At 40.7% G+C, this 57,671-nt stretch carries 51 protein-coding genes (1 of these 51 cut by a window edge); 27 read left to right on the top strand and 24 right to left on the bottom strand.

The window, feature by feature from the left end:
* The first annotated feature begins 49 nt into the window (after positions 1-49).
* The 9 genes from ACWU4D_RS15395 to fis all read left to right on the top strand — a co-directional run bounded on the left by ACWU4D_RS15395 (position 50) and on the right by fis (position 9,873).
* The gene (locus ACWU4D_RS15395) at positions 50-1,876 is read left to right on the top strand and encodes a putative nucleotidyltransferase substrate binding domain-containing protein (protein WP_456052332.1); all 1,827 of its coding nucleotides are present in this window, start codon (positions 50-52) and stop codon (positions 1,874-1,876) included.
* 12 nt (positions 1,877-1,888) lie between these two features.
* On the top strand, positions 1,889-2,512 hold the full coding sequence (locus tag ACWU4D_RS15390; RefSeq protein ID WP_456052331.1) for a 3'-5' exonuclease: 624 nt from the start codon (positions 1,889-1,891) through the stop codon (positions 2,510-2,512).
* A gap of 209 nt (positions 2,513-2,721) precedes the next feature.
* Positions 2,722-4,668 (top strand): acetate--CoA ligase, encoded by a 1,947-nt coding sequence (gene acs, locus ACWU4D_RS15385; protein ID WP_456052330.1) that lies wholly within the window; start codon positions 2,722-2,724, stop codon positions 4,666-4,668.
* Positions 4,669-5,083: 415 nt separating this feature from the next.
* Positions 5,084-5,533 carry a type II 3-dehydroquinate dehydratase gene (gene aroQ, locus ACWU4D_RS15380; protein ID WP_456052329.1) on the top strand — a complete coding sequence of 150 codons (450 nt, stop codon included), beginning with the start codon at positions 5,084-5,086 and terminating at the stop codon, positions 5,531-5,533.
* A gap of 62 nt (positions 5,534-5,595) precedes the next feature.
* Positions 5,596-6,057, top strand: a complete 462-nt coding sequence (gene accB, locus ACWU4D_RS15375) for an acetyl-CoA carboxylase biotin carboxyl carrier protein (RefSeq protein WP_456052328.1) — start codon at positions 5,596-5,598, stop codon at positions 6,055-6,057.
* 14 nt (positions 6,058-6,071) lie between these two features.
* Positions 6,072-7,415: an acetyl-CoA carboxylase biotin carboxylase subunit gene (accC, locus tag ACWU4D_RS15370; RefSeq protein ID WP_456052327.1), complete on the top strand. Its 1,344-nt coding sequence runs from the start codon at positions 6,072-6,074 to the stop codon at positions 7,413-7,415.
* Positions 7,416-7,555: 140 nt separating this feature from the next.
* Positions 7,556-8,440 (top strand): 50S ribosomal protein L11 methyltransferase, encoded by an 885-nt coding sequence (prmA, locus tag ACWU4D_RS15365; protein ID WP_456052326.1) that lies wholly within the window; start codon positions 7,556-7,558, stop codon positions 8,438-8,440.
* Positions 8,441-8,582: 142 nt separating this feature from the next.
* A complete protein-coding gene (dusB, locus tag ACWU4D_RS15360) occupies positions 8,583-9,557 on the top strand; it encodes a tRNA dihydrouridine synthase DusB (protein WP_456052325.1) in 975 nt (324 codons plus the stop codon).
* A 19-nt stretch (positions 9,558-9,576) separates the two neighbouring features.
* Entirely contained in the window at positions 9,577-9,873 is a 297-nt protein-coding gene (gene fis, locus ACWU4D_RS15355; RefSeq protein WP_456052324.1) for a DNA-binding transcriptional regulator Fis, read from the top strand.
* A gap of 428 nt (positions 9,874-10,301) precedes the next feature.
* Here fis and ACWU4D_RS15350 read toward each other — a convergent pair whose 3' ends face one another.
* The 9 genes from ACWU4D_RS15350 to ACWU4D_RS15310 all read right to left on the bottom strand — a co-directional run bounded on the left by ACWU4D_RS15350 (position 10,302) and on the right by ACWU4D_RS15310 (position 18,227).
* A complete protein-coding gene (locus tag ACWU4D_RS15350; protein ID WP_456052323.1) occupies positions 10,302-10,523 on the bottom strand; it encodes a hypothetical protein in 222 nt (73 codons plus the stop codon).
* Positions 10,524-10,670: 147 nt separating this feature from the next.
* Positions 10,671-12,104, bottom strand: a complete 1,434-nt coding sequence (locus ACWU4D_RS15345) for a primase-helicase family protein (protein ID WP_456052322.1) — start codon at positions 12,102-12,104, stop codon at positions 10,671-10,673.
* Between the two features lie 71 nt (positions 12,105-12,175).
* Positions 12,176-12,457, bottom strand: coding sequence for a hypothetical protein (locus ACWU4D_RS15340; RefSeq protein ID WP_456052321.1), 282 nt, complete (start codon positions 12,455-12,457; stop codon positions 12,176-12,178).
* A gap of 95 nt (positions 12,458-12,552) precedes the next feature.
* Positions 12,553-12,786 (bottom strand): helix-turn-helix transcriptional regulator, encoded by a 234-nt coding sequence (locus ACWU4D_RS15335; protein WP_456052320.1) that lies wholly within the window; start codon positions 12,784-12,786, stop codon positions 12,553-12,555.
* Between the two features lie 109 nt (positions 12,787-12,895).
* Positions 12,896-13,378 carry a hypothetical protein gene (locus ACWU4D_RS15330; protein WP_456052319.1) on the bottom strand — a complete coding sequence of 161 codons (483 nt, stop codon included), beginning with the start codon at positions 13,376-13,378 and terminating at the stop codon, positions 12,896-12,898.
* Positions 13,375-14,577: a tyrosine-type recombinase/integrase gene (locus tag ACWU4D_RS15325; RefSeq protein ID WP_456052318.1), complete on the bottom strand. Its 1,203-nt coding sequence runs from the start codon at positions 14,575-14,577 to the stop codon at positions 13,375-13,377. Before ACWU4D_RS15325 ends, ACWU4D_RS15330 begins: the two co-directional genes overlap by 4 nt.
* A gap of 694 nt (positions 14,578-15,271) precedes the next feature.
* Entirely contained in the window at positions 15,272-16,051 is a 780-nt protein-coding gene (locus ACWU4D_RS15320) for an ATP-binding cassette domain-containing protein (RefSeq protein ID WP_456052317.1), read from the bottom strand.
* A 1-nt stretch (position 16,052) separates the two neighbouring features.
* On the bottom strand, positions 16,053-17,189 hold the full coding sequence (locus ACWU4D_RS15315) for an ABC transporter permease (RefSeq protein ID WP_456052316.1): 1,137 nt from the start codon (positions 17,187-17,189) through the stop codon (positions 16,053-16,055).
* A 93-nt stretch (positions 17,190-17,282) separates the two neighbouring features.
* Complete coding sequence (locus ACWU4D_RS15310) at positions 17,283-18,227, bottom strand: sugar ABC transporter substrate-binding protein (RefSeq protein ID WP_456052315.1); 945 nt, start codon at positions 18,225-18,227, stop codon at positions 17,283-17,285.
* A 950-nt stretch (positions 18,228-19,177) separates the two neighbouring features.
* On the opposite strand from ACWU4D_RS15310, the gene ACWU4D_RS15305 reads away from it, so the two are divergent.
* Positions 19,178-19,882 (top strand): CoA transferase subunit A, encoded by a 705-nt coding sequence (locus tag ACWU4D_RS15305; RefSeq protein WP_456052314.1) that lies wholly within the window; start codon positions 19,178-19,180, stop codon positions 19,880-19,882.
* Positions 19,883-19,890: 8 nt separating this feature from the next.
* Complete coding sequence (locus ACWU4D_RS15300) at positions 19,891-20,547, top strand: 3-oxoacid CoA-transferase subunit B (RefSeq protein WP_456052313.1); 657 nt, start codon at positions 19,891-19,893, stop codon at positions 20,545-20,547.
* 316 nt (positions 20,548-20,863) lie between these two features.
* On the opposite strand, the gene ACWU4D_RS15295 is transcribed toward ACWU4D_RS15300, so the two are convergent.
* Positions 20,864-22,372 (bottom strand): CoA-acylating methylmalonate-semialdehyde dehydrogenase, encoded by a 1,509-nt coding sequence (locus tag ACWU4D_RS15295; RefSeq protein WP_456052312.1) that lies wholly within the window; start codon positions 22,370-22,372, stop codon positions 20,864-20,866.
* 65 nt (positions 22,373-22,437) lie between these two features.
* Positions 22,438-24,351, bottom strand: a complete 1,914-nt coding sequence (locus tag ACWU4D_RS15290; protein WP_456052311.1) for a bifunctional 5-dehydro-2-deoxygluconokinase/5-dehydro-2-deoxyphosphogluconate aldolase — start codon at positions 24,349-24,351, stop codon at positions 22,438-22,440.
* Positions 24,352-24,598: 247 nt separating this feature from the next.
* Between ACWU4D_RS15290 and ACWU4D_RS15285 the strand changes: the two genes are divergently transcribed.
* A complete protein-coding gene (locus ACWU4D_RS15285) occupies positions 24,599-25,420 on the top strand; it encodes a MurR/RpiR family transcriptional regulator (protein ID WP_456052310.1) in 822 nt (273 codons plus the stop codon).
* A 131-nt stretch (positions 25,421-25,551) separates the two neighbouring features.
* Here the strand turns inward: ACWU4D_RS15285 and iolD are convergent, their stop codons facing one another.
* The 7 genes from iolD to iolE form a co-directional block, all read right to left on the bottom strand.
* Positions 25,552-27,489, bottom strand: coding sequence for a 3D-(3,5/4)-trihydroxycyclohexane-1,2-dione acylhydrolase (decyclizing) (iolD, locus tag ACWU4D_RS15280; protein ID WP_456052309.1), 1,938 nt, complete (start codon positions 27,487-27,489; stop codon positions 25,552-25,554).
* 489 nt (positions 27,490-27,978) lie between these two features.
* On the bottom strand, positions 27,979-28,803 hold the full coding sequence (locus ACWU4D_RS15275; protein WP_456052308.1) for a MurR/RpiR family transcriptional regulator: 825 nt from the start codon (positions 28,801-28,803) through the stop codon (positions 27,979-27,981).
* A 70-nt stretch (positions 28,804-28,873) separates the two neighbouring features.
* A complete protein-coding gene (locus tag ACWU4D_RS15270) occupies positions 28,874-29,701 on the bottom strand; it encodes a class II fructose-bisphosphate aldolase (RefSeq protein WP_456052307.1) in 828 nt (275 codons plus the stop codon).
* 12 nt (positions 29,702-29,713) lie between these two features.
* Positions 29,714-30,553 carry a 5-deoxy-glucuronate isomerase gene (locus ACWU4D_RS15265; RefSeq protein WP_456052306.1) on the bottom strand — a complete coding sequence of 280 codons (840 nt, stop codon included), beginning with the start codon at positions 30,551-30,553 and terminating at the stop codon, positions 29,714-29,716.
* Between the two features lie 51 nt (positions 30,554-30,604).
* A complete protein-coding gene (iolC, locus tag ACWU4D_RS15260; RefSeq protein WP_456052305.1) occupies positions 30,605-31,603 on the bottom strand; it encodes a 5-dehydro-2-deoxygluconokinase in 999 nt (332 codons plus the stop codon).
* A gap of 10 nt (positions 31,604-31,613) precedes the next feature.
* The gene (locus ACWU4D_RS15255) at positions 31,614-32,792 is read right to left on the bottom strand and encodes a Gfo/Idh/MocA family protein (RefSeq protein WP_456052304.1); all 1,179 of its coding nucleotides are present in this window, start codon (positions 32,790-32,792) and stop codon (positions 31,614-31,616) included.
* Positions 32,793-32,875: 83 nt separating this feature from the next.
* A complete protein-coding gene (gene iolE, locus ACWU4D_RS15250) occupies positions 32,876-33,769 on the bottom strand; it encodes a myo-inosose-2 dehydratase (protein ID WP_456052303.1) in 894 nt (297 codons plus the stop codon).
* Positions 33,770-34,254: 485 nt separating this feature from the next.
* Between iolE and ACWU4D_RS15245 the strand changes: the two genes are divergently transcribed.
* The 4 genes from ACWU4D_RS15245 to trhO all read left to right on the top strand — a co-directional run bounded on the left by ACWU4D_RS15245 (position 34,255) and on the right by trhO (position 38,700).
* Positions 34,255-35,436: an acetyl-CoA C-acetyltransferase gene (locus ACWU4D_RS15245; RefSeq protein WP_456052302.1), complete on the top strand. Its 1,182-nt coding sequence runs from the start codon at positions 34,255-34,257 to the stop codon at positions 35,434-35,436.
* 44 nt (positions 35,437-35,480) lie between these two features.
* A complete protein-coding gene (iolG, locus tag ACWU4D_RS15240; RefSeq protein ID WP_456052301.1) occupies positions 35,481-36,464 on the top strand; it encodes an inositol 2-dehydrogenase in 984 nt (327 codons plus the stop codon).
* Positions 36,465-36,569: 105 nt separating this feature from the next.
* On the top strand, positions 36,570-37,397 hold the full coding sequence (locus ACWU4D_RS15235; RefSeq protein WP_456052300.1) for a sugar phosphate isomerase/epimerase family protein: 828 nt from the start codon (positions 36,570-36,572) through the stop codon (positions 37,395-37,397).
* A gap of 307 nt (positions 37,398-37,704) precedes the next feature.
* The gene (gene trhO, locus ACWU4D_RS15230) at positions 37,705-38,700 is read left to right on the top strand and encodes an oxygen-dependent tRNA uridine(34) hydroxylase TrhO (RefSeq protein ID WP_456052299.1); all 996 of its coding nucleotides are present in this window, start codon (positions 37,705-37,707) and stop codon (positions 38,698-38,700) included.
* 134 nt (positions 38,701-38,834) lie between these two features.
* Here trhO and ACWU4D_RS15225 read toward each other — a convergent pair whose 3' ends face one another.
* Complete coding sequence (locus tag ACWU4D_RS15225; protein ID WP_456052298.1) at positions 38,835-39,722, bottom strand: porin; 888 nt, start codon at positions 39,720-39,722, stop codon at positions 38,835-38,837.
* 692 nt (positions 39,723-40,414) lie between these two features.
* On the opposite strand from ACWU4D_RS15225, the gene ACWU4D_RS15220 reads away from it, so the two are divergent.
* The 4 genes from ACWU4D_RS15220 to purD all read left to right on the top strand — a co-directional run bounded on the left by ACWU4D_RS15220 (position 40,415) and on the right by purD (position 46,771).
* Positions 40,415-42,058 (top strand): methyl-accepting chemotaxis protein, encoded by a 1,644-nt coding sequence (locus ACWU4D_RS15220; RefSeq protein ID WP_456052297.1) that lies wholly within the window; start codon positions 40,415-40,417, stop codon positions 42,056-42,058.
* 214 nt (positions 42,059-42,272) lie between these two features.
* A complete protein-coding gene (gene manA / locus ACWU4D_RS15215) occupies positions 42,273-43,472 on the top strand; it encodes a mannose-6-phosphate isomerase, class I (protein WP_456052296.1) in 1,200 nt (399 codons plus the stop codon).
* 291 nt (positions 43,473-43,763) lie between these two features.
* Positions 43,764-45,353 (top strand): bifunctional phosphoribosylaminoimidazolecarboxamide formyltransferase/IMP cyclohydrolase, encoded by a 1,590-nt coding sequence (gene purH, locus ACWU4D_RS15210; RefSeq protein WP_456052295.1) that lies wholly within the window; start codon positions 43,764-43,766, stop codon positions 45,351-45,353.
* Between the two features lie 128 nt (positions 45,354-45,481).
* Entirely contained in the window at positions 45,482-46,771 is a 1,290-nt protein-coding gene (gene purD, locus ACWU4D_RS15205; protein WP_456052294.1) for a phosphoribosylamine--glycine ligase, read from the top strand.
* A gap of 79 nt (positions 46,772-46,850) precedes the next feature.
* Here the strand turns inward: purD and ACWU4D_RS15200 are convergent, their stop codons facing one another.
* The 3 genes from ACWU4D_RS15200 to ACWU4D_RS15190 form a co-directional block, all read right to left on the bottom strand.
* A complete protein-coding gene (locus tag ACWU4D_RS15200) occupies positions 46,851-47,531 on the bottom strand; it encodes a DUF1481 domain-containing protein (protein ID WP_456052293.1) in 681 nt (226 codons plus the stop codon).
* Between the two features lie 48 nt (positions 47,532-47,579).
* On the bottom strand, positions 47,580-47,852 hold the full coding sequence (locus tag ACWU4D_RS15195) for an HU family DNA-binding protein (RefSeq protein ID WP_456052292.1): 273 nt from the start codon (positions 47,850-47,852) through the stop codon (positions 47,580-47,582).
* 335 nt (positions 47,853-48,187) lie between these two features.
* Entirely contained in the window at positions 48,188-49,114 is a 927-nt protein-coding gene (locus ACWU4D_RS15190) for a D-2-hydroxyacid dehydrogenase (RefSeq protein WP_456052291.1), read from the bottom strand.
* Positions 49,115-49,238: 124 nt separating this feature from the next.
* Here ACWU4D_RS15190 and ACWU4D_RS15185 point away from each other — a divergent pair, with 124 nt between their 5' ends.
* From ACWU4D_RS15185 to cysN, 6 genes are all read left to right on the top strand, one after another.
* Positions 49,239-49,826, top strand: coding sequence for a YjaG family protein (locus tag ACWU4D_RS15185; RefSeq protein WP_456052290.1), 588 nt, complete (start codon positions 49,239-49,241; stop codon positions 49,824-49,826).
* 318 nt (positions 49,827-50,144) lie between these two features.
* Positions 50,145-51,872 (top strand): SLC13 family permease, encoded by a 1,728-nt coding sequence (locus tag ACWU4D_RS15180; protein ID WP_456052289.1) that lies wholly within the window; start codon positions 50,145-50,147, stop codon positions 51,870-51,872.
* 84 nt (positions 51,873-51,956) lie between these two features.
* Positions 51,957-52,871: a sulfate adenylyltransferase subunit CysD gene (gene cysD, locus ACWU4D_RS15175; RefSeq protein WP_456052288.1), complete on the top strand. Its 915-nt coding sequence runs from the start codon at positions 51,957-51,959 to the stop codon at positions 52,869-52,871.
* Complete coding sequence (gene cysC, locus ACWU4D_RS15170; RefSeq protein WP_456052287.1) at positions 52,871-53,512, top strand: adenylyl-sulfate kinase; 642 nt, start codon at positions 52,871-52,873, stop codon at positions 53,510-53,512. The genes cysD and cysC overlap by 1 nt, the downstream gene beginning before the upstream one ends.
* Positions 53,512-54,489 carry a DHH family phosphoesterase gene (locus ACWU4D_RS15165; protein ID WP_456052286.1) on the top strand — a complete coding sequence of 326 codons (978 nt, stop codon included), beginning with the start codon at positions 53,512-53,514 and terminating at the stop codon, positions 54,487-54,489. Before cysC ends, ACWU4D_RS15165 begins: the two co-directional genes overlap by 1 nt.
* Before the next feature lie 44 nt (positions 54,490-54,533).
* Positions 54,534-55,943: a sulfate adenylyltransferase subunit CysN gene (cysN, locus tag ACWU4D_RS15160; RefSeq protein WP_456052285.1), complete on the top strand. Its 1,410-nt coding sequence runs from the start codon at positions 54,534-54,536 to the stop codon at positions 55,941-55,943.
* A 58-nt stretch (positions 55,944-56,001) separates the two neighbouring features.
* Here cysN and ACWU4D_RS15155 read toward each other — a convergent pair whose 3' ends face one another.
* Positions 56,002-56,550, bottom strand: coding sequence for a sugar transferase (locus ACWU4D_RS15155; RefSeq protein ID WP_456052284.1), 549 nt, complete (start codon positions 56,548-56,550; stop codon positions 56,002-56,004).
* Positions 56,543-57,487, bottom strand: coding sequence for a UDP-glucose 4-epimerase family protein (locus tag ACWU4D_RS15150; protein ID WP_456052283.1), 945 nt, complete (start codon positions 57,485-57,487; stop codon positions 56,543-56,545). Before ACWU4D_RS15150 ends, ACWU4D_RS15155 begins: the two co-directional genes overlap by 8 nt.
* Before the next feature lie 167 nt (positions 57,488-57,654).
* Between ACWU4D_RS15150 and ACWU4D_RS15145 the strand changes: the two genes are divergently transcribed.
* Positions 57,655-57,671 carry the 5' end (the start) of a polysaccharide biosynthesis protein gene (locus ACWU4D_RS15145; RefSeq protein ID WP_456052282.1) on the top strand. The gene runs 1,891 nt beyond the window's last position, so the window shows 17 of its 1,908 coding nt (coding positions 1-17); its start codon is at positions 57,655-57,657; its stop codon lies off the right edge, out of view.

Below are 57,671 nucleotides of genomic sequence, written 5' to 3'. Positions count from 1 at the left end.
TAGAAATTGCCACACTGAAGAGAGTGCAACTTTATCTGGACAATCCGCTATGCCTGATAAATTCAATATGGATTTACCACCGTTCGATCGATTAACAGTCGTCGAGCAAAAGCTCCTACGTTCATCACTCGATGTTGCCTATTACCGCAGTACCGATACTCTATTAAACTGTGGTGAAAACAATCAAATACTGCATATCTTAATTAAAGGTGTGGTGGAGGAACGCAGCGCAGACAACAATGAAATCTTTGCTCACTACGGCAATGAGGACATGTTCGATGTACGTTCCATTTTTAGCGGGCAGGTAAAGCATAAGTATGTCGCCTTAGAAGATACCCTAAGCTATCTACTGCCTAAAGAAACGTTTCTTGAACTCTACAATAAAAACGGAGAATTTTCGGCCTACTTTGATAATAACCTCGCGAAGCGACAAGCACTTATTGAAGCGGCGAAGCAACAACAAAATTTAGCGGAGTTTATCTTAACAAAAGTCGACCATCATATTTTTCATCCGCCGCTGATCATTTCGCCAAATCAGCCTATAAACCTTGTCACCAAAGAACTCAAAGAGAAAAAAATCGATGCCGCTTTGGTACATCTAGACGAAACAGATCCTCGTTTGCAACAGCACCCTGCTGAACATCCGTATGCTATCGTAACTCGTACCAATTTACTTCATTCCGTTATGCTTGAAGGATATGATCTCGATACCCCCGTCGGTGACGTAGCAACGTTTCCAGTTATGCATGTGAATCATGGTGATTTTCTGTTTAATGCCATGGTGATGATGACCCGACGCCGAGTGAAGCGCTTAATGGTATGTGATGGCAATGAGGCTATTGGCATGCTCGATATGACACAGATTCTCAGTGCATTTTCTACTCATTCTCATGTTCTCAGCTTAAGCATTGCACGAGCAGCCTCGGTAGAAGAACTCGTCATCGCATCGAACCGGCAACGTCAGTTGGTCAACAGTTTAATAACCAATGGCATTCGTACACGCTTTATTATGCAGCTTATTTCCGCTGTAAATGAACAGATTATTGAGAAGGCTTTCTGTCTCGTCATTCCACCGTCTTTGCACGATCAATGTTGCTTAGTTGTATTGGGTTCAGAAGGACGTGGAGAGCAAATTCTAAAAACCGATCAGGACAATGCTCTCATCCTTCAAGATGGCTTCCAATGGCAGGAAAACCATAGCGAATTAGACGAACTCATTCATACCCTACTCAAACTGGGCTATCCACTCTGTACTGGTAAAGTCATGGTCAATAACCCTCAATGGGTTCGCTCACAAACCGAATGGAAACAGACGCTAAACCGCTGGGCGAATAAAGCCGATGCAGAACGGACGATGAAACTGTCGATTTTCAGTGATGCTCACGCAGTCGCGGGCAATAAGCAACTCCTCACTCCCGTCAAAAAATATTTGAGTGACATGATGGCTGGAAAAGAATTACTAATTGCAGAATTCACCAAACCAGCTCTTAATTTTTCACTCCCATTAACGCTTTTTGGCAACGTGAAGTCCTCTAAATCTGGCATCGATATAAAACAAGGAGGGATTTTTCCGATTGTTCATGGCGTGCGAGCGCTTAGCCTTGATTACAAAATCTCAGCAACCAACACATTTGAGCGTCTAGAAGCACTAGTTGATGAAAAAGTACTTGAGAAAGAAACCAGTGATAACTTAAGCGAAGCTCTTAAACACTTCTTCAAATTACGGTTGGCCCAACAATTACAACAAAACAATACGGGGAATAATTTAAACCTATCCAAGCTCGATAGAACAGAACGGGACCTATTGCGACATAGCCTACACATCGTTAAGAAATTTAAGCAGTGGCTCGCTTACCATTATCAAATTCGCCAATAAGAGCACACAACAATGAACTGGTTACTTCGCCGCTATTGGCATCACAAACTGAAAGGTTCACCTTATCAATTCTTATTCACTAAGCCGAGTAAGGAAGAGTTTGTCTCACTCGATTGCGAAACGACAAGCCTCGATCCCAAACGAGCCGAATTAGTGTCGATTGCCGCAACGAAAATCATTGGAAATCGAATTATTACCAGTGATCCGTTTGAAGTTCGCCTAAGAGCACCACAGTCTCTAGACTCTCAATCCGTCAGAATTCATAAAATTCGACACAGCGACTTAGCCAATGGTCTAACAGAAAAAGAAGCACTCATAAAACTCATTGATTTTATTGGTAATAGAACGTTAGTTGGATACCACATTCGTTACGATAAAACGATTCTCGATATTGCTTGTCGAAAACAGCTTGGATTTCCCCTACCCAACCGCCTCGTCGAAGTCAGTCAGATCTATCACGATCAGTTAGAGAAACAGTTGCCAAATGCCTACTTCGACCTTAGCTTAGACGCCATATGCCGTCATCTCAACTTACCACAACAGGATAAGCACGATGCACTTCAAGATGCCATTGCTGCCGCACTTATCTATATTCGCCTTACTAATGGTGATCTTCCTCCGTTTATCTCAAAATAACCCATATTTTTTTAATACTGCAGTTCATGGCTTTAACTTCTAAAACAGTCAATTACATCCCATTATTTTGTGTGAATGGAATCACTTATCCGAAAGTCTAATTGAGGAAATGAGGGATTTGGACAAAAGTGATAGCTATTCAATATCCTGATTCGCTCAACACAATAATTAATCTTCAGGAAATTGCCGCTTTCAAAAGGAGAACAGCCATGAGTGACGTTAATATTTATCCGGTAAAAGATAACATTAAAGAGACAACACATGCGGATAACGACACTTACTTATCCATGTACCAGCAGTCGATTACAGATCCTGAAGGTTTTTGGGCAGAGCAAGGTAAAATTGTCAATTGGATTAAACCGTTTACCAAAGTTAAAAGTACCTCATTTGATACGGGGCATGTGGATATTCGTTGGTTTGAAGACGGCACATTGAATGTGTCTGAAAACTGTATTGACCGTCATCTAAAAGAGCGTGGCGATGAAGTTGCTATTATCTGGGAAGGTGACGATCCAAACGACGATAAAACCCTCACTTTTAACCAACTCTATCAAGAAGTTTGTCGTTTCTCTAATGTGCTTAAAGAGCAAGGTGTTCACAAAGGTGATGTCGTCTGTTTGTACATGCCTATGGTTCCAGAAGCAGCTGTTGCAATGTTAGCCTGTACTCGAATTGGTGCAGTACATACGGTGGTATTTGGTGGGTTCTCTCCTGAAGCCTTAGCTGGTCGTATTATTGATTCCAATGCCAAGCTAGTCGTTACCGCAGATGAAGGTGTCCGTGGCGGTCGTCCAGTTCCATTGAAAAAGAATGTCGACGAAGCACTAACTAATCCTGAAACAAGCTCAATTAAAAAAGTGGTGGTTTATCAACGTACAGGTGGTCAAGTTGAGTGGCATTCACACCGCGACGTATGGTGGCACGAAGCTGCAGCGAATGTATCAGATCACTGCCCACCAGAAGAAATGAAAGCAGAAGATCCATTGTTCATTCTTTATACTTCGGGATCAACGGGTAAACCTAAAGGTGTTCTCCACACAACCGGCGGCTATCTCGTCTATGCCGCAATGACCTTTAAATATGTCTTTGATTACCAGCATTCTGATACCTTTTGGTGTACTGCCGACGTTGGTTGGATCACTGGCCACACCTATTTAGTCTACGGTCCACTAGCGAATGGTGCTAAAACCATCTTATTCGAAGGTGTTCCTAATTATCCTTCCACTAGTCGTATGTCTGAAGTGGTCGATAAACATAATGTATCGATCTTATACACCGCCCCAACCGCTATTCGTGCATTGATGGCAAAAGGCGATGAAGCTGTCAAAGGTACGAAACGTACAAGTTTGCGCATTATGGGTTCGGTCGGTGAACCTATCAACCCAGAAGCGTGGGAATGGTATTACCGCACAATTGGTAACGAGAAATCCCCAATCGTTGATACATGGTGGCAGACCGAAACTGGTGGTATCTTGATCACACCACTTCCAGGTGCGACGGATCTTAAACCGGGTTCAGCAAGCCGCCCATTCTTTGGTGTTCAACCGGCTCTTGTCGATAACATGGGAAATATTGTTGAAGGTGCGACCGAAGGCAACTTAGTTATTCTCGATTCATGGCCAGGTCAGATGCGTACCATCTACGGCGATCACGAGCGTTTTGAGCAAACCTACTTCTCTACTTTCCAAGGTATGTACTTTACCAGTGATGGTGCTCGCCGTGACGAAGATGGGTATTACTGGATCACCGGTCGTGTAGATGACGTGCTTAATGTCTCTGGTCACCGAATGGGTACAGCCGAAATTGAATCGGCGTTAGTATCATTCGACAAAATTGCTGAAGCCGCTGTCGTTGGTGTTCCACACGACATCAAAGGCCAAGCCATTTATGCTTACATTACGCTCAATGATGGCGTTTATCCAAATGCAGACTTGCATAAAGAAGTGAAAGATTGGGTAAGAAAAGAAATTGGCCCTATCGCAACACCGGATGTTCTGCACTGGACGGATGCGTTACCTAAAACACGCTCAGGTAAAATTATGCGTCGTATCTTACGTAAAATTGCCACGGGCGATACCAGTAACCTTGGGGACACCTCAACATTGGCAGACCCAAGCGTAGTAGAAAAACTGATTGCAGAAAAAGAAGCGCTCTAATTCGTTTTACCCATGGTTCAACATGTCCTTAGTTCCACATGGTCTTTAGCCACCCTCGCGGTGGCTTTTTTTGTGACATTATGTCAAAAAAGATTGATAGACAGGAACATCGCTGCCACTAATCAGTCATATATTCTAAGATAGATCATAACTAAGCGGCGTTAATCATTTGCTAAGCCTTGTCTGGCTTCATATTGAGTCAAAACACGTAGGCTTACGGTCGCGTAAAATTAGAGTAAAACAACCACTAAACTAGGTGATAAGACCAGTAAATTGCTGCTAAATGTTGCTAATTAGCTATAATCTCCATTAATTCTTTGTTTTGTACATAAAATTTACAAATTTTCCTGTGTGAAACGTTTAAAAATATGGGATTATCTAGAATTCCCTCACGATGATAGAAGATATCGGCAAAATGACTGCAAAATTTCGAATTCTTGTACTTAATGGCCCTAATCTCAACTTGCTCGGCTTACGCGAGCCCGCACATTATGGCTCCAATACCTTAGCTGATATTGTTACCACACTAACAGAGCAAGCAGCTTCGGCTAATGTTGAGTTAGATCATCTTCAATCCAATCGTGAGTATGAACTTCTTGAAGCCATCCATAATGCTTACGATAAAGTGGATTTTATCATCATTAACCCAGCGGCTTTTACACACACTAGTGTGGCGCTTCGTGATGCATTGCTCGGGGTCGCGATTCCATTTATTGAAGTTCATCTTTCAAATGTTCATGCCCGTGAAGCCTTCCGTCATCACTCCTACTTGTCTGATAAGGCACAAGGTGTGATTTGTGGGTTAGGCGCACAAGGCTACCAATTCGCACTGTCTGCAGCGATTAATCACTTGCAGAATCAGTAATCAATCACTCTGCAGCTCTTAAATGAGAGTTGTCTTATTCACAAGATAAAAGAGAAAATACAATGGATATTCGTAAAATTAAAAAGCTAATCGAATTAGTTGAAGAATCAGGCATCGCTGAGCTAGAAATTTCCGAAGGCGAAGAGTCAGTAAAAATCAGCCGGTATGGAAATGCTCCTGTGTACTCTCAAGCTCCAGCAATGGCAGCACCATCAGTAGCAGCTCCTGCGGTTAGCGCTCCATCAGCGGCTCCAGTAGCCACAGAAGAAGCAGCTCCAGCGGTTGAGGCCGGACATCAAGTTCTTTCTCCGATGGTCGGAACTTTCTACAGTGCACCAAGCCCTGAATCGAAAGCATTTGTTGCTGTTGGCCAAAGCGTCAATGTTGGCGACGCACTATGTATCGTTGAAGCAATGAAAATGATGAACCAAATTGAAGCCGATAAATCAGGTGTTATTAAAGCCATCCTTGTTGAAGATGGCCAACCAGTTGAATTCGACCAACCACTTGTTGTAATCGAATAATCGAGGCGCTCAAAATGCTAGATAAGATAGTTATTGCCAACCGAGGTGAAATTGCCCTTAGGGTACTTCGCGCGTGTAAAGAACTCGGAATTAAAACCGTTGCAGTACACTCAACTGCCGATCGTGATTTAAAACACGTTCTTTTAGCTGATGAAGCCATGTGTATCGGTCCAGCATCAAGTATGGAAAGTTACCTAAATATCCCACGGATTATTTCTGCGGCTGAAATCACCGGTGCGGTCGCGATTCACCCTGGATATGGCTTCCTTTCAGAAAATGCCGATTTTGCTGAAATGGTAGAGAAGTCTGGGTTTATTTTTGTTGGACCGAAAGCAGAAACAATTCGCTTAATGGGCGACAAAGTTTCCGCGATCAACTCAATGAAGAAAGCTGGCGTTCCATGCGTTCCAGGTTCAGATGGTCCACTAGAAACCAATGACGCAAAAAATAAAGCTATTGCTAAACGTATTGGCTATCCAGTTATCATCAAAGCTTCTGGCGGCGGTGGTGGTCGTGGTATGCGAGTGGTACGTGGTGAAGCTGAGCTCATTCAATCTATTCAGATGACAAAAACAGAAGCAAAAGCTGCGTTTAACAACGACATTGTTTACATGGAAAAATACCTTGAAAACCCTCGTCACGTTGAAGTTCAAGTTATTGCTGATGGTCAGGGTGGTGCAATCCATCTAGGTGAGCGTGATTGCTCAATGCAACGTCGTCACCAAAAGGTAGTCGAAGAGGCTCCAGCTCCGGGAATTACTGCTGAAATGCGCAGATTTATCGGTGAGCGTTGTACTCGTGCGTGTATCGAAATTGGTTACCGTGGTGCTGGTACATTTGAATTCCTCTATGAAAATGGCGAATTCTATTTCATCGAAATGAATACTCGTATTCAAGTTGAGCACCCAGTCACTGAAATGGTCACTGGTGTCGATCTGATCAAAGAGCAACTTCGCATTGCCGCTGGTCAACCGTTATCATTTACTCAAGATGACATTAAAATCAGTGGGCATGCAATCGAATGTCGAATCAACGCAGAAGACCCGGTTAGCTTCCTACCTTCTCCAGGTAAAGTTGAACGCTTCCATACTCCTGGTGGCTTAGGGGTTCGTTGGGATTCTCATATCTACACCGATTACACTGTACCACCTTATTATGACTCAATGGTTGGTAAGCTAATCTGTTACGGTGAAAACCGCGATGTGGCGATAGCTCGAATGAAAAATGCACTCAACGAACTTATTATTGAAGGCATTAAAACCAATATTCCACTTCAACAAGTCATCATGGCTGATGAAAACTTCCAACATGGTGGAGCGAATATCCACTATCTAGAGAAGAAACTCGGTCTCCAATAAGTAGAAAGTTGTTAATAAAAGCTCACTTCGGTGAGCTTTTTTGTTTGTTTTTCATCCAAAATCAAAAAGGGATAATCACAAAAGCACATCAATATCTGATACACTCTCGCCCATTCAACCCCAGAACAAGATTAACCGCTATGCCTTGGATTCAAATCAAACTCAACGCCACAAATGACAACTCCGAACAAATAGGCGACATGCTAATGGAAGAGACTGGAGCATTGTCCATTACCTTTCTAGATGCCAAGGATACCCCTGTCTTTGAGCCACTTCCCGGTGAAACTCGCTTATGGGGCGACACGGACATACTTGCACTTTACGATGCAGATAGCGATACCAATTCGATTATCAACCAGATAAAAGCCAGTAAGATGCTTACGGCAGACTTTGCTTATAAAGTAGAGCAAATAGAAGATAAGGATTGGGAACGTGAGTGGATGGATAACTTCCATCCGATGCAATTTGGTGAACGCCTCTGGGTGTGCCCAAGCTGGCGTGAAATCCCTCACCCTGAAGCAGTGAATGTTATGCTTGATCCCGGCTTAGCATTCGGAACAGGAACACACCCAACAACAGCACTCTGTCTTGAGTGGCTCGATGGCTTAGATCTAAATGGAAAAACCGTCATCGATTTCGGTTGTGGCTCCGGTATTCTCGCAATTGCGGCAATCAAACTTGGTGCAGCGAAAGTCATTGGCATCGACATCGATCCTCAAGCACTAACAGCATCACGAGATAATGCTCAGCGAAACGGTGTCGAAGACCAACTTGAGCTTTATCTTCCACAAGATCAGCCAGAAGGCTTACTTGCCGATGTTGTAGTGGCAAATATCCTTGCAGGCCCTCTACGTGAACTTTCTGGTGTTATTAAAGGGTTAATGAAACCACAGGGTTATCTTGCGATGTCTGGTGTTCTCGATACCCAAGCGAATGACGTTGCGACCTACTATCAAGACCAATTGAAATTGGATCCGATCATCGAGAAGCAAGAATGGTGTCGAATTTCAGGTCAGAAACAATAGGAAAAGACTATTTTTAACTTAATTGATTGAAATATAGACAATTTACTAAAACAATTGTTAAATGGTTAAATATTAGGCTTTTCAGCTCCTAAAAAAATGCGTAAAATGCGCGCCCTTACCATTAATGATCTGTGTAGGTATTTTGAAGATAGGAAACTACCAACTTAAGAATAATCTTATCGTTGCCCCAATGGCGGGCGTAACAGATAGACCATTTCGCGAGTTATGTCTTCAATATGGTGCAGGGATGGCCGTCAGTGAAATGATGTCTTCCAACCCTGCAACGTGGAAAACCTCGAAATCAAAACAGCGAATGGTGCATCAAGGCGAATCCGGTATTCGTTCGGTGCAAATCGCAGGTTCTGACCCACAATTAATGGCTGAAGCGGCACAATTCAGTGTTGAGAACGGTGCGCAAATCATCGACATCAATATGGGTTGTCCTGCTAAGAAAGTGAATAAGAAGCTTGCGGGCTCCGCCTTACTCCAGCATCCAGAATTGATTCGGTCAATTCTAACGTCGGTAGTAAATGCGGTTGATGTTCCAGTAACATTAAAGACTCGTACCGGCTGGGATACTAACAATAAGAACTGTGTTCATATTGCTCATATCGCCGAAGATTGTGGCATACAAGCTCTTGCTCTTCATGGAAGAACAAAAGCATGCATGTACAAAGGTAAAGCAGAATACGACTACATTAAAGCGGTTAAACAAGCCGTCTCGATACCGATTATCGCCAATGGTGATATTGATAGTCCCGAGAAGGCAAAATATGTACTGGAATACACTGGTGCAGACGCATTGATGATTGGCCGCCCTGCTCAAGGACGACCGTGGATTTTTCAGGAAATCCAATACTATTTGGAAAACGGTACAAAAATGCCGCAACTTCCAAATGAAAAAGTAAAAGATATACTACTTGGTCATGTTCAGGCACTCCACCATTTCTATGGCGAGTACCTAGGCCCCCGTATAGCGCGTAAGCACGTTGGGTGGTATCTAAAAGAACATGAAGAAGCAAGTGAATTTCGCAGAACCTTCAATGCTATAGAAGCAGCCCCGCTGCAACTTGACGCCTTGAATGGGTATTTTGATAACATTGCATCATACAATTAAGAGAAGAGCTAGCCCGAATATGTTCGAACAAAATCTGACTTCAGAAGCTTTAACCGTAACTACCGTAACTTCACAAGACCAAGTCACTCAAAAACCATTGCGTGACTCCGTTAAAGCATCTCTTAAAAACTACCTTGCGCAATTAAATGGCCAAGAAGTAACTGAGCTATACGAATTAGTTCTCGCAGAAGTAGAACAACCATTACTCGATATGATCATGCAGTACACTCGTGGTAACCAAACCAAAGCGGCAAACATGATGGGTATTAACCGTGGTACGCTACGTAAGAAATTAAAAAAATACGGCATGAACTAATAAGAAATCTATAAGATACTGATTTAAAAGGGACTTACCATTTTATGGCAAGTCCTTTTTTGTTTAACCCCCACAAAAACCCCCACATTAAGAAAGCTAACCACCTAAAAGTGATGTCCAAGTTTTTACTTCTGCAAACAAAAAAACAGTCAGGACAATAGGGAACTTAGGACAAAGCCTTTTAGGATAAGGACTACGCCTGCCCTAAGCTAATAGTTTGCTTAGGACATTTTGATTTTTAAAGTGGACAAGCACACTCCATATGATTCAAAACATTTCACAGATGTGATGTCGAAGTATTATTAATAATGTCCTATTAAGGCTCATTCTTATAGTCCATAAAGGCTGCTATTAGTTTTTGTTGATATGCTTAATTCATTTTATACAGCTATATTTTTATACGAGTAATATCAAATCTCTAATTCGATTTACTGTGTAATTTTTTTTACCGCAAAAAACGTAACATACCCAGATAGAGTACCGATTAGTAAAGACCATAGTGTAGGCGATGAAGCTATAGCGTTTGAAACAAAAGCACCGACTAAAAACCCAATCATAATCGCTAAAACTAATTTCCCTGTTTTCATTGCACAAACTCCAGATATAAAAATGAATTTATCTAAAATAACTAATGCCAGTGGGTTGCCCATCGATTTGCATTAATTGGTTCGAGATTACGAGATCAGTGTAAACAAATTTCCCCAACTCAAACGCAGTACGTTTCTCAATTTGGCGATATTTATACAATATTCATTTATTTGCGTTATAAAAAAGTCCGCACTTTGGCGGACTCTTTCTCATTGCTGGTACTGGTAATAATGTTCAAAGCATTGCTGCATTTCATTGAGCGGTCTAGTCCTGTAGCAATTTACGCGTTGTCCTGAACTCTTGACTTTACCGCCCTCACTTACAATACCCAATGTCTGCTTGAGATACTTACCTAGTGCTTTAGGAGTTTTCCGTTCATAGCCATGAACTTTCATATCATCACAATAAGATATATAACTATTGAAAAAGCTCTGTTTTGGTGTCGTAACACTGCTTTCTAGATCGTAATTTAGATTGCCGTCGAGTATACAACCATCATCCAACACCTTTTGCAGCCATTCCGCTTCACTTGGTAAAGATTCCATTATCTGCGCTTGTAATGCTTCTGTCATCGGTGCCTTGTTTAAATTAAATGGGCTAGTATCGTATTGCTTTAGAAAGTTGAATAACTGGCCAATTATTTCTGGTGCATTGATGTCCCGATGGAGAGCTTGAAAGTAGTCTCTATCCTGTTTTTTACATTCCGACACTTCCAATACAAAAAAGCGTCTTTCTTGCTGATGAGCTGGTACTGCCCAATCATTGTTGGTGCACATCAAAAATCGATGATAGCTGTCCACCTCTATTGCATCCTTACCTTTGGCCTCAATAGTTATGGTGCTGTCGGTAATCAAAGTGCGAAACTTTCCAGCATCTTTATTTGAACCACTCCAAAACGCCTCTTCAATATTCACAAATAGTTTGTTGGCTAAATGGCTATTAAATGAACCTAGCAGGTGCTTACTATCCTGTATTCTCATAGCATACTGCCCTAGTAGTTTTTCCATTAGAACTGACACAGTGCTTTTTCCGGTGCCTCTCGCTTCCGATTTAAGTACGACACAAATACCACTCTTTTTTTCTGGCTTCTGGATAATGTGAGCCATCCATGCGAGCAAGTAATAAAAATGTTCATTATTGCCATTGCATACCACATGCAGCAAATGCCACATAATACGGTCTAACTTATCACTTCCCGATATAGGCTCAACTTCAAAGCCTGACCACATATTTAGAAACCGTGTATCGGCCTTATCAGACGGATCGAACACAACACCATGATAAGAATTCCGCCCTAGGTCTTTCATCCACAAATCGAAACAATTTGCGGTTTTTGTTTGGTTCTGTTCGTTCATGTATACGAAGTTAAGGTTTGCGTATAACTGCCGCTTTTGTGGTACAGCGGAAAACGTGTAACCCGTGTTTCCCTTATGATCAGTTTCCCGTTCACATACCCACGTTTTCGCGCCATGCTGGACAATTGAATGCGTCTGATTAAATGTCTGTATGATTTGATGCTTGCTATCATTTAAAAGTCTGGGTTCTACCGTTTCACAAAATGTTTTTAGCTGCTCATAAGGCGTTAAACCTTTCGATATTTCGATTAAAAAGTTATTCATATTGGGTGATAATTTATTGTTCATAGTTTAAACTCTTGATTAGCTGGTGGTGTCAGGTCGCCAAACTAGATCCACCAGCATGAATTAATGCGCTCTTACTTAGAGCGCCCTCTTTCTTCCCAGCACTGGTTTAACCTTTCCCATACTGCAAATTTCACAGCTCTTTCTAATCCAAGAAAAACGAAGTCCAATGCTAAACATCGCTCCCAAATAATCAGAAACTGTTTCTCACGATTATCTATAATTTTTTCGTTTACGAACATGACTGGCAAATTACTGTCTTGCGGAAAATCAAAGGTATATCCGTACATATCGATCACCTTTTGAAGGTTATCTTGACTAGGTATTGGTCGATTATTCCGACTGCACTCAAACATAGATATCCCCCTTTAAAATCCTGTTTGATGATTCTAAAAAGCGTACCTGTGCTTGAATACGTTTCAATAAGACTTCTAACTTAGGTGGTAGAGCTTTAGGCATTAGCAGAACCTCCAATATTGTTATCAATCCAAGATTGAATATCGCAAGGTTTCCATCCAACGGTACGATTACCTTGTTTAACAGGTTGTGGAAATGTCCCAGCTTTTACTTTCGCCCATAACGTCTTTCGAGATCGATTGGTTATCTCACACACATCACTATAAGTAAGCAAGCGAGTGATAGTTTGTTGCAGGTAGTTTGATTGATTACTTAACGTTTCATTCATACTGAATACTCCTTATATTGTTTCAGTGTGAATAATATATTCCTTATAGTTATCGCTGTGCAGAATGATATTTCTTCTTTTTATCACCCCCCTCTTCGTTTTGGGCTATTCACAATTCAAGGTTTTCAGCCCTTAACTCTTTAAAGAATGTATTCTTATAGTTTTCCATGAACCGTTTTCGATCTTTTTCTTTACTGGCTTCGCTCTTCGCATTCCATGACTTATATACTCTACTTACAGAATCAAATCGCAGTCCGTCCATCTCTGCAATATACTTAGTCGCAGCATTAATACTCATATCTCGATCTTTAATCATGGTTTCTATACGTATATTTCGAACGTCAGCATCCATACCCTTTTTCCCCATATCCCCATTAATCACTGCTTTTAATAAATAACGATATATCTCTTTTACAAGTAATTGTTGTCGTCGGTCGGCGTCACCATTATTGAACGCCCGCCATGATCCAAGTAGCTCAGCTCTCATAACCAGATATTTGCTACTGAGATAAACCTCTGGCTTATGCCAATTATCATCCATAAATTCAATCAATCGGACAGTATCACCTATCTCGAATAGTTCATCACTCACTTGATCGCCCTCACGTTAGAACCTGCTACCGTGTCGTTTAGTTTTGCAACCCATAAATCAAGAGCTGCCTTTTTCTTTTCTATATGTTGTGAACGGTTATAGATTTTCATAACGCCGCCTAGAGAATGGCCTAGTAGTTGTTCGACGACATAAGGTTCCACTTGGATATCATTTAAAATAGTGGCAAACGTGCGCCTCAGATCATGAAACGTCCATGCTTCTTTATGTCCAAGTTTTTTCCATAGTGATCCACCAAAACTCGACACCGTTTCTGGTCTTTTGAAAGATCCTAATAGGTATTCTGAATTAGCTTGAGCAACCACCGATTGAATATAGGTTTTCATCTGCTCGGGGATTGGTCGCTTAATTTCAGATCCGGTTTTGCTATTTGATTTAGGAACAGTCCACACCATTTCATCAAGATCCCACTCATTAAGCTTTGATAGCCTCAATTCCTGAGTACGACAACCAAACACCACCAGCAGCAACGTAAGATTTCTGTAATACCGGTTACTTTTAATATCATGCGACCATTGCCAAACACTTATTAATTCTGCCCACGATAAAACGCGGTCTTTCTCGTTTTGACGTTCGCCTATATCGACAATGTCTAAACTTTCCAGTGCTATTGAATGCGCATACTGGCGATTACGGCAAAACTTCAATGCTTGCTTGGCATTCTGTAAAATATAGCCACTTGCTTTAGGTGCTGCTCGGTAGTGAGTCCCGTTGGTAACATCATCAAAAACCTGCACCCAGTGCCGCGTCTCACAATCTTCTAACGGTAAATGACCAATAAACGGATATACATGCTTTTTAAATTGAGAACGGTGTTTCTCGTGATTGGCTCGGTTTTTCGCTGCGTAATTATCAAGCCAGTATTCTAGGGCATCTTTAACCGTGACCGCCTTTAAAATCTGTTCTCGCTGCAACTGGCGTTCAAGTTTCGGATCATAACCATTAGCAAGATATTTCTTACATTCTGCCGCCTGTCGCCTCGCTTCAAGTAAAGTGGTTTCAGGATAATTCCCCAAGGTAATTTCTTGAGCTTTACTGGAATAACGATAACGAAACAAAAAAGACAACTTTCCACTTTTGTAGTGATAGACGTTCAGCCCATCTCTATCAGCTAGTTTTATTGGTCTGTTATCGTGCTTTTTTCCTAACAAGGATTTGAGTCTTGAGTCTGTGATAGCCATTGTTACTCTGTCCGAAGTTTTGTCCGAAGTATTTTTATACTTAGGACTGTCACAATCATTGATACATATAGATTTACCCTAAGTGGCTAAGTGTCCTGAGTAATTACCTAGATTAATTTTTCATAACCCAAGAAAAACAACCCCCACAACAACCCCCACAAAGTACAATATACCTAGTAAGTCACCTCAAGACAAGATGAGACAAATTTAGATGTAAATCATTGTTAATAAATAAATTAAGGAAAGATAACAAGACGAGACTAGACCACATTAAATGGGTAATTTGATAATACGGCATGAACTAGAAAGCCGTTTTTTAACTATTGAATTAAAAAAGCCAAGTAAACAATTACTTGGCTTTTCATTATTTTCCATATATACGTTCGTATTAAATTAATAGTAATGGAGTACTAATTACCACCTGACTTCAGAATCTGTCGATAAATTATAGGGATAGAGAAACCAATCTAACCATATTTTTATACTGCTAATGATGCACTTCATAACTTGCAATGATATATCTAGTTACCAGCAACTCTTCTATACCATTAAAACATGATATAAAACGATAAGAGAGTAAAACTACGTGTCTGAAAAATTGGACAGGATAACGATAACCTACAATTAAATTTAAACTTCTCGTCTGCAGATTACCGTTCAATTGATATCATTATTGTTTAATGAGTGTTACCTACTAAATTGTTCCGGAAAGAGAACCTTCGATAGTGGCTAATGTTGCGCCACCCGCCATTAGATCTTGTAGCTCTTCAGATGTGATATCACCTCTTTCAGCAGTGCCTAATGTTTTACCGCGGTTTAACACCGTGAAGCTATCACCCACCGCCATCGCGTGTCGCACGTTATGCGTAATAAATACCACAGCAATACCGCGCTTACGTACTTTATCGATTGTGGCTAATACATTAGCGGTTTGGCGAACCCCCAGTGCAGAAGTTGGCTCATCAAGGATTAACACCTTCGCACCAAAATATACTGCTCTTGCAATCGCAACTGTTTGACGCTCACCACCCGATAAAGTACCAATTGCTTGATCAGCTGAACGGAGATGAATTCCCATCTTTTCCATCTCCTTCATGGTAACTTCGTTTGCTAGCTTATGATCAAAAAAACTAATACCTGCAATTTTCTTAGTTGGTTCATTACCCATAAAAAAGTTACGTGCAACTGACATCAGTGGAATCATCGCTAAGTCTTGATAAACCGTTGCGATACCTGCCGTAATTGCATCACGAGGACTCTCAAAATTCATCGGCTGACCTTCAAAGAAAATTTGACCATCTGACGGTTTATGTACACCTGCCATGGTTTTGATAAATGTTGATTTACCAGCACCATTATCACCTAATAAGCATAAACATTTACCCGGCATTACCTTTAAAGACACACCAGAGAGAGCGATAACAGAACCAAAATGCTTCTGTATCTTCTTCATTTCGATAATAGGTTCGCTCATGTTATTTCTCCCCTGTGATCATGCGACGTATATAGGTATTTAAAATTACAGCAAATAATAGAATTGCACCGAGGAATACCCTAAAGAGTGAGCTCTCAACACCAGCAAAGAATAGACCTTGCTGTACAACACCAAAGATAACTGCACCTAATGCTGCACCAATAACTGAACCATAGCCACCAGTGAGTAGTGCGCCTCCAATAACCACTGAGATAATCGCTTCAAACTCTTTTAATAAACCACGATCAGCGCCGGCAGAGCCAAACTCAATGACCTGTGATGTTGCAAAGACACAAGCACAGAAAGCCGTGAACATGAACATTAGAATCTTAACGCGGTTAACCGGAACACCTACATAAGTAGCAGCTAGAGAATTACCACCAGAAGCAAAAATCCAGTTACCAAATTTTGTTTTAGTTAATAACCAATGAGAGAAAACAAGCAGGACAACAGCCCAAACCATCAGCATTGGGATACCTTCAACAACCGGTTGACCTTTTTTCAAACCACGTTCAAAAGTTTCAATCCAGCCGTTATCACCTAGCCACTGAAATAAACCCGTAAAAATTTTTCCACCAAAGAGAGGGGCAAGCCAATCGCCTTCTGCAGCATCTTTAATACCACCAACAATTGTTTTGTTTGTCGTTGATATCGCAGCAAAAATGGTTAAGCCGCGAAGAATAAATAAGAACGCTAAGGTTACGATAAAACTTGGTAGACCCGTTTTTATAACCAACCAACCACTTAATGCTCCGATTGCCATACATAAAATGAATGTAGTAATAATAGCCACCCACATCGGTAGACCAAATACCACCGAAAGTAGAGCAATTGACATACCACTAAACCCAATCATAGAGCCAACTGACAAATCAAACTCACCGGCTATCATCAATAAGCAAGCACCCACAGCGATAATAATAAATTGTGACGATACGATAGACCAGTTTATAACACCAGAGGCTGAAAACATGCCTGAGTCACGAGCTGTTAATAAAAAGAAAGTAAAAACTAAGATTGTTCCGCAAATACCACCTAATTCAGGTCTAATTAAGGCTTGTCGAAAACTCGATCTTGTTTTAATTCGTTCATCCGGTTTCTCGGAGTTAGCCGGTTGGGCTGATGTTGGTTCAGTCATATTAGACCTCTAAATCTTAACAATAGGAACACAGTTTGAGGTTAAAGGCCGCACAAATAGTACGGCCATTGGATATACATAATAAATGGCTATTTAACGGTATTCGCCTGCATATTTTTCAACTAACGTCAGTGCATCTTTTGTTACAAAGCCAGGGCCTGAGTTAATGTTATTTCCTGGTAAAACACCAAAGCGATCGTAGTTGGTTAGAATGACTACCGGTAAATACGCTTGTAGGAAGGGTTGTTGATCGATACCCCATTGGATAATGCCAGATTTGATGCCTTTAACGATATTCTCACCAAGGTCAAATGTACCGAAGTAAATATCACCCGCTAGCCCATTTTCTTGCAAAGCCAATAATGTAGGATCTGCCGATGTAGGACCTAATGTTAAAATTGCTTCTGTTTTAGGGTTTGCACTTAAGTAAGCAAGTACACGGTTTTTAATTTCCGCAGGATCTTGTCCACTATCAAGCATAGAGTTGCCTAGCTCGACACCTAAACCTTCAGCAAAACCACGACAACGCTCTGCAACTACTGCATTTGAAATAGCATGATTTACGCAAACAAATGAATTAACACCATCTTTCTTCGCTCGTTGGCCCGCGGCATAACCGGCGTCAAATTCTGGTTGCCCAACAAACATAAGAGCACCCAAGTCTCGAGCTTGTTCAGGTGTGCCTGAATTCATGATGATAACGTTGATACCTTGATCCACTGCACTTTGAATTGGTCCACTTAGTACATCGTAATCTGCTAATGTCGTGATAATACCATCAGGATTAGAAGCTGTTGCTTGCTCAATGATTCGAGCCATATCAGCTAAATCACCCGTCGGTGGGTTACGATATTCAACGGTCACATCCATTTGTTTACCCGCTAATGCCACACCATTTTTTACCGTGTTCCACCAGCTATCAGAATCGGGAGCATGACTCACTAATACATATCGCTCAGCAGCAGCTGACATAGAAACAAATGGCGTTGCGAGTGCCACTGAGAATATCGCTGCTGTTAACAATTTAAACTTTTTCATTAAAACTCTCCTAAATAGTATCGGGGGGTTGAAAACAACGGTTCTAATAGTTAGAAGAAAATGTTGAATAATTAGCTATTAGAATTGATTATTTTCCTTTCAAACATAACTACTTTTTTTGTAAATAATGACTAGGTCAAGAAATGAAAAATTATTTTCAATCAGGAACGGATGTATATTAATCTTTCAAATCAAGTTCCGCTACAGCTTAAAAGTCACTCGTTAAATAAATGTTAAGCAGGTCTAGTTTAATCACCTTTTTTTATCAAAAAACGATAAATAGCGCCTAAAATGAAACAAAACTTACAATTAATCACCAAATACCATTAATCAGAAAGTAAATCGTATAAATATCCACCAAAGCAAAAAGTTAAAACTTCCTTTAACAAAAAAGAAAAATATTTTTCATTAAAACAACCAAAATGCCATTATTGTATGATTAATTAAAAAAAGAGAGTTAAAGTAGGCTTCAGTAAGGAGAGATACTCGGCAGCCCAGCGACTTTTATGTCAAGTGATGAAGGAACTGCATCAAAATATCATTTCAATGTAAGTTTTTCTTTCTTACTTTCCTCCATCATCACTTTAAAAAACCAACATCAATTTATATCACTATAAAAATCGGATAATTTTTATCAAAAACAGAAAACAACAAACAAGACAATAACCACATGATTAATAAAAAATAAAACTCAAAACCCCAATAGACACTTCATTTTTAATATATAAAAATAAAATAAACCCACTAACTACCTCACAAAAATGAAAAATATATTTCATAAATATGGTAATACGTTGTATTAATTTGATCGTAATCAATACCGTGTAATACATTTTCATTAGCGCCAATACGTAACATAGCTTTTATTGCACTTAGTAAAAAACAAAAATTAGTCTTTAAATACAAAAAGTTAACACATAAATAATCTTGATGAACGATAGGAGCACACAATGGCAGGGTTTGACAAAGTAGTGTCAAGTTATGAAGAAGCAATGTCGGGGCTTGAAGATAACATGACAATTATCTCCGGCGGTTTTGGCTTATGCGGTATTCCTGAAAATTTAATATCAGAGATAAAGCGCAAAGGAACCAAAGGTTTAACGGTTGTTTCTAACAATTGTGGTGTTGACGACTTTGGTTTAGGTATTTTATTACCTGATCGCCAAATCAAAAAGATCATTGCCTCTTATGTTGGTGAAAATGCAGAATTTGAACGTCAAATGATGGCAGGTGAGCTCGAAGTAGAATTAACACCTCAAGGTACTCTTGCTGAAAAAATGCGTGCTGGCGGAGCGGGTATTCCAGCATTTTTCACTGCCACAGGTTACGGTACTCTCGTCGCCAATGGCAAAGAAGAGCGTGAAATAGATGGAAAAAACTATATTTTAGAGCATGCGATAAAAAGTGATTTTGCAATTGTCAAAGCATGGAAAGCAGATCGCTACGGCAACCTTATTTTTAGAAAAACAGCACGTAACTTTAACCCGATGGCAGCAACTGCGGGAAAAATTACCGTCGTAGAAGTAGAGGAAATAGTGGAGCCTGGTGAGTTAGACCCAGACCAAATCCATACTCCGGGTATTTATGTGAATCGTTTAATTTTAGGTTCATTTGAAAAACGTATTGAGCAACGTACCGTTCAAACAAAATCATAGGGGGAAATATGACTTTATCACGCGAACAAATGGCACAACGTGTTGCTCGAGAAATAGAAGATGGTTTTTACGTTAATCTTGGCATCGGCATTCCTACATTAGTTGCTAACTATTTACCTGCAGACGTTCAAGTCATGCTGCAATCAGAAAATGGTTTGCTCGGTATGGGGCAGTTCCCGACTGAACAGGAAATTGATGCTGACTTGATTAATGCGGGTAAACAAACTGTCACTACAGCCACTGGTGCTTCTTTCTTTGATTCTGCAGAGTCTTTTGCGATGATCCGCGGAGGACATGTTGACCTGACTGTTTTAGGGGCTTTTGAAGTAGATGTTAACGGCAACATTGCTTCTTATATGATTCCTGGCAAGTTAATAAAAGGAATGGGTGGTGCAATGGACTTGGTTGCTGGCGCAGAAAATATTATTGTGACCATGACTCACGCTTCTAAGCATGGGCAATCAAAGTTATTAAGTAACTGCTCTTTACCGTTAACCGGTAAAGGTTGCATTAAGAAAGTGTTAACCGATTTAGCATTTATAGAGATCAGAGATGGAAAATTCCATTTAGTTGAACGTGCGCCAGATGTGTCAGTAGAGGAGATTCAAAAGCTAACCGAAGGGGATTTGGTAATACCTTCTCATGTCCCTGAAATGGTCTTTTAATCTAATTCAATAAAGGTATTCACGTTAGCGACTGTTTAACTGAATACCTTTTTAAAACAATAGCGATAAACTATCAATCACTCGCTTAAAACCCGTTTGGGAAATAACGGCTAATAACACGCCACCTAATCCACCTTTACCAATACCATAAATAAAAACAACTGGGATAACGGTTATATAGAATCAAGGCTCAGACACTATCATCCTAAACTTCCCTGTCGAAAAGTTAAAAGCAGATTTTTTACAATCTGCTTAATATTTTCCATAAACCTAATTTGTTTAAATAGCTAATTTATTTAAACAAGATCAAAGGTTATTACATAGTCGGCATAATAAATGTGCTGTCGTGATCTTCTAAACGAACACTTGTAGGCCAACGGCTTGTTACGGTTTTCATACGAGTATAAAAGCGCACACCATCACTACCATGTACATTTAGTGGGCCAAATACGGATCTTTTCCAACCACCGAAACTATGAAATGCCATCGGCACTGGAATCGGTACATTAATCCCAACCATGCCCGCGAGGACATTTTCACTAAATTCACGTGCAGTTTCGCCATCGCGAGTGAAAATAGCGGTACCATTACCATATTCACAGCGGTTAATTAATGTTAAACCCTGATCATAATTTGGAACTCTTACCACAGATAAAACTGGACCAAATATCTCTTCTTTATAAATATTCATTTCTGGAGACACATGGTCAAATAGAGTTGGCCCTACAAAATACCCCTGTTCATAACCTTTAACCGATACTGATCTTCCATCAACTAATAACGTCGCTCCCTGTGTTACACCTGAATCAATAAACTCACATATTTTAGCTTTATGTTGTGCTGTTACGACTGGGCCCATATCATTTTCAGGACCATCGACAACTCCAGCGCCTATGTTCATTGTTTTGATTTGAGTTTGGAGTTTATCGATAAGTTTGTCGGCCGTTTCATCTCCGACGGCTACGACAACTGATAAAGCCATGCAACGCTCACCAGCCGAACCATATGCGGCACCTATAATTGCATTTGCAGCCATTTCGATATCAGCATCAGGCATTAATAAACAATGGTTTTTAGCCCCTCCTAATGCTTGGCAACGTTTGCCATGAGCAGAAGCTGTCGTATAAATATATTCAGCAATAGGTGTAGAACCCACAAAACTCACCGCTTGAACACGAGTGTCTGTCAGTAACACATCTACAGCTTGCTTATCACCATTTACAACGTTGAAAACCCCATCAGGCAACCCAGCTTGCTTTAGTAAATCGGCTAATTGTAGCGCTAAAGAAGGATCTTTTTCTGAGGGTTTTAAGACAAAGGTATTGCCCGTCGCTAGTGCAATGGGGAACATCCACATTGGTACCATCGCAGGAAAATTAAATGGCGTGATTCCAACACACACGCCCAGAGGTTGCATTAACGAATGGCTATCAACCCCAGAGCCAACGTTAGCTGAATGCTCACCTTTTTGTAAATGAGGAATGCCACAAGCGTATTCTACAACTTCTAATCCACGTGTAATTTCACCTATTGCATCGGAATAAACTTTACCATGTTCGTTAGAAATCAAACGAGCTAGTGCATCTTTATTGGCTTCTAACAAAGCTTTAAAAGCAAACATAATACGTGCCCGTTTTAATGGTGACGACTTTGACCAAGATGGAAAAGCGGCTTGCGCTGCTGAAATAGCGGCAGTGGCTTCAGCTTCATCACTCAATACTACTTGGCGCGTTTGCTGTCCTGTGGCAGGGTTAAAAACAGGTGAAAAACGTTGACTATTACTTGCGGTGATTTCACCGTTAATAAAATTTTGGATGGTTTCCATGTGTTATTCCTTTAAAAATCATTTTTATACAATTAGTGACTTATACCGTTATCAATAATCTGGATTTATTTTCGCGCTACCCAAGATTGAATGATGCTCAAATAGTTCTGTTTAATTTGGTCAACTAAGGTCTGGTCATCAATTTCATGAGCTAGCCAGGCTTTACTTGGTTGTGAAAATATTGTTCTGCCAACAGCAAACCCTTTCACCCATTCACACGTTGAAGCAGCTTTAAAACCGGCCTTTAATTCATCTACTGGAGCATCTAACCCTAGCAATACAATGCCACGACAATGCTTGTCATTAGCTTCAATTAATGCACTAATTTGTGCCCATGAAATGTCATTTAACGGTGGTAACTTCCACCAATCGGGTTTAATACCTAATGTATAAAAACGGGCTAACAATTGAACATAATGTTCATCATTATGAACTGACTCTTTCGGTAAGATAACTTCCAGTAATAATTCATGCCCTGACAAACAACAGGCTTCATACACCTCTTTTATGGTTTTATCCTGTTTAGTCTGCATGTCTAGATCATCTTCTGGATGGCAAAACACCAAACACTTCACGACATGCTCTATCGGCCAAGTTATGAGTTGAGAGCCAATATTGCCATGTTCTAATTGCAATGGACGCGATCCCGGTAGCTCTATTGGGCGAGCGATCCAACAAGCACTGCCAGTCGCATCATTTAATACGGACTGTCCAAACCGGCTGTCACATAAAATGCCTGATTTCCCGACCAAGTCATGTTCTTGTGCAACTTCTTGGTTCGCTTTAAAAATAAGATCTTTTAACTTTGGAATTTGAGCTAAATCCGCACCACACCCTTCTGCCATATCGACGAACTGACTGCGATGATCAAACGCTAAAACACACAATTCTGGCCACTCTACTTTACGTGTCGTGACCCGGTGCAAATGGTTCAGTTCAGGATCTAAGTCAGGGCGAACGACGTGATCCGCACGGCTTAAATAATTATCGAGTTCTTCTTTTGAAGGCATTGCTGGCGCACAACCATGGCGAGAAACGACCAAAGCACCACAGGCATTAGCGTAAGCACAGGATTTTTCCCAACCTTCACTCGTTAAATAACCGCGTAATAAGCCAGACATAAAGGCATCCCCCGCCCCTAACACATTTAATACGTCCACCTGCACACCCTGAACGGTAATCCCTTCATCTAGCGTATTTGGGATACCTTTCGTGAATACAGAGCAACCTAATGGGCCTCGTTTACACACTAATTCAGCCTGGCTAACGCGACGAACATTTTTTAATGCTTCAATGGTATTCGTCGAACCACCAGAAATATGAAACTCTTCTTCAGTACCAACAATAAGGTCAAACAGGTGTAAAACCTCTTGTAGCTGCTGTGTCACAGAGTCAGACGCGATAAATCGAGTTTCACCATCCCCTAGTGTGGTTAATCCCCACAAGATAGGACGATAATCAATATCTAACGCTGTTTTAACACCATTACGTTTTGCATATTTTAAAGCGGTAAGCACTGCTTCACGTGTTTGTGGGTTTGAAAGATGCGTACCTGTGACCGCCAAACAACGTGCTGATGCAATATATTCTTCGGATACATCTTCAGCAGTAATCGCCATATCAGCACAGTTATCGCGATAAAAAATAAGAGGGAAAGTATCCTCATCTTTTATACCTAAGATTACCAGTGCCGTTAATCGATCTTTATCTTTAATTAAATAACGAGTGTCGACGCCAACACGCTCTAACTCTTCCTGTAAGAAGCGTCCCATATGCTCGTCACCAACACGCGCTAACATTGATGACTTCAACCCTTGCTGCGCTGTTCCATAAGCAACATTTCCCGATGAACCACCTAAATATTTTGAAAAAGAAGACATATCTTCAAGTCGTGACCCAATCTGCTGACCATAAAAATCAACTGCAACTCGCCCCATACAGATGAGATCTAAAGATTTATTTTGATCTGATTGTTGCATTATATCTCTGCTCCAAAATGTAGTTTTTTACCGTTTGAATATGCGCTAATGTAAGTGTCCATATGATATGAAATAAAAATTTCAAATTCAATTTAAAATGAAATTTTTATTTCAATTTAAATTGAAAATGTGATCTTGCTAAAACGCTATAAGGTCGTTCTAACAACAAAATCGTGAGATTGCTGATGAATGATATATTTCATTACTATGTTAAAATGAAATAAATAGTTCATGAAAGGAAGATACGATGCCGGTGGCAAAGAATATTGGTCAATTACAAACACAAATTCGCTCGCAATATTCAAGCTTAAGTAAACGCTTACAACAGGTCGCGACATATATACTGGAAAATAATCAAAGTTTAGCTTTTGATACCATTGCCACTATTGCCACTCAAGCCAATGTACCACCCTCGACTTTAATCCGCTTTTCAAAAGCTTTTGGGTTTTCAGGGTTTAATGAAATTAAGCAGCTTTCTAGACAAGACTTAATAGAAGAAACAGCAAGTTATACCGATCGGGCTCGTTTATATAAAGAAACACAGACGACACCAAAATCACCTGAAAAGCCATTACCTATTTTACAAGAATTCGCTCGTGTAAATTCTGAAGCGATGCAGCAACTTGCCACACAAACACCAGAAGAAAGCTTAGAGTTAGCGGTCGATATTTTAAGCAAAGCCGACAATATTTACATCATTGGCTTACGACGTTCCTTTAATATCGCGACTTATTTAACCTATGCTTTGCGTCATGTAGAACGTCGAGCCTTTCTAATTGACGGCTTAGGAGGAATGTTTAATGAGCAGCTTTCTATGGTCGGCACAAATGATGTTGTGATCTCTATTAGCTTTAGCCCCTATGCGCAAGAAACACAATCGCTTTCTGAAATGGCTCATAAAGCAGGTGCGAAACAAATCATGATCACCGACAGCCAAGCTACTCCCCTAGCCGCATTGAGCGATGTTTGTTTCATTGTAAATGAAGGGAAAGTGGATGCTTTCAGATCTCAATCAGCATCATTATGTTTAGTACAATCACTCGCGGTTTCACTGGCCGTAAAGCAATAGCGTTACCGTATTTTCCCAAGCTGATGTGATAGGCGATTCAAAGTATATTTAAGAAACATATTAAAAATAACCACAAAAAAACCTTACTTAATAAAGTAAGGTTTTAAGTGAGGGTTCTTCAGGTCTTTTTATTAATATTGACGAACACTTTTAGCCATTTTAGACATTCGAACAGCGGCTTCTTCAATCTGAGCTTTATCAGCAACCTCTGCGATTCCACAACGCCACCATGACTCATAGCCATGAGTCATGGTTTTAGGTAATACTTTAACGTCAATTAACGTAGACACCGTTTGTTTCTTAGCATCAGCAATGGCAGCAATTAATTCCTCATCGTTACGTACTGTATAAGTGACGCAACCATAACTTTCTGCGTTTTTAGCAAAATCAACGGGAACAGATTTCCCTGTTAACTTGCCTGTTTTAGCGTCACGAAATCGGTTTTCAGTACCAAAGCTGCCCATTCCGTTATCCATTTGTAAGTTATTAATACAACCAAAACTCATATTATCCATTAACACAATATCGATCTTAATGCCTTCCTGAATCGCAGTTTGTAATTCAGAATGAAGCATCATGTATGAACCATCCCCCAGCAGCGCATAAACGGGTTGTTCAGGACAAGAGATTTTAGCGCCAATTGCAGCCGCTATTTCATAGCCCATACAAGAATAACCAAACTCAACATGGTAAGTATCCTTTTGTTTAGGGCGCCATACTCGTTGTAAATCCGCCGGCAACGATCCCGCAGCCCCGACAACAATCGCATCATCACTGAATTCTTTGTTTAAAATGCCCAGTACGCGAGTTTGTAATAGTTTCGATTTTAAAACGTCCGCATATTCATCCAAGATTGAATTATCAAGATGCCCTGCAACTTCAGGTTCAAACTTATTATCTTCATATTTCACATTATCAAGACGATTTAATTCTTCAGCCCAAGTTTTGCGGGCCGTAGTGATTTGATCAGTGTATTCAGAACGATAATTTTCTTTTTCTAAAGCATCGGACAACACTTCCAATGCCGATTTAGCATCCGCGACGACACGAATACCATCTAATTTATACGCGTCATGGCTTGCAACATTGATATTAACGAAGGTTACCTCTTTATTTTGGTATTGAGATTTAGATGCGGTAGTAAAGTCCGTCATTCGTGTTCCCACACCAATAATCACATCGGCTTCTTTTGCTAATATATTTGCGGAGTACGTACCCGTAGAACCAATACCACCACAATTTAATTCATGGTCAAAAGGTACAGCGCTTTTACCTGCCTGCGTTTCTCCAAATGGAATATTAAACTTCTCTGCAAACGCTTTAAACGTATCATGAGCTTCGGAATAACGAACACCACCACCACAAATCAGTAAAGGTTTTTTCTTATCTTTAATTGCAGCGACAGCATCAGCGATCATCGCAGTAGATGCTGGGCGTCGTTCGATTCGGTGGACACGTTTTTGGAAGAAATGCTCTGGGAAATCATAAGATTCACCCTGTACATCTTGCGGTAACGAAATAGTTACGGCTCCCGTATCTGCCGGGTCAGTTAATACACGCATTGCATTTATCATTGCCGTCATCAATTGCTCAGGGCGCATGACACGATCAAAGAATTTAGAGACTGGACGGAAAGCATCATTTGTTGTTATTGAATAATCATGAAACTGTTCAATTTGTTGGATAACAGGATCAGGCTGTCTAGACGCGTAAACATCGCTGGGTAGTAATAAAACCGGTATACGGTTTGCTGATGCTGTCGCTGCAGCCGTGATCATATTGGCACAGCCGGGCCCAACCGATGCACTCACAGCATAGATTTTTTTTCGCTTCTGCTGCTTAGCAAAACCCACAGCAATTTGTGCCATTCCTTGTTCATTACAACCTTGATGCACAATCAAATCGCCTGAGTCTTGCTCTAATGCTTGCCCTAAACCTAAGACATTACCATGACCAAAAATAGTAAAGACACCATGCACGAACTTTTCTTCTTGCCCATCAACTTCGACATACTGTTGATTTAAAAACTTAACTAAAGCTTGTCCAGTGGTTAGTCGAAAAGTACTCATACATTTACTCCAAAGTCATGACATGCAACTAACAGGTCACATTAAACATAATGATAAAAAATCATAAACACGAAAATAGAAAATAAATTTCATATTTAATTCAATGATATTTATTAAAGATATCTAATAGTAGTTTTTTTACACAGAAATGCTATCTAGTTCAAAGAAATAAAATCTCACATCAAAGGAACCCTAAGTTACTGATATGCGTGAAAATATATTTACTTATACTTTTCAATGAATTAATGGCATTTGAGCATTAATTTTAAATAGTATAAATAAAACCTACTAGATAACCATGCTTCAAACAGATAGGCAGATTCATAAAGAAAAAATTAAAAAATATTTTTCATCTATGATGGTAAATTGTATAAATGAACAAAATAAATCAAATGTGATTGATAAAACGGTATACGGGATCAGGTCAAAAATGGATAGGTGATTTGGGGAACAGAGAGCGAGAAGCAGGAGTAGGCTACCCCTGCTAAGTTACAACATTAAGCCTACAGCTAATGTTTGAGCGACAAACATTGCGCTCGTTAAAGAGCGAAACTCTATCACATCGTTTTCTATAATTTCAAAAGATAGATCAGCTTTACGTCCGTGTTCACTCATTTGATTATCAGTAATAGCAACAATTTTCGCGCCAACTTTATGCGCTCGCTCGATCGCGTGGATAGATTCTTGTGCGTGAGGTTTAAACGTTGTGATTAACAATACATCACCTTTTTTAATCTGTTTAAGTATCGGGGATCGCATTCCACCAACACTATCAACTAATTCGACATTTGAGCCGCCCTTAAGCAGCATGTACCAAAGGTAACTCGCAATTGGGTAAGCACGTCGTACTCCTTGTACAAAAATAGTATCCGCTTGTGAGAGTAATGTTATCGCTTCTTCCAATTTAGAAGGTGAAATACCAACAAGTAAATCTTCCATCGCTTTAATATTAGAATCACCTAAGCTTTCGAAAATGCCTTTTACAGTATCAACTTGCAATGGCCCTTCTTCTTTTGCTCGCTTAATGCGCGCTTTATAATCACGAGGTTTATGAAAATACTGATCGCTGAACAAAACCTGCATTTTACTAAAACCATCAAAGCCAAAAGTATTTGCAAAACGACTCAGGGTTGATATTGGAACCCCAGCTTTATCAGAAATGACAGACATCGTTTCGAAAGCGACAATCATAGGCTCTTCAGTGATAAAATCAGCAACCTGTTTAAGGCGATTACTTAATTTGTCATAACGTTCAGCAAGTATATCTTTAAATCTATCTAACGTTGTTGGTACTTCAATATCATTCTGCATCATCTTCACTCTTAAAAAAAACACCTAAGTGAATACTTAGGTGCTACTGCCAAAGAATATCGAAATATAGGAATTAGGACAATAATTTAAACCACCTAATCGCATCCTCTTTGACATGAGGCATGGCTTTTTTCATGAAATATAAACGATCAAATTTTTCAACTTCTGCATTCATATAATCACGTAAATTATGCCCTAACGCTTGGCGTAAGCTTGTGCCGATATTAAATTTAGAAACTCGTGTTTTCTTAAGCTTTAAAATATCTTCTTCTTTAATTCCACTAGTTCCATGTATGACAAGCGGTTTAGAAACAACGGCTTCTATACTCTGTAATAGATCAAAATTAATAATGCTGGTTGGCTCAGTTAAACGATGTACATTGCCCACAGATAAAGCAATGCAATCTAAATCGCTTTCTTCAGCATATTGTTTTGCTTCATTGGGACTTGTGTCGATGGTTTTAATATGATCACGCCCTTCTTGATATGGTACAGAACCGATTTCACCTTCAACACTCACGCCACAAGCATGAGCAACCTCAGCAACTTTTTTAGTTCTGGCAATATTATCGGCTAATGGGAGCTGAGAACCATCAAACATCACTGAACTAAAACCCGCTTTAATCGCTTGATAAACGATATGCTCTTCGTAAGTGTGATCCAAATGCAAGACAACTTTTTGCGTGCTACTTTTTGCTAGTTCACTAAACATCGTAGCTGCAACGACAGGGCCATAAAAATCAATTACATCCTTATTGCAGGCTAGAATAACGGGTTTTCCTACTTCTTCAGCGGCATCAACAACGGCCCTTGCATCTTCATAACCAAACACATTAAAACAGGGCACTGCATAATCACTTGCGGCAGCCATTGGTAATACTTCATTTAAATTAACAAGCATAAAAAATTCCTTTTATTTAAATTTGTTAATCATGTCTTTGATTCCAGGTATCGTATGTACTTGATACTCATGGTGTGGGTCAAAATGCTGCACTAAAGACTTAGATGTTTTCCCCACAATAATCGTGAAGTAATACATTTCATAACCAGGGGCAGCGACACTTGGGTGGTAGCCTTTATCAATTGAAATAACACTACCCGATTTAACATGGTAAACAGGTCCACAGTCATCTTCATGCTCATATAAGAACTGAGCACCAAAACCTTGTCCTGGATTAAATTGGAATTGATACACTTCTTGGTAATTTGTTTCTAATTCACCACGATCGCAATCATGTTTATGTGCAGGGAAACCAGACCAGCCACCAGCACCAACAGTAAATAACTCGCTCACTAATAAGCGACCACGACTATCGGCATTAGATTGGCCTAATATGTGTTTAATTTTACGATGTGTTTTCGTGTCGTCAGAGCCATATTGAATTTTATCAGCGGTTGTTATCGCAAATGGTTCGAGTACTTCGTCATACAGACCACCAGCAATCATCAAATCTGCTTGTTCACTGTCGCATGTAATTTCTGCCGTCATGCCCACAGGGACATAAACTGACTCAGGATCACCGTCCCAAATACTTGCACGCTTACCAATTCCAGGAAAAGTCTGGCCATCAACCACGATAGTGCAAGTTCCACCCGCTAAGACAATAACACTTTCATATCCGTCTACTTGGTGGCTAAACGTTTCACCTTGCTTTAATTTCACTGGATTAAAATAACATAATGGTGTTGTATCATCATTTACGTCAATGATTGGTTGGTTCTTATTATCAAATGGTTCAATGTGCTTTCCCATAGTTATATCCTATCTATTTATAGTGCGAATAAGTCTCGTTAATCTGAAGTATTAACGGGCTGCTTGTTCAAATTTTGCAATAAAACTTTCTAGCGCTTCTTTCGTTGGCATCGCTTCAGTACAACTTGTACCACTAACATTGATTGCCGCCGCTGCAGAGCCGTTACTTACGCCTTGTTCCAATGAACCACCATTTGTCAATGTCCAGATCAGTGCGCCAGCAAAAGAGTCGCCAGAACCAAATGGTTTTTTAGCTTCGACACGGTAAATACCCTGCTCAAACTGATGTCCATTTTTACAATACACGCGAGATCCTAATTCTCCCGCTTTGATGATCACTATTTGAGTGTTGCCTTTTAAGAAACGCTGTGCCGTTTCATTATCATTTTCGTTACCCGGTGCATCGACTGTTTCCATCATGTCGAATTCTTCACGATTACCGATAACAATGTCAGAAAGGTTAGAGGCGATGCCATAATAAATAGATGCATCAACATCCGTACGCCATGTTTTAGGACGATAATCCACATCCAACACAACTACAGTGCCAACGCTGCGTGCATATTGCATGGCTAATAAAGCCGCCTCTCTACTTGGACTCGCTGATAATGCGGTACCAGTGACAATCAACGTTTTGCTCTTTGCAATATAGTTAGCGTTAATTTGTTCCGTTTTTAACATCAAATCAGATGCATTATTTCGGTAAATCAATACATCACAATCTGTAGGTTTCATTTCTGTGAAAGCAACAGAAGTGCGAGATCCCGAACTATCAACCATCATTCCATCTAGGTTTATACCTTGCTGTTCCAAATACCCTTGAACATAACGACCAAATGCATCATCAGCCACACAACTAATAAAACCGACTTTTGCACCCAAGCGATTAATAGCAACCGCGATATTAGCCGCCGATCCACCGACATATTTATCAAAGCCAGTAATATCGGCAAAATCGGTATTGGCTTCGCGTGCATATAAGTCAACACCAGCCCGACCTAAAACAATGGCATCTAATTCTCTATCTTGCTTAAAACTGACCTGTGTCATCCTCTATTCCTTAATCTTTGTAATTAACCCATATAGAGCCATTATCAGCTGATTCAACGCACTTTTCACATAATCGAGTCCCTTCAATGCCCGCATCAACATCTGGAAACCACATTTCTTCTAACTCAGCTGTTTTCCCTTGATTTACGGCATCAAATGCGTAAGCAAATCGAGCATATAAATTAGCCCAAGACTCAAAATAGCCTTCAGAATGTCCACCACCTACTCGGTTACATGACACACCTGAATCGTCTTGGTACAAATACCCCATACCGCGCTCTAATATACGAGGAGCTTCACCTTGCACTTCATACCGTAATTGATTTGGAAACTCATCCCACCATTCGATCGATGCTTTAGAGCCTACCACTCGAATTTTTTGCTGATGCATCGAACCCGCGTTAACAGCCGACGTCCAAAACGCCCCCACTGCACCACCTTTAAATTTCACCATGATATGCGCGTTATCTTCTAAAGGAGCGCGAGACTCTATAAAGCTTTGTCGCATACAACATAAGCTTTCCACTTCCAATTCGGTGATCATTTCACAAAGGTAATAAACATGGGTACCCACATCACCAATCACATATGTCGGACCTGAAGCTTCCGGTGTTACTCGCCATTTCAGGCCAGGATCATTTTTTTCATATTCTTCATTGTGAAAACCATGAGCAAACTGAGCATTTACAACACGAATATCACCAAGGTCACCACGGCGAACCATTTCACGAGCTTGGTGGATCATCGGAAAACCGGTATAACCATACATCACACCAATCAGGCGATTATTTTGAATCGCTAATGCTTTTAACTGGTATGCTTCTTCCGTTGTAAAAGTGAGCGGTTTTTCACAAATAACATGCAGCTTCGCTTCTAGTGCGGCTTTACAAATTTCAAAATGAGTACTGTTAGGGGTTGCAATAGAAACAGCTTGAATGCCATCTTCTCGTTTCTGCTCTTTTGCAAACATCTCTTTATAAGTTGTATATGAGCGACTTTCGTCAATACCTAAATTCATCGCAAAGTCACGACCACGTTCAGCATCAAGATCAAATGCACCGGCAACAAGTTTAAATAAACCATCACGCAGTGCGGCATTTCGGTGAGAGTAACCAATTTGGCTACCACGACCACCACCGACCATCGCCCAGCGAATAGGTTGATCTAAATGACTTTCTTCATTAAACATTGTGCGCTCCTATCAGGTTAGAAAATAGGTAAACGTAAGAGCAAAAACAGAATTTAAGCTCTTACGACTTAAAGTACTTGTGTTTATAAATTAAATTTCTCTGCATAACCTGAAATATTTTTATACGCCGTTTTGGCAAATTTTAGAGGGTTTGCTTTAGCAGGATCTTGCTCCGCTTCTACTAACAACCAACCTTCGTAGTCACGTGCTTTTAGTGCACTAAATACATCGTCGTAATTCACATCACCAGTGCCAGGTACGGTGAATACACCATCTAAAACAGCACTTAAAAATGATTTATCAGCACTACGCGCTGCTTCCATTACCTCTAAACGCAAATCTTTAAAATGCATGTGCCCAATACGGTCTCCCCAGCGATCAATAACATTCACTGGATTACCACCACCATAAGTTATATGACCTGTATCTAATGTTAAAAATACCGACGGTCCAGTAACTTCCATCAACTTATCAACATCAGCTTCGGTTTCACAAATCGTTCCAACATGGTGGTGAAATGAAAGTTTGATGCCGTGTTCATTCAATAAATGGTCAGCAACGATAGTAATTTTTCTACCGTATTCAACCCACTCATCAGCCGTTAAAATAACGCGCTTAGAAAGTGCAATCTCAATATCGCCATGAACAGAATTGCTGACTTCGCCATACACCATCGCCTTACAACCAGCTGCTTTCAATAGCTTGATATGCTCTTGCATGTTGGCAATTTCTTCATCCGCGGTACAGGTCATTAAGTTACCGCTGAACCAACCCGATGCTAAAACTAATCCATGTCCTTTAAGTAAAGGAACTAATGTTTCAGGATCTCTAGGGTATTTAGTCCCTAGTTCTGTCCCAGTAAAACCAGCCTCTGCCATTTCACTCAAACACTGCTCTAATGGAATATCACCACCTAATTCTGGCATGTCATCGTTGGTCCACGTTAAAGGACTGATACCATATTGAACTTTACTCATTTGACTCTCCGGATGAATTTAAAAACTAAATGTAATTTAAGGTGCAAGCTTTAAATCCAAATGAGTAATGACTTGCTACCATACAAATCAAATATACCCTAAACAGAACAAAACGAAAATATTTTTTCATTAATAATTTGCTATTTATCACCTATTTAAAAAAATAAATTATTGACTACCTATTTCATGATCAACTTCAAATAATCAACTCATTGATAAAACACAAATATACTCAATTAAAACAAAAACTTAATGTCATTAATGTAGCTTGAAAATATCAAGCTGTGACAAACTTAACGTTTCGTCATAAATTTACGCTAAAGAAATAGCAGTTTTCAAAAAACTACAATAGTATCAAAAACCACTAAAGTGAAAAATATTTACCATTTAAACTCCAACGTCAAATGGAAAAATATTTTTACTTTTATTTCTAATAACATTTACCTTATGACAAACTAATCCAGTAGTTGCATAAAGGGGTTGATATGAAAGATGTCGTTATCGTCAGTGCCGTGCGAACCGCAATTGGGTCATTCACAGGTATGTTTGCTAGCGTAAGCGCTGTTGACTTAGGTGTAACAGCGGTAAAAGGCGCGATTGAAAAGGCAGGTATACAAGCAGAACTTGTTGAACAAGTAATACTAGGGAACGTGCTTGCTGCTGGGCATGGCCAAAACATAGCAAGGCAAATACAAATTAAAGCGGGAATCCCACAAGAGAGCACGGCTTATACCGTATCTAAAGTTTGTGGCTCCGGTTTAAAAGCAATTACGCTAGGTGTACAGGCAATTCAAACAAATGAATGCGAAGTCATTGTTGTAGGTGGAACAGAAAGCATGTCTAACGCGGCTTATGTATTGGATCAACACAGAAGCGGAAAGACATTTGGGCATAGCCAAGCGATAGATACGATCCTTTCTGATGGTTTAACCGATGCCTTTACTGATATTCATATGGGGATTACAGCTGAAAATTTAGCGGAAAAGTACTCATTAACACGCGAAGAACAAGATAAATACGCTTTACAATCACAACAACGCACTCAAGCCGCAATCGAAGCAAATAAGTTTGATCAGGAAATCGTCCCACATACCATTTCAACACGTAAAGGCGATATCGTTTGTAACAAAGATGAATTTCCAAGGGCAAACACCACGTTTGAAGCATTAAGCAAGTTAAGAACTGTGTTTAAAAAAGATGGAACCGTCACCGCTGGCAATGCATCTGGCATAAATGATGGCGCAAGCGCATTGGTATTAATGAGTGCTGAAAAAGCAAAGCTTCTTGGTATTAAGCCTTTAGCAAAAATTGTTTCACATGCAAGCGCAGGCGTAGACCCTAATTTAATGGGATACGGACCAGTGCCAGCAACTGAAAAAGCGTTACTTAAAGCCAACTTACAAGTCCAAGATTTAGACCTCGTGGAAGCAAATGAAGCCTTTGCCGCACAAGCACTTTCGGTTATGAAAGGCCTCGCATTAACACCGGAGAAAACCAATGTTAATGGTGGTGCTATCTCGTTAGGCCATCCTATTGGGGCATCAGGTGCACGCATTTTAGTAACGTTATTGCACGAGTTAAATGCACGCAATGGACGATATGGATTAGCGACGTTATGTATAGGTGGCGGACAAGGCACAGCATTAATCGTTGAACGAGAAAGCTAACCTTATTTTTTAATAATGTAGACTGATATCGTAAGGACAAAGATATGTTTAATATTGCACTATTTGGCGTAGGAAGAATTGGCAAGATTCATGGTCAAAATATACATGACCATTCACAAACTAATGTGTATTCAGTCGTTGACTCTTACATAGCTGGTCGTGAAGAATTAGCAAAAAAATACGATGCCAAGATTCAAACTGTAGACGAAGCAATGGCAGACCCTCAAGTAGATGCCATTTGTATCTGTTCAGCAACCGATACTCACGTTAACTTTATCGAAATAGCCTCACAAAATGGAAAAGCCATTTTCTGTGAAAAGCCCATTGATCTTGATTTAACGAAAGTGCGTAAATGCTTAACTGTGGTTGAACAAAACAACACCACACTCTTTATCGCGTTTAATCGTCGTTATGACAACCATTTTAATGAGTTAAAAACACGGTTAACAAATAATGCCATTGGCCAAATTGAATCGTTAACCATCACCTCTCGCGATCCTGCGGCTCCACCAGTGGAATACGCAAAAACATCTGGTGGCATGTATCGTGATATGACCATTCATGACTTTGATATGGCGCGTTATTTAATGAATGAGGAACCAACCAGTATTACAGCTTATGGTAGTTGTATGGTTGATCCTGAAATAGGGCAAGCTGGCGATATAGACACATCCGTTGTTGTATTAACCTTTGCATCAGGAGCGATTGCAACCATCAATAATAGCCGCCGATCAGGTTACGGTTATGACCAACGTATAGAAGTGCATGGCAGTAAAGGTTTATTAACCGCTGGTAATATCACCGAAAATACAGTGAAGCAATTTGGCGATCAAGGTGCTGTTGAATCCAACCCAGAGTACTTCTTTTTACAACGCTATGCTGGCGCTTACAAAAATGAGTGGCATCATTTTGTTGAAGTCTTAGGTGGCGCTGAATCTCGTTCACCCGGTATTGATGGTGAAAGAGCATTAGCATTAGCAGACGCGGCATTGGAGTCATTAACAACAAATAAAACCGTGATCCTGTAGTCCTTTTTTACTTAAAGGATTTCATGAAAGTAAGCATGAATATGGCTACTTTCTTACTTTATCGACAACTAACTTGCGCTCAAGTTTATTAACATTGGTGTTTTTATGAAATTTGCATTACATGGTATGTGTTCTTTATATAATAATATCGTCAGTGATATTCGTCTTGCAGAACAAACGGGATATCAAGGTTTAGAGATTCACACCGAAAAACTATGGCGATACATTAATAGTGGCTTTACAAGTAAAGACCTAAAGCAAAGACTGGATGACGCCGGTATTCAGCCATCAGCAATTGATATTGTTGGTAGCGTTGAAGCGCCAGATAAAGACACGCAACAAGCCGTTTTTAAACAAGTGGAAACACTCTGCAAATTCGCTCACGACATCGGTGCACCAACGATTCAATTAAATTCATTTGAAGCTCTAAATGGCTTATCCGTTGAAGATAATATTAAAATCTCTGCTCAAAATATCAGACACATTGCGGATATCGGTAAAGAGCAAGGTATTCGCTTTCAATTTGAAGGTGCAGCTTGGACACCCATCGCAAAGTTAGATGACTACTTCCGTCTTCATGATGCCGTCGGTCGCGATAACTTTGGTTTTGTATTAGATACGTGGCATCTCTGGGCATGCCGTGGGGCAACGCTAGAACAAGTCGCTAACGTGAGTAAAGAGTTAATCTACAATATCCATATTTCAGATGGGTTAAGGCCTGCTGAAAACCAACCTTGGGTCGATGAAAAAGAACTGCGCGGCTTCTTGATTGGTGACGGTGAAATCCCACTACAAGAATGGATTGATGCAATCCAAGCGACAGGGTATGACGGTTTTTATTCTGGTGAGTTTTTGAATGACCAGTTATGGGAAGGCGACCATTACGACACAGCAGAAAAAATGCTGAAAGGTATGCGCAAATTAGTTAAATAATGGTAAAGGTAACTACATCAACCTTAATCTAAAATTGGATACGACTAGGCTGCACCATTAAAAAACTGAAAGATTGCAGAATTCTCGATAGTGTTATGTTAGCCGTTTTTTAAACTTTTGATTTTAAAAGCCAAGTAAACATTTACTTGGCTTTTTTCTTTAATCACGAATACCTCCGCACTTCATGTAGCACGTAATACCCCTGTACATTCTGGACACATTTGCCATAATGATCTGTCGCACTATTCCCATTACTTATCAATCTACAGCACTGGATTTACGTTCCAGCTCGCTCAATGGAGACAACATGAATACTTCCCAAAACAGCAATCCCATTACGGTTTGTGCACTATACAAATTTGTTCACTTAGAAACATTTGAGGCGTTACGTGCCCCCCTTATTGAGAAAATGATCAGTGTCGAAGTTAAAGGAACCCTGCTCCTGGCCTCTGAAGGGATTAACGGAACAATCGCAGGCCCTCAAAGTGGCATTGATGCTGTGCTTAAGTTTCTAAACGCACAGCCAGGACTAGACAATATTTCCCATAAAGAATCCTATAGTAGTGAGAACCCATTTCACCGAACTAAAGTGAAACTGAAAAAAGAAATTGTCACAATGGGTGTGGAAGGAATCGACCCTAATCAAGTCGTAGGAACATACGTGAAACCAAAAGATTGGAATGACCTTATTTCCGATCCGGACGTTCTAGTCATCGATACTCGTAATGATTATGAGATTGAAATAGGAACGTTCAAAAATGCCATCAACCCAAATACTGAGACATTCCAAGAGTTTCCGAAATACGTCGAAGAAAACCTAAATAAAGACAAACATAAGAAAGTTGCGATGTTTTGTACCGGTGGTATTCGCTGTGAAAAGTCGACGGCTTACCTAAAAGAGCAAGGCTTTGATGAGGTATACCATCTTGAGGGTGGCATATTAAAATACCTAGAAGACGTTCCGAGTACCGAGACAATGTGGGAAGGTGAATGCTTCGTATTTGATGGACGAGTCACGGTCAACCATGAACTAGAACAAGGTCAATACGACCAATGCTATGCTTGCCGATTTCCAATTACGGAAGAAGAGAAAAAGAGCGAACATTATATTAAAGGTGTAAGTTGTCATCGATGTCACGACAAAGTGACCGATGAACAGCGAAATCGATATATAGAACGTCAACGTCAGATAGCGTTAGCAGAACTACGAGGGGAATCTCACATCGGTGGCGAGATAAAAGAGTTAATTGAAGAACGACGCCAAGCTAAAGCAGACAAGAAAGCACAGCAAGCCAATAAGTAGCCGAAGAAACACAGACTACAGAACCTACTATCTTAATTTGGATAATAAAAAGCACCATCCCAGAATACTGAGATGGTGCTCTAGCTTCAATTTAACGTTTTAACTCAAGGCAGTGAGTTGTTTAAAACGTTGAATTAAAAGTCGTAGTATGCAACTAGGAATACATCAGTTCTGTCGCCGTCGTCTTTGATGTCACCTTGAACAGTAACAACATCAGATACGTCATAGCTTGCTGCAACGTTGATTGCATCGTAGTCATCAGCTACATCAAACGACTTAGCTACATAACCAGCAGAAAGAGTTAAAGCATCGCTCACTGCAAAACCAGCACTTGCATAGATACCAGTCTCTTCATCACCACCCTCAGGGTCATTGATCCAAGCGTTAGCACCAACAGTAACAGCACCAAAACTTGCGTTACCAGAAAGAGAAGTTACTGAATATTCATCTTGCTCTTCTAAGCCAGCATATACAGCAAAGGTATCTGCTTTATAGCCTAAATAACCATTGACACCAGCTTCAGAGTCACCAGTATTATCACCTACTTTAAAGTAAGAAATACCGTATGCCACACCGCTAGAAGAACCTTCAAATTTAATGACATCGAAAGCGTCACTTGTGTCACCAGCAGAAGAACCGAATTCAACTGTTTGGTCACCAGCGCCATCAACTTTATCTAGTGCTGTGTCATTTTCCCAACCGTAAGAAAGAACACCAGCTTCAGTTTTGTAGCCTAACCACGCTTTATCAACGTCAGTCGTTGTGTCGTTTGAAATGCCACTTGCATCTTCATCATCAGTCCAGTTGAACTCAAGATCCATTTCAAAATAACCAACAACATTGCCATTGGTATAGTTAGTAGAAACAGTTACAGCCGTCGCCCAGTCATCATAAAAAGCTTCTGTGTCAGTATCGTAGTATCCACCAATGCCACCACTGATATCTGATTCAAATGTGCCTGCTGCAAAAACTGAAGGAGTCGCAAAAGTTGCAATTGCTAACGCTAAAATACTCTTTTTCATATTAAATTCCGTTATTTTAATAAAGAGAGGGTATCCGATGGATCCCTTACTATTTTTATCAAGTTAATAAGGTTAAACCTCACCTACTCGACCACCGCTTATTAATCACAAAAACGCGATTTGAGTTCGCGTTCAAGTGACGTGAATCACAAAGTAATTTCGATATTAAAATAGAACTAATTTAAATACAACGGGTCATACGGTTTAAAATATTACATTTTAGTTTCACGATCATACAAAACCCCATATTTAAACCAAAATACAGCATTAACACAATGTAAAACACCAAATACTAAAATAACCATAATAGTGCACAAAAAAATCAACTTGCTTCCTTTAAGAGCAAAAAAGGCAAATTAGTGGGTAAAAAATGAACAAAACAACCGAAAAAGTGCAACTCAGCTTTATTTTAGGAGAGTAAAGATTCATTCCATTTCCTCACCTAACTCACAGCTTCAAAACTGTAAACAAAATTGCTCATCGCTAATATTTTTTTAATAAGTACGATCTTTTCGTGCATTCACATCGCTAATCTGGGCAAAAAACATACAAAACAAGATCTAATTCAAACTTTTCCAATTTATAAATGTAACAGCATTGTTAACTGAGCATTTATTCATCGACCTCACCGGGAATCTGCTATTACTTATCTTATTCACTAAACAAATAAATCATCGCGTTGAGGATCGATCATGAAGATGCCTAGCTTACGTCACACCAAAATTCGTACTCGCCTATATCTATTATTGATTGCGACCATAATCATGGTATTGATCCCTTTTGCGAAAGTAATGCAGGACTACCGACATGATCTGATGGTCGATAAGGAAGTCAAAACTCGTCACATCATTGAAGTTTCTCATGGAGTTCTCGACTATTTTCACCGACAGCATGATGATGGAAAGTTGAGTTTAGAGCAGGCTCAAACCGAAGCTAAGAATGCGATTAACAAGCTTCGCTACGAAGAAAACGACTATTTTTGGATCAATGATCTCACTCCAACTATGGTTATGCATCCAATAAAACCTGCTCTAAACGGTAAAAATGTTGGTGGTGTAGAAGATCCAACTGGAAAAGCACTGTTTATAGAAATGGTAGACCTTGCGAAGTCTCAAGGAGGTGGCTTTGTTAATTACATGTGGCCAAAACCGGGTTCGGATGTCGATATAGAAAAGATCTCTTATGTAAAACTATTTAAACCTTGGGGGTGGGTAATAGGAACTGGAGTCTACGTTGATGATATTGATGCACTGGTAATGAACGCAATGAAATCAATGGCTATCTTCCTAGGAGTTGTAATTGCAATATTAGTTATTCTTTCAACCATTATTGGCCGTAGTATTTCATCACCATGTGAGTCCACAAAGCGTGCACTGGAAGATATATCTGGGGGTGAGGGGAATTTATCGAAAAAGCTTCTTGTAGAAGGAAACGATGAATTTACCCATATTGCAAATTCATTTAATCTGTTCACAGATAAAATTCAGCATTCTATCCAGCACATATCTCCAATTTCTCAAAGCATTTCAAGTTCAGTGCAAACTCTCAACTCAATCGCAGAGCAAACTGGAAAGCAAGCAACCGATCAACAAAGCTCTGTAAGTTCAGTAGCAGCAGCTATGACAGAGTTACAATCCAATAACCAAGAAGTTGCTCATTCGGCCCAACAAGCGGCAAGTGCAGCTCAATCAGCAAGAGTAAATAGTGAACAAGGCCAGCTATCAATATCGAATGCGTCTGATTACATGTCCTCTCTCTCTCAAGCCCTTTCGGAAACCGAAGAAAATAGCCATAAACTTGCCGCAGAGGCAGACAATGTTGGCTCTGTACTTGAAGTCATTAGAGGTGTCGCAGAGCAAACAAACCTCCTCGCGCTCAATGCGGCTATCGAAGCAGCACGTGCCGGTGAACAAGGTAGAGGCTTTGCCGTTGTCGCAGATGAAGTTCGAACGTTAGCGACTCGCACCCAAAAGAGTACAGATGAAATCGAAGAGATCGTCACCAGCTTGCAAGCCAGAGCGAAAAACCTATCGAATTCGATGAATCAAACCAAACAACAATCGAACTTAACCCTCGAGCAAGCGGAAAGTGCACGCCAGGTATTAGAGGACATTAATCAACAAATTAATGAAATCCTGAGTATGAATGAACATATAGCGGCAGCTTCAAATCAACAGTCAGAAGCATCAGATGAAATTAGCCGAAACGTCAATCAATTCGCAACTCATTCCGAACAAACCGCCCAAGATGTCCAGGCTCTGACTAAAACTAGCCAACAATTATTGAAAGACAGTACAACATTAAATGACAGTTTTAGTGTGTTTAAAGCTTCCTAAATTTTTGTCTATCCATACGTGATATAAAAAGAGACAAGACTAATAGTCTTGTCTCTTTTAATATCAACCAGTTAGTGTAATGTCGAAATTGAGAATATACGCCACAATCGTTACCCTTCATTGAAAAACTAGTCGTAATATCATTAACCTAATGTCCAAATTAAGCTAACCTTATACGTAGATTAAAAATTTTATAAATTTCTTAGAGACGTATATGAATACTAAGGTCACTCCCTGTTTTTATTTGATGGATAATGTTATCCAGAACTACGCATGGGGAAGCGTAGATTCTATCGCTCGTTTGTTCGATCAACCAAACCCAAAGAATGAGCCTCAAGCGGAAATCTGGATGGGTGCGCACCCCGGAGGATGCTCCAAAGTATTTGTTGATGAAGGCAAGCAATTGTTAAGCGCACTAATCGCTGAAAATCGGTCTCACTTTCTTTCCTCTGCAAGTGCTGAACGCTTCGATGAGCTCCCTTTTCTATTTAAAGTACTCGCCGCAAATAGTGCGCTATCTATTCAAGTTCACCCAAGTAAAACAGAAGCTGAAATCGGCTATGCTCGCGAGAATGAGCTTGGTATTGAATTTGGAGCAGCAAATCGTAACTATAAAGATCCCAACCATAAACCTGAATTAGTTTATGCATTGACTCAGTATGATGCGCTAAATGGCTTCCGTGAATACGCAGACATTATTGCTAATTTTGATGCAGCCGATCTTACTAGCATTAAGCCGTTGTTCGAAGCATTCAAAAATAACCAAGCCGAAACAGGCCTCAAAGATTTTTTTGTTTCACTATTGTCCCTAAATGGTGAAGACAAAACTCAAGCTATCAGTGAGTTATTAACGTACGCGACAAACAATCGTAACGAACGTTTACCCGCACTTCTACTTGATTTATCTCAGCAATACCCTGGAGATATTGGCTTATTTGCTCCGATGATGCTGCATTACATTACCCTTCAACCTGGGGAAGCAATGTATTTGGATGCGCGTACTCCCCATGCCTATTTAAGAGGCACTGGATTAGAAGTGATGGCAAGTTCAGATAATGTCTTACGTGCTGGTTTAACGCCAAAACACATTGATATTGAAGAGCTGTCAAAATGCACGTCGTTTGCCGCTAAACCTGCGTCTACCTTGCTGGTTGATGCCATCGAAGATCAAGGCGAATTCAATTACCCTATCCCTGTTGATGACTTCCGGTTTTCTATTTATCCAACCGCAAGCCAAACACACATCAAAGTGGCTAGTGCTGAAATTGTTTTTGCCATCGATGATAGCGCAACACTAGAGCACACTAACGGTGAAACAATTACCATTGAGAAAGGTCAATCGGTCTTTATTCCTGCGGCAACTGACAGTTATACATTAACCTCAAAAGCACGAGTGGCAAGAGTGTATAACTAAAGTGACACTCAGTCGCCGGAGTCTTGAATTGTGCTGAACTTATAAGCCAACCAAGTTACTCCGGCAGTACTCGTTTCTCAGTTCTTTTTATTACCTTTCATACCTATTCGAAGAGAGCTCGCTCTCAATATTTCCACCATAAAATTTCTGTATTTCAGTCCATTTTGTATTTTTTTACCAATGCCAAACGATTGCGCGAGCTTTTTAAAGATAAATTCGTTAAAATACGCGCCACAAAATTTTCGAAAAACCCAGTTACTTTAACTCCGTGAATTTGAGGAAAATGGAAGCATGAATGCACGTCCAATTCGTCGCGCTCTTATCAGCGTATCAGACAAAACAGGAATCGTTGAGTTTGCAAAATCACTTGCTGACCGTGGTGTAGATATCCTATCAACTGGCGGTACCGCTAGTTTACTCGCGCAGCAAGGCATCGCTGTTACTGAAGTATCTGACTACACTGGCTTTCCAGAAATGATGGATGGTCGAGTTAAGACTCTTCATCCAAAAGTTCACGGTGGTGTATTAGGTCGTCGCGGCCAAGATGATGCAGTAATGGCTGAACACGACATTAGCCCAATTGATATTGTGGTGGTTAACCTTTATCCATTCGCAGAAACAGTCGCAAAAGAAGGCTGCACGTTAGCGGATGCGGTTGAAAACATCGATATTGGTGGCCCAACCATGGTTCGCTCTGCGGCGAAAAACCATAAAGATGTTGCGATTGTGGTTAATGCAAGTGATTACGACCGTGTTATTGCTGAAATGGACAGTAACGAAAAATCGTTAACACTTGAAACTCGTTTTGATTTAGCGATTGCAGCATTCGAACACACTGCTGCTTACGATGGCATGATTGCAAACTACTTCGGCACTAAAGTTCCTTCTTACGGGGACAACAAAGAAGGTGACGAAGAGAGTAAATTCCCACGCACATTCAATATGCAGTTCGAGAAAAAGCAAGATATGCGCTACGGCGAAAACAGCCACCAAGCGGCTGCTTTTTATGTTGAAGGCAACCCAGAAGAAGCGTCAGTTTCTACGGCAACTCAAATTCAAGGCAAAGCGCTTTCTTACAACAACATCGCAGATACCGATGCCGCGCTAGAGTGTGTTAAAGAGTTTGCTGAGCCGGCATGTGTGATTGTTAAGCACGCAAACCCATGTGGTGTTGCACTTGGGAAAGATATTCTAGAAGCCTACAACCGCGCCTATCAAACCGACCCAACTTCTGCATTTGGTGGCATTATTGCTTTCAACCAAGAGTTAGATGCCGCGACAGCGCAAGCTATTGTTGATCGTCAATTCGTTGAAGTGATTATCGCGCCTAAGATTTCAGCTGAAGCAATTGCTGTTGTTGCTGCGAAGAAAAATGTGCGCCTACTAGAATGTGGTGAATGGTCAGCGAAAACGACTGGTTTTGAAGTTAAACGTGTTAACGGTGGCTTACTGGTTCAAGATCGCGATCAAGGCATGGTTTCACTTGATGACCTTAAAGTGGTTTCAAAACGTCAGCCAACTGAAGAAGAATTAAAAGATGCGCTATTCTGCTGGAAAGTAGCAAAATACGTGAAATCAAATGCGATTGTTTACGCGAAAGGCGATATGACAATCGGTGTTGGTGCAGGCCAAATGAGCCGTGTTTATTCTGCGAAAATTGCGGGCATTAAAGCTGCAGACGAAAACCTAGAAGTTGCAGGTAGCGTCATGGCATCTGATGCCTTCTTCCCATTCCGTGACGGTATTGATGCCGCTGCTGAAGCAGGAATTAAGTGTGTGATTCAACCGGGTGGTTCGATGCGCGATGATGAAGTTGTTGCTGCTGCTGATGAACACGGTATGGCAATGATCTTTACGGGAATGCGCCACTTCCGTCACTAATTTATTCATTATCGAATTCTAGTAAATCGATGAATATTATTTGATAGTCTCTATTCCTACGAATAGAGACTTTTTAGAATCTAATGCAAGACTGTTTTAATAATGGCGATGCGGAAAGGAATTAAAAAATGAATGTATTAATTATTGGTTCAGGTGGGCGTGAGCACGCTCTTGCGTGGAAAGTAGCTCAAAACCCATCTGTCGAGACTATCTTTGTTGCTCCTGGTAACGCAGGTACTGCTCTTGAAGCAAAAGTGAAAAACGTTAATATCGCTGTTGAAGACATTGATGCCCTTAGTGCTTTTGCCAAAGAGAATGTTGAACTGACGATTGTCGGCCCTGAAGCCCCTCTTGTTATTGGCGTGGTTGATGCATTCCAAACTCAAGGTTTAGCGATTTTTGGTCCAACTCAAGGCGCGGCACAGCTGGAAGGTTCAAAAGCGTTCACTAAAGATTTCTTGGCTCGTCATAACATACCAACTGGCTCATATGCGAATTTCACCGAAATTGAGCCAGCACTTGCTTATGTTCGTCAACAAGGCGCGCCAATTGTCGTAAAAGCCGATGGACTTGCGGCAGGTAAAGGCGTTATCGTTGCGATGACGCTAGAAGAAGCCGAAGACGCCATTAAAGATATGCTTGCAGGCAATGCGTTTGGTTCAGCAGGAAGCCGAGTTGTTATCGAGGAGTTCCTTGATGGTGAAGAGGCGAGCTTTATTGTCATGGTCGATGGCAAAAATGTACTGCCGATGGCCACCAGCCAAGATCATAAACGAGTGGGTGATAAAGACACTGGGCCAAATACTGGTGGTATGGGTGCGTATTCGCCAGCCCCAGTCGTGACTCCAGAAATTCACGACCGCATCATGAAAGACGTTATCTACCCAACAGTGGAAGGTATGGCGTCAGAAGGCAATCCATATACAGGCTTCCTATATGCTGGACTAATGATCGATGCTCAAGGTACGCCGAAAGTGATTGAATACAACTGCCGATTTGGTGATCCTGAAACTCAACCTATTATGATGCGTATGCAATCGGATATGGTTGAACTATGCCAAGCAGCATTAGAAGGCAAGCTCGATCAAGTTGAATCTAAATGGGATCCTCGTGCATCAATCGGCATCGTACTTGCTGCTGGTGGCTACCCTGCTGACTACGCGAAAGGCGATATCATTTCAGGTCTCCCAACTCAGGAGATTGAAGGGAAGAAAGTTTTCCATGCTGGAACCGCTGAGAAAGATGGCAATGTTGTAACTAATGGCGGACGTGTTCTATGCGCTACAGCTCTTGGTAACTCGGTTTCAGAAGCTCAACAACAAGCCTATGAACTCGCCAAACAAATTGATTGGAATGGCGTTTTCTACCGCTCTGACATTGGCTACCGTGCAATCGCTCGAGAAAATTCTGAGAAATAGAGTTTAATTCAGATAAGAAAAAACCGAGATAATCAATTATCTCGGTTTTTATGAATATTCTCTGCCTAGAATAACAAATCTATGGTTTGAAAGCCTTCACACAATCATGACCATCATCAGCAAGCATTAATAATTCTTCAATGTATGCTTCACCAATTTTAACCGACCCCATAAATGCAAGATAATTATCGACGTTGGCTAAACGATCGATCACAAAACTCGGTAAGGTTTTATTAAATTCGAGCTTGTCGTATTCCTCGCCAGAGCAGGTTTCAAATTGTTTTCCGTCCCAATACCCCTGAATTAACGCCAACCCTCTTTGAGCTTTTGTTGTTTCAGCAATAGCTTCCGCTTGTTTCAAATACGCCTTTAGTGCATTCGCCTGTAGCGGTTTCACTTTTCTATCGACACGATATTGCTGATAAACAGCTTCGCCCTTCGAGTTAAAACGTAGATTCAAAGAAAACGGTACCAATTTATCATCTACAATCACACTGCCTTCACGTACGATTTCACTCACATTACTCTCGAGCCAACGATAATGAGTTTGATACCATTGGTCATTGGTTGAAGTAACGTAATCAGAACCTTCATAGGGCAATGAAAAGTTTTCGGTATACCAAAAGAAACTCGTCGCATCACCCATACGGCTGCCGCCAGTATACGTACGCAATTGTTTTTCAAGACCATCGCTTGAAGAACAACCAATTAAGACAGTAGAGATGAGTAGTGTTGGCAGAAAATAGATGTGTTTGTTCATAAACAGGAATACGCCAAAATTAAGACAAACTTTGGCGTAGAAACTGGATTAGTTTACTGATTCTTTCAGCGCTTTACCGGCTACAAAAGCAGGTACATTAGCCGCTGAAATTTGAATTTCTTCACCTGTTTTAGGATTGCGGCCAGTACGAGCTGCACGGTGATTTACTTTAAAAGTACCGAAACCGATAAGTTGAACTTGGTCACCTTCTTTAAGAGCGCCTTCGACAGCACCTAGCGTTGCTTCTAACGCTGCTTTGGCTTGTACTTTTGAAAGATCTGCTTTTTCTGCGATAAAATCGATTAACTGAGTCTTGTTCATTAGGTTTCCCTTTAGATATGTTAGTTTTAGAACTTGAACTACTCTAAATCATAAAGCCCCTGAGTTGCAAAGGTTTGTCTCTTTTTATCTGCTTTAATATTTAAAACTTCACCACATTATGAGGCAGATATCACATTTTTATACCACTAACACCAAATAGAACTTAATCAATGAAAAGATCTTACGTGTCAATGAGTTTGGCGAAACCTGAGCCTAAAATAAATCATTAATGAAATAGTCTGTTTTTTTCATAACATTTAGAGCAATTTCTTCCAAAATACACCGTGTGATAATCAATAAAGCTGAGAGTTTCTCTATAATCTCTCAGTCTCATTTTAATATCCTTTGGAAAAATCGACGACAAATTGTGGCATTTGTCCCATTGACCAGCGTTGATAGCTCGTCGCAAATATTTTGATAACATGACGAGGAAAACTCAACGCTGCAATATGTGGTGTAATGGTAATGTTTGGGTGATGCCAAAATGGATGATGGGAATTCAATGGTTCTTGCTCAAATACATCAAGGTACGCGTGTCCCACTTGACCAGAATCTATAGCGGAAATTAATGAATCTTCAGCCAAGTTGGCACCTCTCCCAACATTAAACAGGACAACATTGTCGCACCAACTAAAGAATTCACGATTAAGCATGTGTTTCGTCTCCGGAGTATTAGGCAACGTACTCACCACAATATCTGCACTTTTCAATGCCATTTCTAACTCTGAAAAATGATAAATAGCCGAAAATGTATTGTCCTTAGGCGGAATTCCAGAACGGTTAATACCAATTGCATCAATACCAAACGGAGCAACAACTTTCGCTAAGTGCTTAGCTATCACTCCTGTACCTAAAATCACCATACGCTTACCTTGTAAACTTTGATATGGCATTGGTGACCATTGCTGTTGCGATTGGTGCTCACGATACTGCTGAAAATGACGATAGTGCTGAATCAAATATCCAATAACATACTCTGCAATTAATGGCCCAAAGACTCCTTTAACATTTGTTAACGTATAATCTTGCCTTAATTCAGGCAGCATCAATTTATCAACACCAGCATAAGTGGACTGTAACCATTCTAGTTTATCAAATTTATCTAGGTGCAATGCAGCCAACGGGGGATCTGCAATCACAACCGTTGCTTCATTCATAATGTCGGTTTGCTCCAACCCCGGTAAATCATATTGCTTAAGTTCAGTTTGATACTCTTCATTGGCATCTGTCAGTAAGTAGAACTTATCTTTGATTCCTTTCATGCTCTCTCCTTTTCCATTAAATCACTCAACACATTCTCTTGATGAGAGTGGCAAACTCACCTTGAGGTAGTCAGGGGTAATAAAGTACACTGCGCAAGTCCTTAGACTTCATGATAATGAGCCCATGTTAAGAAACCCAATCCAAATTCGCCTTGAGAAATTAGAACCTTGGCAACAGATTACCTTTATGGCGTGTCTATGTGAACGCATGTATCCAAATTACGTTCTGTTTTGTCAACAAACTCACTATGCCGAAGCTAGAATTTATCGAAATATCCTTGATGCCGTTTGGGAGATTCTGACTGTAAAAACCGCAAAGATTAACTTTGAGAAACAGTTAGAGAAACTTGAAACTTTAATCCCTAGCCCTGAGGAAACTGATATTTTCCTTGTCTACCCAGCTATTGATTCTTGCGAAGCTTTATCAACATTGCTTCACTCCCTACTCGACAGAGACTTACTCATAGAATCGGTCCAAAAGGTTAGCCAAATTTCTGCTCGTACCGTTGCCCAAGTCGAAGAAGCGCGCGAAGGAATCGAAATCTCTGATAACAATCAAAAAGATAATGAAGCGGTGTGTGAAGAGTGGGACATTCAATGGGCCATTTACCGTCCATTGAAAGACGCTGAAGTTCGCGATGTCGACCTAATGAAAGACCTTCGCGATGAACTGAAAGATACCGCAGCAAGCAACATCGGTATTGAACTCTAATTGAATCTGTAAACTACCGAGCAGTTGAAGCTATCAATGGATTTTAGTGTCATAACGAATCCATTGATATACAAAAGTATAACGGTAACCTTTAGAAAAGGTCATCATGATTAGACTTTAAATCATATAACTATCAAACACTTCCTGACAATTTACGATCTCCCCCAAACAAATTAGCTTTTGTCGATAAAGAATACCTTAGTTAGTTAAAGTATAAGTTGTAATCATTGATACTTTAGAGTTACGTTATTGATGCGCTATGATTCTTATTTAGGCATAGCCTTAAATCAATTTGGTCGCACAGTTTATGAATGAGATATGCAGTTGAATCACTCTTACTTAGTCCTTGTCCTTTTTCTCGCCACTATCGTGGGACTTGTTCGCTTTCAAGCATACCCTGAACGTGTGTTTGGTGGATTGCTTCTCATATTATTGCTCCTTGGCATCACCACAAGCGATCAACTCATCTCTGCCTTTTCAAACCAAGGATTGCTCACTCTTATTCTATTAATGGTATGCTCGCTTGCACTTGAGAAAACCAAACTTCTTCGTATCCTCGCCAGAGCTATAATTCGCCCTAGCTATCTATCCACATGGTTGCGCCTATTTAGTTTCACCGCCCTTGCCTCTTCAGTACTCAATAATACCGCTGTCGTTTCCACCATGCTCGCACCACTGAGAAACAACAGTCATCACCCAGCAAGCAAACTGCTATTGCCGTTGTCCTATGCGGCTATTTTTGGCGGTACATTAACGTTAGTAGGAACCTCCACCAATTTAATCGTAAATAGTATGGTAATAGATGCTGGGTTACCTGCATTTGGTTTTTTCGACTTTACGTTAGTGGGTTCTGTCGTTGTCATTGTATGTGGATTCACACTATTTCTACTGTCACATTTACTACCAGATCATCAACTAGAGCAAATAACGGCTTCTGATTATTTCGTCGACTTTAAAGTTCAACCCAACTCATCTTTAATTGATAAAACCATCGAAGCAAACGGGTTAAGGAATTTGGAATCTCTGTTTCTCGTCGAAATTCTTCGAGATGGCCGCTTAATTACTCCTGTCGCACCTCACGAAATTATTGAATCAAATGATCGGCTGATTTTTAGTGGCGATATAAAAAAAGTCACTCTCCTCAATCAATTTGATGGTTTGGTCTCCTTTGCGAGTAAAAATGGGTTACCGCTTTCAAACTTAAGCGAAGTTATTATCCGTCCCAACAGCATTCTTATTGGCAGAACCCTAAAACGGGCTGGATTTCGAGCACTATTTGATGCCGCGGTCGTAGGAATTCGTCGCGATGGAGAAACGTTATCAGGTAAATTAGGTGATGTTACGCTACGAGTAGGTGACTATCTAACACTAGCTGTGGGTGATGACTTTAAAAGTCGCCGTAATATACACAAGAACTTTTACTTAGTGTCCGATATAGAAACAGAGCAATTACTCAGTGGATACAAAGAAAAGCTCTCAGTATTTGGGTTTATCGGAGCCATAGTCTTAGCAGCTATCGGCATCGTTCCTCTATTTAAAAGCTTAGTTATTTTTCTTGGTCTACTGTTAATAAGTGGGAGCCTTTCAGCCAATGAGATAATGCAGCGCTTACCGAGATCCATTTGGTTAATCATCGGATCGGCACTATTGCTATCAAAAGCACTGCAAAGCTCGGGGGCATTATTGCCTCTAACAGACTGGATAATATTGCATCAAAGCCATTTCTCTCCACTGATGGCTCTAATTATCGTCTACATTATTACTTGGTTGTTAACTGAACTCATCACCAATAATGCAGCAGCGGCACTCGTGTTCCCTATTGCTCTTGAACTAGCACATAGTCTACAGCTTGAACCTCCAATTTTGCTATTAGTTGTCGCATTTGGAGCAAGTGCCAGCTTTATTAGCCCTTATGGTTACCAGACTAATTTAATGGTTTACAGTGCGGGTCACTACCGCCTACAAGATTTTATACGGATAGGGCTTCCGATCAGCCTTATTTATGGCACGGTCGTGCTTACTATGCTTAATTATATGTACTTATAATTTTAAGTTCTTATGGGTCTATTTACTTATAACGCAACAATATTAAAATAACCCTATAGCCGAACATCAACTAGGAAGCTAAGAATGACACTTTCTCCTGCGCGTATGACGCACTTAAAACAACTAGAAGCCGAATCAATCCACATTATGCGTGAAGTGGCGGCTGAATTTGATAACCCAGTGATGCTTTATTCGGTGGGTAAAGACTCCTCGGTAATGCTTCATCTTGCAAAAAAGGCGTTCGCACCCGGCATCCCTCCATTTCCATTAATGCATGTTGATACGACATGGAAATTTAAAGAAATGATTCAATTCCGCGACTATATGGCGGAAAAATTAGGGATGAAATTAATCGTTCACCAAAACCCAGAAGGGTTAGCGATGAACATTAGTCCTTTTGTTCATGGCAGCTCACAGCACACAGACATCATGAAAACCCAAGGCCTAAAGCAAGCGTTGGATAAGCATGGTTTTGATGCTGCATTTGGTGGTGCTCGTCGTGATGAAGAAAAATCTCGTGCCAAAGAGCGAGTCTACTCTTTCCGTGATGAACATCATCGCTGGGACCCGAAAAGCCAGCGTCCAGAGCTTTGGAATGTCTATAACGGCAAGGTCAACAAAGGCGAGAGTATTCGTGTCTTCCCACTGTCCAACTGGACGGAGCTTGATATTTGGCAATACATCTACCTAGAGCAAATCGAAATTCCAGGCTTATACCTTTCTGCCCCTCGCCCAGTTGTTGAGCGTGATGGCATGTTGATCATGGTTGATGATGAGCGCATGGAGTTAAAAGAAGGCGAAGTGGTTGAAGAGAAAATGGTTCGTTTCCGCACCTTGGGCTGCTACCCATTAACTGGCGCGGTAGAATCAGAAGCGACAACACTGCCTGAAATCATTCAAGAAATGCTACTGACGACGACCTCTGAGCGTCAGGGCCGCGCCATTGACCATGATAGCTCTGGCTCAATGGAGAAGAAAAAGCGTGAAGGGTACTTCTAATGAGCTCCCCTTATGAACTAAAACAAAATGACAGCGTGAGTGATGATGTCGTGTGGCACAACACCACTGTGACCCATCAAGACCGCGCCGCGCAGAAAAGCCAAACGCCTGTTATTTTGTGGTTTACGGGATTAAGTGGCTCTGGAAAATCCACGGTTGCCAATGCGGTTGAAAGCAAGCTAATGAGCTTGGGTAAGCATAGCTACCTACTTGATGGCGATAATGTCCGTCATGGCCTTAACAAAGACCTAGGTTTTAGTGATGACGACCGTATCGAAAACATTCGCCGTATCGGTGAAGTGGCCAAACTGTTTGTCGACGCAGGAAACATCGTACTCACCGCGTTTATTTCACCTTTTATCGCTGACCGTGAGCAAGTTCGAGCATTGGTTGATGCCGGGCAATTCTTAGAAGTGTTTATTGATACGCCTATCGAAGTGTGTGAAGCCAGAGATCCTAAGGGCTTATACAAAAAAGCTCGCGCCGGTGAAATTAAACATTTCACCGGTATTGATTCGGAATATCAAGCTCCCGTTACGCCAGAAATCCACATAAAAACGGCTGAGCTTTCAATAGAAGCCTGTGCAGAGCAGGTGGTTGCGAAGCTTGATGAGTTGGGTTATCTGAAGGGGCAGGACTAATGCATTACGATGTGTTCAATGGCGATGCCGATGGCATTATTGCACTACTGCAATTGCGCCTTGCCGAGCCCAAAAAGAGCCAGCTGATTACTGGGGTGAAACGCGATATAAAACTCCTCAATCAAGTTGTTGATGCTGGCGATGCAACATCGGTGACCACCCTCGATATTTCGATGGAGAAGAACCTGACGCCGCTTCAAACGCTGCTTGATGCCAATGTCCCTGTGTTTTATTGCGACCACCACCGAACCGGTGATGTGCCAGAGTCAGACAATTTGGAAACCTTGATTAATCTTGATGCGGAAGTTTGTACATCCTTGCTAATCAATCAGAAGTTGCAAGGCCAATATGTCAACTGGGCGTTAGCGGCTGCATTTGGCGATAACCTCAATGCGCGTGCTCAAGCCATCGCAGAAACTCAAGGGCTTAGTCAATCTGATATCGATTTTCTTTGCGAGCTAGGAACACTCATTAACTACAACGGTTACGGTGCCAGCGAAGATGACTTGCATATCGCACCGACGGATTTGTTTACTCACCTGCTGAGCTATCCAGATCCATTTATGCTGCGTGACGACAACCAGTCTCCGTTTTACACCTTACAAAAAGGGTATGCGCAAGATTATCAAAACGTAGCATCCTTAACACCGGTAAGTGAAGACAGCAGTTGTAAAGTGTTTGAGTTGCCTTGTGAAGCCTGGGCAAGACGAATTAGTGGTGTGTTTGGCAATGAACTGGCCAACCAGTCACCCGATTTAGCTCACGCTGTATTGACCCTAAACCAAAACCAAGCCGATTACACCGTGAGCGTACGAGCGCCACTGAACAACCGTATTGGTGCTGATGAGGTCTGTACTCAATTTGACACCGGTGGCGGACGTAAAGCCGCAGCTGGAATTAATGCATTACCACTTAATGATAAAGCACGCTTTATCGCGGTATTAAGCCAATATTATCGACTGTCAGAGTCAGTTTAATATTACGACTCTGACTTCAATCGAATAAAAAGAAAGGAACTAAGATGTCACACTCATCAGAATTGATTGCTCAAGATATCGAAGCCTATTTAAAGGTTCATGAAAATAAAGATTTACTTCGTTTTCTTACCTGCGGAAACGTAGATGATGGAAAGTCGACCCTCATTGGGCGCTTGCTCTTTGACAGTAAGTTAATTTACGAAGACCAAATGGCCGCGATTGAAAAAGATTCGCAAAAATTCAATACCACTGACCAGGACTTCGATTTAGCCCTACTGGTTGATGGTCTTCAATCTGAGCGTGAGCAAGGCATCACCATCGATGTGGCTTACCGCTATTTTTCAACCGACAAGCGCAAGTTTATCATTGCCGATACCCCTGGACATGAGCAGTACACTCGCAACATGGCAACGGGCGCTTCAACGTGCTCTCTAGCAATTGTGATGGTTGATGCGCGCTATGGCATTCAAACCCAAACTCGTCGCCACAGCTATATCTGTAGCTTACTCGGCATTAAGCACGTTATCGTTGCCATCAATAAAATGGACTTGATGGATTTCAGCCAAGATGTGTATCAGAAAATTAAAGCTGACTACCGTGAAATGGCGAAAATGCTCAATATTGATGACATTCGCTTTGTACCGATTTCCGCACTTCTGGGTGACAATGTCGTCACACCAAGTGAGAACATGGATTGGTACCCTGGTGCGACATTAATGAAGCTCCTGGAAACCGTAAAAGTAGATCAAGACAAAGACCTGGAAAAAATGCGTTTCCCTGTTCAGTACGTTAACCGTCCAAACCTCAATTTCAGAGGGTTCTGCGGCACCTTAGCCTCTGGCATTGTTGAAGTCGGCGATGACATCACAGTACTGCCATCAGGAAAGCAATCGCGAGTTAAGTCAATTTATACCTACGATGGTGAGTTGCCTCAAGCTCAACCTGGGCAAGCGGTAACATTAACGTTAGAAGATGAAATTGATGTCTCTCGTGGTGATATGTTGGTTCATACTGGCCATGAGTCAGTGGTAACGAAGAAGTTTGATGCTCATGTTGTTTGGATGAGTGAAAACCCATTACGCACTCATAAAGAATATCTGTTCAAGTTTGCGACTAAATCCTGCACGGGTAAGGTGTCAGCTATCCCTTATAAAGTGGATGTGAATACGCTTGAGCAGCATGCAGAGAATAGTGAGCAGTTAGAGCTCAATGAAATCGGTCTGTCGAGCGTTAGTCTTACTGACTCCGTCGCCCTCGACCAATATCAAGCACTGCCGCAAACTGGCGCGTTTATTATCATCGACCGTCACACCAACGTTACCGTTGGCGCAGGTATGATTGAGCATATTGGTCAATCTGGTGAAGAGCCTGCTCGTATCTACTCGCAGTCTGAAAAAGACCTCAATGCTTATGTTCGCAAACACTTCCCTGAATGGGGCTGTAGCGAAATATAAGCCGCCCAGCTAAATAGTAGAGCAATATCAAAAGCCGAGTTAAGTTGTTAACTCGGCTTTATTTTACCCTATCACCAGCGCCTTTTCCGGTCGCCGTCTGAATAATATATGTAAAATAGTGTCTTAACGAATAACTCTGAATCATTTTCTGGTCCCACTCAGCAAGTAATTCCGGTGTCGACATATCAATTTCATTGACTTGAGCAAGCCCAGTAATCCCCGGAAGGACATTAAATACTCCGCGCTTTTCACGCTCTTCAATCAACTCTTCTTGATTAAATAAACATGGACGAGGGCCAACAATACTCATTTCGCCCTTTAGAACATTAATCAACTGAGGTAACTCGTCTAACTTGGTTTTTCTCAAAAACTGGCCGAGCTTAGTCACGGAATTAGCACCAACTAAATGCGTCGCAACCGATTGAGTTGCAATTGGCATGGTGCGAAATTTTATTAACGTGAACGGCTGCTGCTTTCTACCTACCCTTACTTGAGTAAATACAGGCGCTCTCGTATCAAACCAGCCAACCACTAAAATCACGATCATTACAGGCCAAAGCAACAGCAATCCACACAGTGCAAACAAAAAATCTAGTACTCTAATCACGCTTTTCTCCTGATATATGTGCTGCTACTGTTTTCTTTATGCCGTCTTCAAATGAAACAGGCGCGTTCCATTCCAATAACTGTCTTGCTTTAGTAATATCGAGCTGCAGTGAACCTAACAAACGCTGGCTAATCGCTTTCTTTCCAACTAGAGTCAACAGGCTCTCTAACCAACGCTCAGGAACGGGAATTAATCGAGACGGTTTTCCTAGCTCAAAAGTAACTGCCTGCAACAATTGAGTCGTACTAACATCACTTCCATCAGAAATAAGGAATGTTTCTCCCGCAGCTTTGGGATGATGAGAACAACATAGAATAAAATCGATCAAATTATCTAAATACACCAGACTACGTTGATTATTAATGGCACCGAACGGCAACGGCATTCCTTTTTTCAGTCCATTGATCATCGCAGCGAAGTTAGCTTTTACTCCAGGTCCATACACTAATGGGGGGCGAATAATAACCACTTCAAGTCCAGTATCTCGTGCAATATCTCGTAGCCCTAGCTCCGCGTTGTACTTACTAAGACCATAGAGATCTTCAGGACTATGCTCGACCTCTTCAGTAAATGGCTTATCTATTAAAGTAAATTCTCCATTAACTTTAATAGAACTAATAAACACAAAGCGCTTTAAGCCTGCTTGAGCTGCTTGTCGTGCAAGATTAAGAGTACCGTCAACATTAACTCGTTGATATTCAGACTTGGCCTCCTCAACAGTCTCATTCATTTGATGAACTCGAGCAGCACAATGCACGACGCAATCAATATTAAGCCCAGTTAACATCCAGTTGGTATCGGCATCAATTTCACAATGTAAATCAGCTGTATCCGCTGCTCGGCGTTGATGTTGCAACACAAGATGATCATTTTCTTTGGCTATTTCAGCAAGCCGGTTCCCAACAAACCCATTGCAACCTGTAACTAATACTTTCAAAATTACCCTAATATGTGTTAAGTGTTTAAAAAAGAGGAGATTTGTTCGTGATTTAACATTTTACATTTGATTCTATAACAGGTTAACGCGTAGACTGATATAAAGTATCAGTTAAATATATTATAAAATGATACTTAATTAACCAACATAATAAGAATGATGTAGCGATGCGTTCACCAATAAA

It is taken from the genome of Vibrio phycocola (genome assembly GCF_053850235.1).
This window is presented reverse-complemented; position numbering and strand designations above follow the sequence as displayed.

Bases quoted from the DNA above. Each gene is read 5' to 3' on its own strand.
- ACWU4D_RS15395 (WP_456052332.1), top strand. From the start codon at position 50: ATGCCTGATAAATTCAATATGGATTTACCACCGTTCGATCGATTAACA.
- ACWU4D_RS15390 (WP_456052331.1), top strand. From the start codon at position 1,889: ATGAACTGGTTACTTCGCCGCTATTGGCATCACAAACTGAAAGGTTCA.
- acs (WP_456052330.1), top strand. From the start codon at position 2,722: ATGAGTGACGTTAATATTTATCCGGTAAAAGATAACATTAAAGAGACA.
- aroQ (WP_456052329.1), top strand. From the start codon at position 5,084: ATGACTGCAAAATTTCGAATTCTTGTACTTAATGGCCCTAATCTCAAC.
- accB (WP_456052328.1), top strand. From the start codon at position 5,596: ATGGATATTCGTAAAATTAAAAAGCTAATCGAATTAGTTGAAGAATCA.
- accC (WP_456052327.1), top strand. From the start codon at position 6,072: ATGCTAGATAAGATAGTTATTGCCAACCGAGGTGAAATTGCCCTTAGG.
- prmA (WP_456052326.1), top strand. From the start codon at position 7,556: ATGCCTTGGATTCAAATCAAACTCAACGCCACAAATGACAACTCCGAA.
- fis (WP_456052324.1), top strand. From the start codon at position 9,577: ATGTTCGAACAAAATCTGACTTCAGAAGCTTTAACCGTAACTACCGTA.
- ACWU4D_RS15350 (WP_456052323.1), bottom strand. From the start codon at position 10,523: ATGGGCAACCCACTGGCATTAGTTATTTTAGATAAATTCATTTTTATA.
- ACWU4D_RS15345 (WP_456052322.1), bottom strand. From the start codon at position 12,104: ATGAACAATAAATTATCACCCAATATGAATAACTTTTTAATCGAAATA.
- ACWU4D_RS15340 (WP_456052321.1), bottom strand. From the start codon at position 12,457: ATGTTTGAGTGCAGTCGGAATAATCGACCAATACCTAGTCAAGATAAC.
- ACWU4D_RS15335 (WP_456052320.1), bottom strand. From the start codon at position 12,786: ATGAATGAAACGTTAAGTAATCAATCAAACTACCTGCAACAAACTATC.
- ACWU4D_RS15325 (WP_456052318.1), bottom strand. From the start codon at position 14,577: ATGGCTATCACAGACTCAAGACTCAAATCCTTGTTAGGAAAAAAGCAC.
- ACWU4D_RS15320 (WP_456052317.1), bottom strand. From the start codon at position 16,051: ATGAGCGAACCTATTATCGAAATGAAGAAGATACAGAAGCATTTTGGT.
- ACWU4D_RS15315 (WP_456052316.1), bottom strand. From the start codon at position 17,189: ATGACTGAACCAACATCAGCCCAACCGGCTAACTCCGAGAAACCGGAT.
- ACWU4D_RS15310 (WP_456052315.1), bottom strand. From the start codon at position 18,227: ATGAAAAAGTTTAAATTGTTAACAGCAGCGATATTCTCAGTGGCACTC.
- ACWU4D_RS15305 (WP_456052314.1), top strand. From the start codon at position 19,178: ATGGCAGGGTTTGACAAAGTAGTGTCAAGTTATGAAGAAGCAATGTCG.
- ACWU4D_RS15300 (WP_456052313.1), top strand. From the start codon at position 19,891: ATGACTTTATCACGCGAACAAATGGCACAACGTGTTGCTCGAGAAATA.
- ACWU4D_RS15295 (WP_456052312.1), bottom strand. From the start codon at position 22,372: ATGGAAACCATCCAAAATTTTATTAACGGTGAAATCACCGCAAGTAAT.
- ACWU4D_RS15290 (WP_456052311.1), bottom strand. From the start codon at position 24,351: ATGCAACAATCAGATCAAAATAAATCTTTAGATCTCATCTGTATGGGG.
- ACWU4D_RS15285 (WP_456052310.1), top strand. From the start codon at position 24,599: ATGCCGGTGGCAAAGAATATTGGTCAATTACAAACACAAATTCGCTCG.
- iolD (WP_456052309.1), bottom strand. From the start codon at position 27,489: ATGAGTACTTTTCGACTAACCACTGGACAAGCTTTAGTTAAGTTTTTA.
- ACWU4D_RS15275 (WP_456052308.1), bottom strand. From the start codon at position 28,803: ATGATGCAGAATGATATTGAAGTACCAACAACGTTAGATAGATTTAAA.
- ACWU4D_RS15270 (WP_456052307.1), bottom strand. From the start codon at position 29,701: ATGCTTGTTAATTTAAATGAAGTATTACCAATGGCTGCCGCAAGTGAT.
- ACWU4D_RS15265 (WP_456052306.1), bottom strand. From the start codon at position 30,553: ATGGGAAAGCACATTGAACCATTTGATAATAAGAACCAACCAATCATT.
- iolC (WP_456052305.1), bottom strand. From the start codon at position 31,603: ATGACACAGGTCAGTTTTAAGCAAGATAGAGAATTAGATGCCATTGTT.
- ACWU4D_RS15255 (WP_456052304.1), bottom strand. From the start codon at position 32,792: ATGTTTAATGAAGAAAGTCATTTAGATCAACCTATTCGCTGGGCGATG.
- iolE (WP_456052303.1), bottom strand. From the start codon at position 33,769: ATGAGTAAAGTTCAATATGGTATCAGTCCTTTAACGTGGACCAACGAT.
- ACWU4D_RS15245 (WP_456052302.1), top strand. From the start codon at position 34,255: ATGAAAGATGTCGTTATCGTCAGTGCCGTGCGAACCGCAATTGGGTCA.
- iolG (WP_456052301.1), top strand. From the start codon at position 35,481: ATGTTTAATATTGCACTATTTGGCGTAGGAAGAATTGGCAAGATTCAT.
- ACWU4D_RS15235 (WP_456052300.1), top strand. From the start codon at position 36,570: ATGAAATTTGCATTACATGGTATGTGTTCTTTATATAATAATATCGTC.
- trhO (WP_456052299.1), top strand. From the start codon at position 37,705: ATGAATACTTCCCAAAACAGCAATCCCATTACGGTTTGTGCACTATAC.
- ACWU4D_RS15225 (WP_456052298.1), bottom strand. From the start codon at position 39,722: ATGAAAAAGAGTATTTTAGCGTTAGCAATTGCAACTTTTGCGACTCCT.
- ACWU4D_RS15220 (WP_456052297.1), top strand. From the start codon at position 40,415: ATGAAGATGCCTAGCTTACGTCACACCAAAATTCGTACTCGCCTATAT.
- manA (WP_456052296.1), top strand. From the start codon at position 42,273: ATGAATACTAAGGTCACTCCCTGTTTTTATTTGATGGATAATGTTATC.
- purH (WP_456052295.1), top strand. From the start codon at position 43,764: ATGAATGCACGTCCAATTCGTCGCGCTCTTATCAGCGTATCAGACAAA.
- purD (WP_456052294.1), top strand. From the start codon at position 45,482: ATGAATGTATTAATTATTGGTTCAGGTGGGCGTGAGCACGCTCTTGCG.
- ACWU4D_RS15200 (WP_456052293.1), bottom strand. From the start codon at position 47,531: ATGAACAAACACATCTATTTTCTGCCAACACTACTCATCTCTACTGTC.
- ACWU4D_RS15195 (WP_456052292.1), bottom strand. From the start codon at position 47,852: ATGAACAAGACTCAGTTAATCGATTTTATCGCAGAAAAAGCAGATCTT.
- ACWU4D_RS15190 (WP_456052291.1), bottom strand. From the start codon at position 49,114: ATGAAAGGAATCAAAGATAAGTTCTACTTACTGACAGATGCCAATGAA.
- ACWU4D_RS15185 (WP_456052290.1), top strand. From the start codon at position 49,239: ATGTTAAGAAACCCAATCCAAATTCGCCTTGAGAAATTAGAACCTTGG.
- ACWU4D_RS15180 (WP_456052289.1), top strand. From the start codon at position 50,145: ATGCAGTTGAATCACTCTTACTTAGTCCTTGTCCTTTTTCTCGCCACT.
- cysD (WP_456052288.1), top strand. From the start codon at position 51,957: ATGACACTTTCTCCTGCGCGTATGACGCACTTAAAACAACTAGAAGCC.
- cysC (WP_456052287.1), top strand. From the start codon at position 52,871: ATGAGCTCCCCTTATGAACTAAAACAAAATGACAGCGTGAGTGATGAT.
- ACWU4D_RS15165 (WP_456052286.1), top strand. From the start codon at position 53,512: ATGCATTACGATGTGTTCAATGGCGATGCCGATGGCATTATTGCACTA.
- cysN (WP_456052285.1), top strand. From the start codon at position 54,534: ATGTCACACTCATCAGAATTGATTGCTCAAGATATCGAAGCCTATTTA.